At 69.1% G+C, this 57,428-nt stretch carries 46 protein-coding genes and 1 pseudogene (1 of these 47 only partly in view); 17 read left to right on the forward strand and 30 right to left on the reverse strand.

All coding sequences use genetic code 11. The features are described 5' to 3' along the window. Together ACYVDK_RS00475 and ACYVDK_RS00480 are read right to left on the reverse strand one after the other, a co-directional pair. Window positions 1–543: the 5' portion of a transglutaminase-like domain-containing protein gene (locus tag ACYVDK_RS00475; protein WP_460516360.1), read on the reverse strand. Its footprint begins 444 nt before the window's first position; only the first 543 of its 987 coding nucleotides appear in the window; the start codon lies at window positions 541–543; the stop codon falls past the left edge of the window. A 77-nt stretch (window positions 544–620) separates the two neighbouring features. Then, window positions 621–1,112, reverse strand: coding sequence for a hypothetical protein (locus tag ACYVDK_RS00480; protein WP_460516363.1), 492 nt, complete (start codon window positions 1,110–1,112; stop codon window positions 621–623). A 271-nt stretch (window positions 1,113–1,383) separates the two neighbouring features. Between ACYVDK_RS00480 and ACYVDK_RS00485 the strand changes: the two genes are divergently transcribed. From ACYVDK_RS00485 to ACYVDK_RS00495, 3 genes are read left to right on the forward strand one after another with little or no spacing between them, the layout of a single operon-like run. Next, window positions 1,384–1,890, forward strand: coding sequence for a sigma-70 family RNA polymerase sigma factor (locus ACYVDK_RS00485; protein WP_460516365.1), 507 nt, complete (start codon window positions 1,384–1,386; stop codon window positions 1,888–1,890). Continuing rightward, complete coding sequence (locus tag ACYVDK_RS00490; RefSeq protein WP_460516368.1) at window positions 1,887–2,687, forward strand: anti-sigma factor family protein; 801 nt, start codon at window positions 1,887–1,889, stop codon at window positions 2,685–2,687. The genes ACYVDK_RS00485 and ACYVDK_RS00490 overlap by 4 nt, the downstream gene beginning before the upstream one ends. A gap of 19 nt (window positions 2,688–2,706) precedes the next feature. Beyond that, window positions 2,707–3,321 (forward strand): COG4315 family predicted lipoprotein, encoded by a 615-nt coding sequence (locus ACYVDK_RS00495; RefSeq protein ID WP_460516371.1) that lies wholly within the window; start codon window positions 2,707–2,709, stop codon window positions 3,319–3,321. 82 nt (window positions 3,322–3,403) lie between these two features. Here the strand turns inward: ACYVDK_RS00495 and ACYVDK_RS00500 are convergent, their stop codons facing one another. Further along, complete coding sequence (locus tag ACYVDK_RS00500) at window positions 3,404–4,366, reverse strand: acetylxylan esterase (protein ID WP_460516374.1); 963 nt, start codon at window positions 4,364–4,366, stop codon at window positions 3,404–3,406. Window positions 4,367–4,766: 400 nt separating this feature from the next. Next, window positions 4,767–6,068 carry a UDP-glucose dehydrogenase family protein gene (locus ACYVDK_RS00505; protein WP_460516377.1) on the reverse strand — a complete coding sequence of 434 codons (1,302 nt, stop codon included), beginning with the start codon at window positions 6,066–6,068 and terminating at the stop codon, window positions 4,767–4,769. Between the two features lie 151 nt (window positions 6,069–6,219). Here ACYVDK_RS00505 and ACYVDK_RS00510 point away from each other — a divergent pair, with 151 nt between their 5' ends. Both ACYVDK_RS00510 and ACYVDK_RS00515 read left to right on the forward strand, forming a co-directional pair. After that, complete coding sequence (locus tag ACYVDK_RS00510; protein ID WP_460516380.1) at window positions 6,220–7,251, forward strand: DUF308 domain-containing protein; 1,032 nt, start codon at window positions 6,220–6,222, stop codon at window positions 7,249–7,251. 153 nt (window positions 7,252–7,404) lie between these two features. Beyond that, window positions 7,405–8,319 (forward strand): hypothetical protein, encoded by a 915-nt coding sequence (locus tag ACYVDK_RS00515; protein ID WP_460516383.1) that lies wholly within the window; start codon window positions 7,405–7,407, stop codon window positions 8,317–8,319. Window positions 8,320–8,484: 165 nt separating this feature from the next. Here the strand turns inward: ACYVDK_RS00515 and ACYVDK_RS00520 are convergent, their stop codons facing one another. Next, window positions 8,485–10,761 (reverse strand): glycoside hydrolase family 3 C-terminal domain-containing protein, encoded by a 2,277-nt coding sequence (locus ACYVDK_RS00520; RefSeq protein WP_460516386.1) that lies wholly within the window; start codon window positions 10,759–10,761, stop codon window positions 8,485–8,487. A 195-nt stretch (window positions 10,762–10,956) separates the two neighbouring features. Here ACYVDK_RS00520 and ACYVDK_RS00525 point away from each other — a divergent pair, with 195 nt between their 5' ends. Beyond that, window positions 10,957–12,036, forward strand: coding sequence for a DNA glycosylase AlkZ-like family protein (locus ACYVDK_RS00525; RefSeq protein ID WP_460516389.1), 1,080 nt, complete (start codon window positions 10,957–10,959; stop codon window positions 12,034–12,036). Between the two features lie 190 nt (window positions 12,037–12,226). On the opposite strand, the gene rocD is transcribed toward ACYVDK_RS00525, so the two are convergent. Both rocD and ddaH read right to left on the reverse strand, forming a co-directional pair. Next, window positions 12,227–13,636: an aspartate aminotransferase family protein gene (gene rocD, locus ACYVDK_RS00530; protein ID WP_460516392.1), complete on the reverse strand. Its 1,410-nt coding sequence runs from the start codon at window positions 13,634–13,636 to the stop codon at window positions 12,227–12,229. After that, window positions 13,609–14,400 (reverse strand): dimethylargininase, encoded by a 792-nt coding sequence (ddaH, locus tag ACYVDK_RS00535; RefSeq protein ID WP_460516483.1) that lies wholly within the window; start codon window positions 14,398–14,400, stop codon window positions 13,609–13,611. Before ddaH ends, rocD begins: the two co-directional genes overlap by 28 nt. Window positions 14,401–14,624: 224 nt before the next feature. Between ddaH and ACYVDK_RS00540 the strand changes: the two genes are divergently transcribed. The 3 genes from ACYVDK_RS00540 to ACYVDK_RS00550 all read left to right on the forward strand — a co-directional run bounded on the left by ACYVDK_RS00540 (window position 14,625) and on the right by ACYVDK_RS00550 (window position 17,972). Beyond that, window positions 14,625–15,062 (forward strand): Lrp/AsnC family transcriptional regulator, encoded by a 438-nt coding sequence (locus tag ACYVDK_RS00540; protein WP_460516395.1) that lies wholly within the window; start codon window positions 14,625–14,627, stop codon window positions 15,060–15,062. Between the two features lie 493 nt (window positions 15,063–15,555). Next, a complete protein-coding gene (locus ACYVDK_RS00545; protein WP_460516398.1) occupies window positions 15,556–16,386 on the forward strand; it encodes a response regulator transcription factor in 831 nt (276 codons plus the stop codon). Then, window positions 16,383–17,972: a sensor histidine kinase gene (locus ACYVDK_RS00550; RefSeq protein WP_460516401.1), complete on the forward strand. Its 1,590-nt coding sequence runs from the start codon at window positions 16,383–16,385 to the stop codon at window positions 17,970–17,972. Before ACYVDK_RS00545 ends, ACYVDK_RS00550 begins: the two co-directional genes overlap by 4 nt. 434 nt (window positions 17,973–18,406) lie before the next feature. Here the strand turns inward: ACYVDK_RS00550 and ACYVDK_RS00555 are convergent, their stop codons facing one another. From ACYVDK_RS00555 to ACYVDK_RS00570, 4 genes are all read right to left on the reverse strand, one after another. Further along, on the reverse strand, window positions 18,407–19,399 hold the full coding sequence (locus ACYVDK_RS00555; protein WP_460516403.1) for a C40 family peptidase: 993 nt from the start codon (window positions 19,397–19,399) through the stop codon (window positions 18,407–18,409). 1,263 nt (window positions 19,400–20,662) lie between these two features. Further along, window positions 20,663–21,493: a C40 family peptidase gene (locus ACYVDK_RS00560; RefSeq protein WP_460516406.1), complete on the reverse strand. Its 831-nt coding sequence runs from the start codon at window positions 21,491–21,493 to the stop codon at window positions 20,663–20,665. Window positions 21,494–21,980: 487 nt separating this feature from the next. Further along, a complete protein-coding gene (locus ACYVDK_RS00565; protein WP_460516486.1) occupies window positions 21,981–25,937 on the reverse strand; it encodes a proline dehydrogenase family protein in 3,957 nt (1,318 codons plus the stop codon). Window positions 25,938–26,204: 267 nt separating this feature from the next. Next, window positions 26,205–27,434: an MFS transporter gene (locus tag ACYVDK_RS00570; RefSeq protein WP_460516408.1), complete on the reverse strand. Its 1,230-nt coding sequence runs from the start codon at window positions 27,432–27,434 to the stop codon at window positions 26,205–26,207. Between the two features lie 71 nt (window positions 27,435–27,505). On the opposite strand from ACYVDK_RS00570, the gene ACYVDK_RS00575 reads away from it, so the two are divergent. Continuing rightward, window positions 27,506–28,552, forward strand: coding sequence for a helix-turn-helix domain-containing protein (locus ACYVDK_RS00575; protein ID WP_460516411.1), 1,047 nt, complete (start codon window positions 27,506–27,508; stop codon window positions 28,550–28,552). Continuing rightward, on the forward strand, window positions 28,530–29,213 hold the full coding sequence (locus tag ACYVDK_RS00580) for a Fic family protein (protein ID WP_460516414.1): 684 nt from the start codon (window positions 28,530–28,532) through the stop codon (window positions 29,211–29,213). The genes ACYVDK_RS00575 and ACYVDK_RS00580 overlap by 23 nt, the downstream gene beginning before the upstream one ends. 96 nt (window positions 29,214–29,309) lie before the next feature. On the opposite strand, the gene ACYVDK_RS00585 is transcribed toward ACYVDK_RS00580, so the two are convergent. Both ACYVDK_RS00585 and ACYVDK_RS00590 read right to left on the reverse strand, forming a co-directional pair. Continuing rightward, window positions 29,310–29,792 carry a sugar O-acetyltransferase gene (locus ACYVDK_RS00585; RefSeq protein WP_460516417.1) on the reverse strand — a complete coding sequence of 161 codons (483 nt, stop codon included), beginning with the start codon at window positions 29,790–29,792 and terminating at the stop codon, window positions 29,310–29,312. Window positions 29,793–29,955: 163 nt separating this feature from the next. Continuing rightward, complete coding sequence (locus ACYVDK_RS00590; RefSeq protein ID WP_460516420.1) at window positions 29,956–30,522, reverse strand: TetR family transcriptional regulator; 567 nt, start codon at window positions 30,520–30,522, stop codon at window positions 29,956–29,958. A 165-nt stretch (window positions 30,523–30,687) separates the two neighbouring features. Between ACYVDK_RS00590 and ACYVDK_RS00595 the strand changes: the two genes are divergently transcribed. Further along, window positions 30,688–31,599, forward strand: a complete 912-nt coding sequence (locus ACYVDK_RS00595; RefSeq protein WP_460516423.1) for an SDR family oxidoreductase — start codon at window positions 30,688–30,690, stop codon at window positions 31,597–31,599. 418 nt (window positions 31,600–32,017) lie between these two features. Here the strand turns inward: ACYVDK_RS00595 and ACYVDK_RS00600 are convergent, their stop codons facing one another. From ACYVDK_RS00600 to ACYVDK_RS00630, 7 genes and pseudogenes are all read right to left on the reverse strand, one after another. Then, window positions 32,018–32,275: a type II toxin-antitoxin system YoeB family toxin gene (locus ACYVDK_RS00600; protein ID WP_460516426.1), complete on the reverse strand. Its 258-nt coding sequence runs from the start codon at window positions 32,273–32,275 to the stop codon at window positions 32,018–32,020. Window position 32,276: 1 nt separating this feature from the next. Continuing rightward, window positions 32,277–32,534 carry a type II toxin-antitoxin system Phd/YefM family antitoxin gene (locus ACYVDK_RS00605; RefSeq protein WP_460516428.1) on the reverse strand — a complete coding sequence of 86 codons (258 nt, stop codon included), beginning with the start codon at window positions 32,532–32,534 and terminating at the stop codon, window positions 32,277–32,279. A gap of 86 nt (window positions 32,535–32,620) precedes the next feature. Then, a complete protein-coding gene (locus ACYVDK_RS00610) occupies window positions 32,621–32,821 on the reverse strand; it encodes a hypothetical protein (RefSeq protein WP_460516489.1) in 201 nt (66 codons plus the stop codon). A 24-nt stretch (window positions 32,822–32,845) separates the two neighbouring features. Beyond that, on the reverse strand, window positions 32,846–33,574 hold the full coding sequence (locus tag ACYVDK_RS00615; protein ID WP_460516431.1) for an ABC transporter ATP-binding protein: 729 nt from the start codon (window positions 33,572–33,574) through the stop codon (window positions 32,846–32,848). 245 nt (window positions 33,575–33,819) lie between these two features. Next, window positions 33,820–34,719: pseudogene (locus ACYVDK_RS00620) on the reverse strand (ABC transporter ATP-binding protein); the annotation flags it as partial. Beyond that, window positions 34,716–37,454, reverse strand: a complete 2,739-nt coding sequence (locus ACYVDK_RS00625; RefSeq protein WP_460516434.1) for an FtsX-like permease family protein — start codon at window positions 37,452–37,454, stop codon at window positions 34,716–34,718. The pseudogene ACYVDK_RS00620 and the gene ACYVDK_RS00625, both read right to left, overlap by 4 nt. Window positions 37,455–37,570: 116 nt before the next feature. After that, window positions 37,571–40,477 (reverse strand): FtsX-like permease family protein, encoded by a 2,907-nt coding sequence (locus ACYVDK_RS00630; RefSeq protein WP_460516437.1) that lies wholly within the window; start codon window positions 40,475–40,477, stop codon window positions 37,571–37,573. Window positions 40,478–40,888: 411 nt separating this feature from the next. Here ACYVDK_RS00630 and ACYVDK_RS00635 point away from each other — a divergent pair, with 411 nt between their 5' ends. After that, window positions 40,889–41,746, forward strand: coding sequence for a siderophore-interacting protein (locus tag ACYVDK_RS00635; RefSeq protein ID WP_460516440.1), 858 nt, complete (start codon window positions 40,889–40,891; stop codon window positions 41,744–41,746). Between the two features lie 94 nt (window positions 41,747–41,840). Here the strand turns inward: ACYVDK_RS00635 and ACYVDK_RS00640 are convergent, their stop codons facing one another. From ACYVDK_RS00640 to ACYVDK_RS00655, 4 genes are all read right to left on the reverse strand, one after another. Further along, entirely contained in the window at window positions 41,841–42,200 is a 360-nt protein-coding gene (locus ACYVDK_RS00640) for a hypothetical protein (protein ID WP_460516443.1), read from the reverse strand. A gap of 402 nt (window positions 42,201–42,602) precedes the next feature. After that, window positions 42,603–43,589, reverse strand: coding sequence for a DNA-3-methyladenine glycosylase family protein (locus ACYVDK_RS00645; protein WP_460516492.1), 987 nt, complete (start codon window positions 43,587–43,589; stop codon window positions 42,603–42,605). A gap of 213 nt (window positions 43,590–43,802) precedes the next feature. Beyond that, window positions 43,803–44,351 carry a thioesterase family protein gene (locus tag ACYVDK_RS00650; protein ID WP_460516446.1) on the reverse strand — a complete coding sequence of 183 codons (549 nt, stop codon included), beginning with the start codon at window positions 44,349–44,351 and terminating at the stop codon, window positions 43,803–43,805. A gap of 169 nt (window positions 44,352–44,520) precedes the next feature. After that, window positions 44,521–45,156 (reverse strand): TetR/AcrR family transcriptional regulator, encoded by a 636-nt coding sequence (locus ACYVDK_RS00655; protein WP_460516449.1) that lies wholly within the window; start codon window positions 45,154–45,156, stop codon window positions 44,521–44,523. A gap of 75 nt (window positions 45,157–45,231) precedes the next feature. On the opposite strand from ACYVDK_RS00655, the gene ACYVDK_RS00660 reads away from it, so the two are divergent. Then, entirely contained in the window at window positions 45,232–45,525 is a 294-nt protein-coding gene (locus ACYVDK_RS00660) for a DUF4287 domain-containing protein (protein ID WP_460516452.1), read from the forward strand. A gap of 123 nt (window positions 45,526–45,648) precedes the next feature. Here ACYVDK_RS00660 and ACYVDK_RS00665 read toward each other — a convergent pair whose 3' ends face one another. The 5 genes from ACYVDK_RS00665 to ACYVDK_RS00685 form a co-directional block, all read right to left on the reverse strand. Then, the gene (locus tag ACYVDK_RS00665) at window positions 45,649–46,791 is read right to left on the reverse strand and encodes a citrate synthase/methylcitrate synthase (protein WP_460516455.1); all 1,143 of its coding nucleotides are present in this window, start codon (window positions 46,789–46,791) and stop codon (window positions 45,649–45,651) included. Between the two features lie 111 nt (window positions 46,792–46,902). Further along, entirely contained in the window at window positions 46,903–48,477 is a 1,575-nt protein-coding gene (locus ACYVDK_RS00670) for an MmgE/PrpD family protein (RefSeq protein WP_460516458.1), read from the reverse strand. Between the two features lie 137 nt (window positions 48,478–48,614). Next, window positions 48,615–49,136, reverse strand: coding sequence for a YbhB/YbcL family Raf kinase inhibitor-like protein (locus ACYVDK_RS00675; protein WP_460516461.1), 522 nt, complete (start codon window positions 49,134–49,136; stop codon window positions 48,615–48,617). A 189-nt stretch (window positions 49,137–49,325) separates the two neighbouring features. After that, window positions 49,326–50,084 carry a polyprenol monophosphomannose synthase gene (locus tag ACYVDK_RS00680; RefSeq protein ID WP_460516464.1) on the reverse strand — a complete coding sequence of 253 codons (759 nt, stop codon included), beginning with the start codon at window positions 50,082–50,084 and terminating at the stop codon, window positions 49,326–49,328. Then, entirely contained in the window at window positions 50,081–51,919 is a 1,839-nt protein-coding gene (locus tag ACYVDK_RS00685; RefSeq protein ID WP_460516466.1) for a glycosyltransferase family 39 protein, read from the reverse strand. The genes ACYVDK_RS00680 and ACYVDK_RS00685 overlap by 4 nt, the downstream gene beginning before the upstream one ends. A gap of 289 nt (window positions 51,920–52,208) precedes the next feature. Here ACYVDK_RS00685 and ACYVDK_RS00690 point away from each other — a divergent pair, with 289 nt between their 5' ends. Continuing rightward, window positions 52,209–53,162: an aldose 1-epimerase family protein gene (locus ACYVDK_RS00690; protein WP_460516495.1), complete on the forward strand. Its 954-nt coding sequence runs from the start codon at window positions 52,209–52,211 to the stop codon at window positions 53,160–53,162. A 306-nt stretch (window positions 53,163–53,468) separates the two neighbouring features. Here the strand turns inward: ACYVDK_RS00690 and ACYVDK_RS00695 are convergent, their stop codons facing one another. Continuing rightward, window positions 53,469–55,016 carry an LssY C-terminal domain-containing protein gene (locus tag ACYVDK_RS00695; RefSeq protein WP_460516469.1) on the reverse strand — a complete coding sequence of 516 codons (1,548 nt, stop codon included), beginning with the start codon at window positions 55,014–55,016 and terminating at the stop codon, window positions 53,469–53,471. A gap of 232 nt (window positions 55,017–55,248) precedes the next feature. Between ACYVDK_RS00695 and ACYVDK_RS00700 the strand changes: the two genes are divergently transcribed. Next, a complete protein-coding gene (locus tag ACYVDK_RS00700) occupies window positions 55,249–55,851 on the forward strand; it encodes a hypothetical protein (RefSeq protein ID WP_460516472.1) in 603 nt (200 codons plus the stop codon). Between the two features lie 76 nt (window positions 55,852–55,927). Next, complete coding sequence (locus tag ACYVDK_RS00705) at window positions 55,928–56,932, forward strand: MDR family oxidoreductase (RefSeq protein ID WP_460516475.1); 1,005 nt, start codon at window positions 55,928–55,930, stop codon at window positions 56,930–56,932. The last annotated feature ends 496 nt before the right edge of the window (window positions 56,933–57,428 follow it).

Below are 57,428 nucleotides of genomic sequence, written 5' to 3' on the forward strand. Positions count from 1 at the left end.
GAATCGCGTTCTGGGCATGTCGCACAGGTCGAAGGCGACGCCGCCCTCTTGGTCGGTGTATCCCTCGGGCATCTGGGGTTCGACGAGCATCCAGCGGCCGCGCTGCCTGTCCCAGACTTCGGCGATCACGTGGTCGAGCCACCACCCGCGCATCAGGTAGCCGCCGAAGCCGATGCGCATGCGCGCCGGGATGCCCGCCTCCCGCGCGAGTGCCACGAACAGCAGCGTGAAGTCGCGACAGCATCCGAGTACGCGGGCGTGGTCGTCGCGCTCGGCCGTGATGGGGCCGGACTGCAGCTCGTCGAGCCGCAGCAGGATGCTTTCGGCGTACCGCAGGTCGATCTCGGCCATGCGCTCGACTGCGAATCCCAGCCAGGTCGGATCGCCCGCGGCTCGGTAGTGGAAGATCAGGGTGCTCGTGAGGCGACGGATGTCTGCGACCGTGCGCGGGGCATCCGCGAGCCAGTCGCGCAGCACGCCCGGGTCGCTGGTCGCGGTGTGCCGCACGTAGTCGAGAGCGAGCTGTGTCGCTGTCTGGTTCATAACGGCCTTTCTGCGGAAGGGACGATGTCTTCTTCCGTTGTGCACCCTCACACCGTGTGAGGGTCAAGGCCGTGTGGCTACCGGTTCTGCAGGAGCGGGCCCCAGACGGCGCGGGCGCCGGCATCGCCGATGAGCACCACGTCGACCACCGATCCCACCGCGACGACGATGGCCGCGATGCCGATCAAGATGCGGATGCCCACGAGCGCCGTGCCGGTCATGCGGCCTGCGAGCATCCGTTCGCCGAATCTCGTCCACAACCACTCGATGAAAGCGACGATGAACAGTGGGATGACCCATCCGAGCAGGGTGTTGCCGAGATCCGCGTGCTTCTGGATCGCCGGCGTGACGCCGGTGACGGCCTCGAGCGCCAGACCCGCGTTGACGGTGATCGGCGTGAGCACGAGCACGACCAGGGCGGCAAGCGGCGTGACGATCCCGAGCCTCCGTGCCGCGGCCGGCCACAGCGCGTGCAGCAGCACGGCGAGCGCGGTCAGCGGCGTGAGCACCACGACCGCGTGCACGAGCAGGATGTGCAGCGGCAGGCCCAGGAACGTGTACGAGTCCATAGCCGTGAAACGTAGTGCACGCTCCGATGGTTCAGCTGCGCGCTGGAGCTAGGAGCGGAGGCTCCCTATCGCACGGCCGTCACGCCGCAAGCTGCGCGCCGGAACCGGCGATGGGGGCCCACCGCCGACCGCCGTCTCGGCGGTCGGTTGTGGTCAGCACCCTCAGTATGCGGAACTCGTTGAACCGCACGGGTGCGCACCTCGTGTCTCTTGTGAGCCACCTCGCCGCGCGCACGCGAGCGCAGAATGAGCGGTGGACGACGGAGGCGACATGGGCGCGGACGACGCCGCACTGCTTCGTGCTCTGCACGACGAGCACGCGCCTGCCCTCTGGCGCTACGTCGTCTCGCTCACCGGTGATACCGCGCAGGCGGACGACATCGTGCAGGAGACGCTGCTGCGCGCCTGGCGCAAGCAGAGTGTGCTCGACCAGAGCGAGACATCCGCTCGGGCGTGGCTGTTCACGGTGGCGCGCAACCTCGTGATCGACGGCGTGCGGAGCGCGCGGCACACGCACGAGGTGACGACGGACGTGCTTCCGGATGCCCCGGCACCCGACGACACGGACGCCAGGCTCGATGCGTGGCTGATCGCGGACGCGCTCGCGTCGTCGTCGCAGGAGCATCGTGCCGTGATCGTGCACGCGTACTACGGCGGACGCTCCACGGCGGAGATAGCCCTGCAGCTGAGCATTCCGGAAGGAACGGTGAAGTCGCGCATGCACTACGGGCTGCGAGCGCTGCGGCTCGCCCTGCAGGAGATGGGGGTGACCCGATGAACGACCACGAGGTGTCCGACCGCGCCTATCACGCCGATCACGCGCGGTTCGCGGAGTGGGATGCCGCCTACGTGCTCGGCGCGCTCTCCCCCGCCGATCGACGGGCGTACGAGGAGCACCTGGCGAGTTGTCCCGCCTGCTCGGCCGCAGTGCGCGAGCTGGCGGGAGTGCCGGGACTCCTCGGTGCACTCCCGACGAACGAGGCCGTGGCCCTGTTGTTGCATTCGCCGCCGGATGCCGCCGAGTCTGCTCCGATGCGCGACATGGCCGCCCCGGATCTCGCTCCTCCCGACCTCGTGCCGGCGCTCCTGCACCGGGTACGGCACCGCAGGCGGGTGCGGCGCTGGTCGCTGGCCGGCGCGATCGCGGGTGCGGCCGCGGTGGCAGCTGCGGTCGCCCTGGTAGTGCCCGCCGTGGTGAGCGCGCCGCCGGCGGCATCCGTCGCGACGAGCCTGCACCAGGTGGGGAGCGCATCCGGATCCACCAGTCCGCTCGCGGCGCAGGTCACGCTCACCCCGAAGAAGTGGGGCACGTCGATCGGCATGGTCTGCACGTGGAAAGCGGACTCGAGCTGGTCGCCCGGCTCCGGCAGTGCCACGCATTGGGACTACGGGCTCTGGGTCGTCGCGCGTGACGGCACGACCGACCGGGTCGCGACCTGGTCGGCGGGGCCTGGGGATGTCGTGCGCACGACCGATTCGACCGCGATCCCGGTGTCGAACATCGAGCGCATCGAGCTGCGCGCCCTCGATACGGGAGCCGTGCTGCTGGCCGCTCCGGTGCATCCGGGCACCTGAGGTTCTTGCGGAGCTTCAGATGAACCACGCGGCGGCCGAGCACGTGGTCTCGGCGGGCGGCGCTCATTCGGCGTCGTCGGCATCCACGGAAGGATTCATCGTGCGCAGAACAATCGCACCGGCTCTCGCCGCGGCGGCGATCGCCGTCTTCGCTCTCGCCGGGTGCGCCTCCGGCGGCTCCCCGGCCGGCTACTCGGCCGGATCGTCGCACAGCGCATCCGCTCCGCCCTCCACCGCGCAGGCGGGGAACGCGGCGACCTCGAACGATCTGAGCACGGCGAGCACGGCGCTCGGCACCGTGGTCGTCGACGGCAAGGGTCTCACCGTCTACGTCTTCGACAACGACACGGCGGGCTCCGGCAAGAGCTCCTGCACGGGAGCCTGTCTCGGCCTGTGGCCTCCCGTCACGACCGGTTCGGCGTCACCCTCAGCGAGCGGTGTCACCGGCAAGCTCGGCACCATCGTGGCCGCGAACGGCAAGCACCAGGTCACACTGAACGGATCGCCGCTGTACACCTATTCGGGCGACCGCGCCAAGGGCGACGTCACCGGACAGGGCGTGCAGGGCATTTGGTGGGCGGTGTCGCCGTCCGGCGACAAGATCACCGGGAGCAGCAAGAGCAGTGGTTACTGACGACTGAGGTGAGGACAAGCGAGCTTGCTCGCTTTTCCTCAGCCGATGGAGTCAGCCCAGCGGCGCAGCCGCGATCACTGACTCAGAACAACGCGCGAAGCGTGGCGAGCATGCGCTGCTCGTCTTCGAGCTGGCCGCCCTCGTGGCCGTTGTACGGCCAGACGACGATCTCCTTGGATGCCCCGGCGTACGCGTTGAACGCCCCGAACACCGTCGAGGGCGGGCACACGGCATCCATGAGCGCGGTCGAGAACCAGGCGGGAGCCTTCGCACGCTTGGCGAAGTTCACACCGTCGAAGTACCCGAGCACGGAGTGCACCGCGGCGACTCGCTCGCGGTGCACCGCGAGGTAGTTGCCGATCTCCTTGTAGGGCAGGTTGTCGGTGATGACGGATGCCCGCGGAAAGTCGCACAGGAACGGAACCCGCGGGAACGCCGCCACGACGTCGGGCACCAGCCCGGCCACTGCGAGCGTGATGCCGCCGCCCTGACTGGTACCGGCGACGACGACCCGATCCGAGTCGACGACCTGTAGCGAGCGTGCCGCCTCGACGGCGCGCACCGCATCGGTGAAGAGCCGGCGGTAGTAGTAGGTGTACGGGCTCTCGATGCCGCGGGTCATGACGCCGGGAACGGACGGGCCGCTGCCGTCGGGATCGAACGTGTCACCGAGCCCCCAGCTGGATCCCTGACCGCGGGTGTCCATGAAGAAGTGCGCGAAGCCGGCGGATGCCCACAGCAGGTTCTCCAGAGCGTGCCCGCGACCGCCGCCGTAGCCCTGGTACTGCACGATGGTCGGCAAGGGTCCGGACGCCCCGGCCGGCACCCGCAGCCACGCCTTGATCGGCTGCCCGTGGAAGCCGTTGAACGTGACGTCGTAGAGGTCGATGGAGGTGAGCCCGGTGTCGACGGGTGTCAGCACGACATCCAACGGAAACGAGCGGGCGTCGTCGAGCGTCTCGGTCCAGAACGCGTCGAAGTCGTGCGGTTCGCGCTGTTCGCTGGTGTACGTGCGCAGTTCGTGCTCGGGGAGGTCGGTGAACATCGCCCACCAGACTATTGCTCCGCCGGTTGAGCTCGTCGAAACCAAGCCCCGGGAAATGCCCCGCCGGTTGAGCGGCTATTGCCCCGCCGGTTGAGCTCGTCGAAACCAAGCCGACGGGTTTCGACAGGCTCAACCGACGGTAACGGTTCCTATTGAACTCGTCGAAACCAAGCCGACGGGTTCCGACAGGCTCAACCGACGGTAACGGTTCCTATTGAACTCGTCGAAACGAAGCTGCCGGGTTTCGACAGGCTCAACCGACGGTAAGGATGCCTACTGAGCTCGTCGAAACGAAGCTGCCGGGTTTCGACAGGCTCAACCGACGGTAACGGTTCCTATTGAGCTCGTCGAAACCAAGCCGCCGGGTTTCGACAGGCTCAACCGACGGTAAGGGAGCCGCTCAGCTGCGGCCCATGCCGCGGTAGCGCCAGCCGGCAGCCGTCCAGGCGTCGCGGTCGAGAGCGTTGCGCCCGTCGATCACGATCGGGCGCGCCACGAGGTCGCGTGTGGCGATCGGGTCGAGCCCGGTGTACTCCGGCCACTCCGTGACGAGGATGACGAGGTCGGCGCCGCGCAGGGCATCCGTCGTGTCTTCCGCATACTCGAGCTGCGGATGCCTCGCCCTGGCATTCGCCACCCCCCTCGGGTCGGCCGCCACCACGTCTGCGCCCAGCCCCTTCAGTGCGACGGCGACGTCGAGCGCCGGGGAGTCGCGCACGTCGTCGGAGTGCGGCTTGAAAGTGACGCCGAGCACAGCGACCTTGCGTCCCACGACCGACCCGCCCAGCTCCGCGGTCGCAAGGTCGACCACGCGGCGGCGCCTGCGCAGGTTGATCGCGTCGACCTCCTTGAGGAACGCCAGCGCATCACTACGGCCCAGCTCGTCTGCGCGGGCCGTGAACGCGCGGATGTCTTTGGGCAGGCATCCGCCGCCGAAACCGACGCCCGCGTTCAGGAACCGCCGACCGATGCGGTCGTCGTACCCGAGGGCATCCGCCAGCTGCGTCACGTCGGCGCCGGTGGCCTCGGCGATCTCGGCCATCGCGTTGATGAACGAGATCTTCGTGGCGAGGTACGCGTTCGCCGCGACCTTGACCAGTTCGGCGGTCGCGAAGTCGGTGACCATGCGAGGCGTGCCGTGCTCCAGCGCGTGCGCGTACACCGTGTCGAGCACGGCGACGGATGCCTCGTCCCCCGCCTCCACGCCGTACACCAGCCGGTCGGGATCGACGGTGTCGCGCACCGCGTAGCCTTCGCGCAGGAACTCGGGGTTCCACAGCAGCCGCGCACCTGTCGCGCGGATGCGCTCGACGAGCGCCGCGGACGTGCCCACCGGAACGGTGCTCTTGCCGACGACGACGTGTCCGGGCGCCAGGTGCGGGAGCAGGGCATCCACCGCGGAGTCGACGAAGCGCAGGTCGGCCGCGTTGCCGTCGCGCATCTGGGGTGTGCCGACCGCGATGAAGTGCACGGTGGCGTCGGATGCCTGGCTCGCGTCGGTCGTGAACCGCAGCCGGCCGGATGCGATCGACTCCGTCAGCAGGTCCGACAGGTCCGGTTCGAAGAACGGCGGCTGCCCGAGGGAGAGCCCGGCGATCTTCGCCTCGTCGATGTCGATTCCGACCACGTCGTGCCCGAGCTGGGCCATCGCGGCCGCGTGCACGGCGCCGAGGTAGCCGCATCCGGTCACCGAGATTCTCATGGAGTCGAACGTACCGCGCGGCCATGAGCGGATGCCCCCGCAGTGGCGTGCGGTCAGTCGGAGACACGCCGTCGGCATTTGCCACGCGAAGCCATTCGGACAGAGGAGTTCCGCGTGTCTTTCGATTTCCCGCCCCATTAGGATTCGACGCATGGCTGCAGCGATTCCAGCGGGTTGGTATCCGAATCCGTGGAACGACGCGGAGGAGCTCTACTGGTCCGGCGCGGAGTGGACCGGTATCTCTCGCGCGGCCCGTCGTGTCGCTCCGCAGCAGGGGACGCCGGTGACATCCGACGGCGTCGAGGACTCCACGATCATGCGCCCGGTCGGTCCTGCGGCAACCCGGGACGCCGCGCCTCTCGTCGCGGCACCCGACAGCTCCGTCGGCACCGTTCAGCCGCTACTCGAGCAGTCGTATCCGACGGTGCCATACGGGGATCAGCAGCACACCGGGCTCTCGTACGTGCCGACGTCCGCTCCGGGCCCGAACCCCTTCGGCCCACCGGCCTACACTCCCCCCGCCTACGTTCCCTCCGTCGACCTTCCGCCCGACCACGTTCCCTCCGCCGAGGTTCCCTCCGCATACGCTCCCCTCGCCGACGTTCCCCCCGCCTACGCTCCCCTCGCCGACGTTCCGCCCGCCTACGCTCGCCCCGCCGAGGTTCCGCCCGCCTACGCTCGCCCCGCCTACGCTCCCCGCTCCGACGTTCCCCCCACCTATGCGACCGGATACTCCGCGCCGCAGTACGCGCCTCCTGCAGCTCCGAGCACGCCGGATGCTTCTGCGCCTCCCGAGCAGCCGCAGTTCGACCCCGCACGCACCACCACTGATGCCGCCTCGCATTCCGACGCACCGCACACGGACTCGGCAGACGCGGCCACCATCCGCTGGGCTCTGAGCGCGGGAGCACAGCCGCAACCGGAGAACAACCCTCGGGCGAGGTTCGGCTTGATCGCGATGATCGTCGGGATCGTGGCCGCCGTGTTCGCGGTCATCCCGGGCCTCAGTTTCGCGGCCTGGATCCCTGCGTTCGTCGCCATCGGGTTCGGCATCGTCGGCTACCTCGGCGGCCGACCGCGCGCCTTCTCCCTCACCGGCATCATCGCGGGCGGAGCAGCCCTCGCGGTCGGCACCGCCGTCTCGATCTGGTTCCTGGCGCAACTCGGCGTTCTGGCCCGCTGACGCGTCCACACGCGCCACTCACCAGGAAGCATTCCGTTTGAACCGCAGAAGTGGTTCCAAGCGCCCTGTTTTGGAACCGTTGCTGCAGTTCAGATGCTCGGGGTCTGTGGACAGAACGAGCGGGCTGCACCCGGTGACGAGCACACTCCTGGGATGCCTGCACGTATCCCGATGCCGCAGCAGCTGCGGGGGTCGTCCTTCCGCACGTCCGGGCCCGACACTGGCGGGCTCGGCCGCGGTCGGCTGCGTGCCGCCGATGTCGATGCGCCGTTCCATGGCATCCGCAGCGTGGGCATGGCGCTCGACGACCCGATCGCCCTCGCGCGGGCGTACGAGCCACGCCTGAGACCCGGCCAGTTCTACTGTCATACGACTGCCGCGCTGTTGTGGGGCATACCGCTTCCCCTCGATCTCGAGCACTCGCTGCATGTGCACGTCGGCACCACGAAAGGCAGCAAACCGCGGGCCAGAGGCGCCGTCGGGCACGAGTTCCGGCCTCTTATCGTTCGCCGCCGGAATCGGCTGCCGGTGACCACAGCGGCCGACACCTGGTGCCACATTTCCTCGTTGCTTTCCCGTGAAGACCTCGTCGCGGCCGGCGACTTCCTCATCTCCGGCCAACGGCTGTGGTCCGGGATTCGCACCACACCCTTGTGCACGCCCGGCGACCTTGCGGATGCAGCATCCCGTTACGGCCGCACGCCCGGCGCAACGGCCATCCGCTGGGCGCTGCCCCGGCTCCGCACGCCGGTCGACTCGCGCAGGGAATCATTGCTGCGACTACTCCTGGTCGAGCACGGCCTGCCCGAGCCGGTCGTCGCGCACCCTGCAACTGTCGCAGGCGGCGTGGTGCTGCATCCGGATCTGTCATACCCGGCATCGAAGATCGCCATCGAATACGAAGGTGACGAGCACCGCTCCAGCAAGCGTCGCTGGCGCGACGACCTGCGCCGCGTCAGGCTTCTCGAGGAGGCCGGCTGGCGCGTCTTCCGTGTGACGGACGACGACATCAACGCCCCGGCCGCGCTGGTTCGCGCGATCCGCAAGGCCATTGCCGCCTCCTCCTGATGTCTCCTCATGCATTCTCTACGAGCGTGCGATTTCGACTGCAGAAACGGTTCCAAGGCGGCGGCTTTGGAACCATTTCTGCAGTTCAAACACCCGCGGACGGGAGGAGCGAGAAAGAGAGAGAGAGAGAGAGAGAGGGAGAGAGAGAAGGGAGAAGGGAGGGAGTCAGATTGCAGAGTTGGCTTGGGCGATCAGCGCGTCGACCACGTCGTCGGTGAGGCCGACGCCGGGGAAGCGTCCGATGCGGCGCAGCGGCATCGAGCCCATCATCGCGATGAGCTCTTCGTTCTGGAACATGCCGGCCGCCGCGGGATTCTCGGTGGCGGCCTGCTGCATGAGACCGGCCAGCACCTGCTGCCCGCCAGGATGCCGCATCCACTCCGCAAGCGACGACTGCCGGTCGAGCGGCACCACGGGCTCGTTCACGCGCAGCTCGACGCTGCCCTGCTCACGGATGTCGCGCGAACTCGCACCGACCAGGATCCCCGCCGGCCCGTTCTCGACGTACCAGCGCTTCAGCACCGGGTGGAAGTACGCGAAGTCGCGGTACCCGAGCGTGAACGACACCTCACGGCTCTCGCCCGGCTCGAGCGGCACGGCGTGGAATCCCCGCAGCTCGTTCAGCGGCCGGCGCACCTGAGCGCTCGGCGCCGACACGTAGAGCTGCACGACCTCGCGACCGGCGACCGCACCGGTGTTCGTCACGGTGACGGACACGTGAACGGACAGGTCGGTATCCGTGCCCTCGACGCTCATCGAGAGTCCTGAGTACTCGAAGCTCGTGTACGAGAGCCCGTGCCCGAACGGGTAGCTGACCGGCAGTTCGCGGGCGTCGTACCAGCGGTAGCCGACGAAGACGCCGTCGCCGTACTCGAGGTGCCCGTCGCGTCCGGGAAATGCGAGGAACGCCGAGTTGTCTTCGAGCTTCTCGGGGATCGTCTCCGTGAGCCGCCCCGACGGGTTCGCGACACCGAACAGGACGTCCGCGATCGCGCCGCCCCCAGCCTGCCCGAGCAGCCATCCCTCGAGCACCGCACGGGCCCCGCCCTGCCAGTTCGAGACGCGCACCGCTGAGCCGTTCGAGAGCACCACGACCACGTTCGGGTTCGCCTGCGCGACCGCGGCGAGCAGCGCGACCTGGTCGGCGGGCAGGTCGATGTTCCGCCGGTCGTAGCCCTCCGACTCGGCCGCCGACGGCAGGCCCAGGAACACCACTGCGACCTCGGCGGAGGATGCCACGGCCGCCGCTTCGCGCACGAGCTCACCGGCATCCCCGCTCCCGTCGAGCGTGAATCCGGGTGCGAACGGCACGCCGGAGCCTGCGATGCGACGGATCTCGGTGAGCGCGTCGTCGAGACGCGTCGGCTCGATCTGCGAGCTGCCGGCGCCCTGATACCGCGGGTTGCGCGCGAACTCGCCGATGACCGCGACGGCCGCATCAGGCGCAAGCGGCAGGATGCCTCCGTCGTTCTTCAGCAGCACGGCCGCGCGCGATGCCGTCTCCCGAGCCAGCGCGTGGTGCGCCTCGACCAGGTCGTCGGACACGGCCGGCTTGCTGCCGGCATCCGCCTTCAGGTGTGCGTGGTCGAACACGAGCTTCAGCACGTTCCGTACGGCCGCGTCGAGGGATGCCTCATCCAGCGATCCGCCGCGCACGGCGGCCACGATCGCGGCCGGCCCCGCCTCCGACTCGGGCATCTCCAGGTCGAGCCCTGCCGCCACGGCGGCGTCCCGGTCGTTCACCGCGCCCCAGTCGGAGACCACGAGACGATCGAACCCCCACTCGTCGCGCAGCACGTCGGTGAGCAGCCAGCGGTGCTCCGTCGCATACACGCCGCCCAGCTTGTTGTAGGCGGCCATGACCGTGGCGGGGGAGGCATCCTTCACGGCCCGTTCGAACCCGGCGAGGTAGATCTCACGCGCGGTGCGCTCGTCCATGTCGGCGCTGACGCGGAAGCGGTCGGTCTCTTGGCTGTTCGCTGCATAGTGCTTGAGGGATGTTCCGACACCCTTCGACTGGATGCCGCGGATCAGCGCCGCGCCCAGCGAGCCTGCGATCAGCGGGTCCTCCGAGAAGTACTCGAAGTTGCGCCCGCACAGCGGCGAGCGCTTGATGTTGATGCCCGGACCGAGCAGCACCTGCACGTCGAGCGCATTGGACTCCTCGCCGAGCGCCTCGCCGACACGCTCGACGAGTTCGGCATCCCACGTCGACGCCAGACCGACAGCCGGCGGGAAACAGGTCGCAGGAAGGCTCCCGCCGATGCCGTTCTCCTGCTCCGGCGGCTGGCGGCGCACACCGTGCGGGCCGTCGCTGAGCGTGATCGACGGGATGCCCAGCCGCTCGATGGCTCGGGTATGCCAGAACCCGTCGCCCGTGACGAGCGCCGCCTTCTCTTCGAGAGTGAGCTGGGAGATGAGGGCGTCGACGTCGTTGGCCATGGCATCCATTCTCTCCGGGGCCTCGGTGCGCCGCGACCGCAGAAGCCGCTCCCCGCTGGTATCGGCCGCAAGGCCGCGTATCGAAACCTGGGCCTCCGCGGTTCGGTTGTTTCGATACGCCGGCTTCGCCGGCTACTCAACCGACGGTGGGCGGGGAGCGGGCCGGAGTCGGATGCGCGGAGTACGGTCGAGCGCGTGACCCACCACCTGACGCGCGGTGAGGCGCGACGCATCGCGGTGCGCGCGCAGCTGCTGGATGCTCAGCGGCCGGGCGACGTCGTCGAGGTCGCCGAACAGCTCGGCGCGATAAAGATCGACCCCACTGCGACGATCTCGCCCGCACAGCACACCATCCTGTGGTCGCGCATCGGATGGTCGTACGAATCCGCCCAGCTCACGAAGGCGGCCGAGATGGACCGGGCGCTGTTCGAGTTCGACGGGAGCTTCCGGCCGGTGAGCCTACTGCCGCTCATGCTGCCGTCGATGCGCGGCTGGCCGAGACGCGAGAGCAGCAGGCAGTGGCTTCAGGCCAACGCGAAGTTCCGAGCGGATGTGCTCGCCCGGCTCCGCGCGGAGGGCCCGCTGCCGGCCGGCGACATCCCCGACACCGCCGCCGTCACCCGCGACACCGACAGCGGATGGTACGGGCCGAACCAGGTGCCGCACATGCTCGACTTCCTCGCTCGGCAGGGTGAGGTGGCCATCGTCGGCAGGCGGGGCAGGCACCGCATCTGGGATCTCGCCGAACGCGTCTACCCGCAGAACCTCCCGGAGTACGGCGACGCGGAGGCGGCCCGGATGCTCGACGAACGCCACCTGCAGGCCGCGGGCATCGCGAAGCAGAAGTCGCGGTGGACCCCGGTCGGTGAGGCGGGCGAGCCTGCCACGATCGAGGGGCTGCGCGGCACGTGGCGGGTGGACCCGGAGTCACTGACGACCCTGAACGACGACGTCGACGGCCGGGTCGCGTTCCTGAGCCCGTACGACGGGATGCTGTTCGACCGACCGCGTCTGCGGGAGATCTTCGACTTCGACTACGTGCTCGAGCAATTCAAGCCGAAGCCACAGCGCAAGTACGGGTTCTTCGCGCATCCGATCCTGATCGGCGACGTCTTCATGGGCATGCTCGACACCGAAGTCGATCGCGCGCAGGAGGTGCTGCGGGTGAACGCCGTGCACGAGCTCATCCCGTTCGAGCCGGAAGAGGACGAGATGGTGCGCGCCGAGATCGCCGACCTCGGCGAGTGGCTGGGCGTGCGCGTCGCGGAGTTCTGAGCGGATCTCCCCCGCCCCGCTCCTCCCCCGCTGGTTGCGCTTGGGCCCCATCGCCGGAGGCTCCGCGCCGCTGGCGGCGTGTGGAGGGGTGATAGGGAGCGAAACCAGTGCCTGAGCGAGTTTCGACAAGCTCAAACAGCGGGAGGAGCGATAGGGAGCGAAACCTGTGCCTGAGCGGGTTTCGACAGGCTCAACCAGCGGGAGGTGCCGCAGTGACGGCGGGAGGGGCGACGGCGGCGGGAGGCGCCGCGGTGACGGGAGGCGCCGGGGTGACGGGAGGCGCAGCGGCGGCGGGAGGGGCGGCGGCGAGCGCGGCGGCGAACTCGTCCATCGCCCAGTCCAGGTCGGCGGGCTCGACGACGATGGGCGGGGCGAACCGGATCGTCGCGCCGTGCGTGTCCTTGACGAGGATGCCGCGGCGCAGCATCGGCTCCGCCAGTTCGCGTCCGGTGCCGATCGATGGGTCCACGTCGACGCCCGCCCACAGCCCCGCCCCGCGCACTGCGGTGACGCCGTGCCCGATGAGAGCGTCGAGCCGGCTGCGCATCCTTTCGCCCAGTTCGCGGGCGCGGCGCTGCGGGTCGCCGGTGGCGAGCATGCGGATCACCTCGAGGCCGATCGCGCAGGCGAGCGGGTTGCCGCCGAAGGTCGAGCCGTGCTCGCCGGGACGGATGACTCCGAGCACATCGCGATCCGCCACTACGGCGGACAGCGGCATGATGCCGCCGCCGAGCGCCTTGCCCAGAAGGTAGACGTCGGGCACGACGCCCCACAGGTCGCTCGCGAATGTCTCGCCCACCCGGCCGAGCCCGGACTGCACCTCGTCGGCGACCAGCAGCACCTGGTTCTCGGTGCAGATCCGCCGCAGTTCCGGCAGGAAGTCGTCGGGCGGCACGATCACACCCGCCTCGCCCTGGATCGGCTCCACCAGCACGGCGACTGTGTTCTCGTCGATCGCACCGGCGACAGCAGCAGCATCGCCGTACGGAACCGAACGGAAGCCCGGCGTGAAGGGACCGAAGCCGTCACGGGCATCCGGATCGTCACTGAAGCCGACGATGGTGGTCGTGCGCCCGTGGAAGTTGCCGTGGAAGACGACGATGTTCGCGGCGTCCGCTCCGACGCCCTTCACCCGATAGCCCCAGGCCCGTGCGACTTTGATGCCGGTCTCGACCGCTTCGGCGCCGGTGTTCATCGGCAGCACGAGGTCTTTGCCGGCGAGTGCGGCGAGCTCGGTCACGAACGGTCCGAGCAGGTCGTGGTGGAACGCGCGACTGGTCAGCGAGATGCGGTCGAGCTGCTCCTTCGCCGCCGCGACGAGCCGCGGGTTGGTGTGCCCGAAGTTCACGGCGGAGTATGCGGCGAGACAGTCGAGGTAACGGTTGCCGTCGACATCCGTCACCCATGCGCCGTCGCCCGAGGCGATCACGACCGGAAGCGGGGCGTAGTTGTGCGCTGCGTGCTCGTCTTCCAGGCGAAGGATGTCGGCGGCGGATTTCCCGCCGGTTGAGCTTGTCGAAACCGGGTCTGTACGGTGCCCGGTTTCGACGGGCTCAACCGGCGAATTTCGCCTCAGCGACGGAGTTCCAGGGTGCAGCATTTGACGCCACCTCCTCCACGGAGAAGCTCGGACAGGTCGACGCCGATCGGGTTGTAGCCGCGTTCGCGCAGCTGCTTCTCGAAGCCGACCGCGCGCTGGGCGATCACGACGTTGTAGCCGTCCGAGATGGAATTCAGCCCGAGGATGCCGGCATCCTCCTCGCTCACGATGATCGCGTCGGGATAGAGCCGTTCGAGCTTGCGGCGGCTGGGCTCGTCGAACGCGGCCGGCACATAGGCGATGTTCGCGTTCTCGTCGTCTTTCAGCGGATCGAGCACCGAGATCGCCGTGTCGAGGTGGTAGAAGCGCGGGTCGACGAGGTTCAGCGTGACGACCTCACGGTCATACACCTCGTGCAGTTCGCCGTGGCTCTCGACGCTGCTGCGGAAACCTGTGCCGGCGAGGATGCGCGTGCCCACCAGCAGAATGTCGCCCTCGCCCTCGTTCACCTGCTTCGGCTCCACGACGCTGAACCCGTGGTCGCCGAACCATTCCATGAACGCCGGCCCCTCCGGCGCCCGCTGCGGATACGTGAACAGCGCACCGTACGCGACGCCGTCGATGATGAATCCGCCGTTGGCCGTGTAGACCATGTCGGGAAGACCGGGGATCGGGTCGATCAGGTGCACCTCGTGGCCGAGGCGCACGAACGTCTCGTAGAGCGTCGTCCACTGGTCGAGCGCGTTCTGCGTGTCGGTCGGCTCCTGCGGATGCATCCACGGGTTGATGCGGTAGCTCACCGTGAAATGCTCCGGGCGGCACATCAGGTAAGTACGACGGGACGGCACCAGGTGCGTCGGCGCCTCCGACCGCGTCGCGGTTGCGGATGCCCGTTCGTGCGATCCGCTTCGAAGGCGTGCGTCGGTGGAGTCGATGGCCGTCATGCTTTCCAGTCTCGCACCGGGTTATTGCGTGGTGTGTCGCATTGACCGCATGATCCGTGCGCAGTTGCCGGTGAAGACGCAACGCATCCTCTTAGAATTGCAGCGTGGACAACCTCGATCGGAACATCATCGACCTGCTGCGCGAGAACTCGCGCTCGTCGTACGGCGACATCGGCTCGCGTGTCGGGCTGTCCGCATCGGCGGTCAAGCGCCGCATCGATCGGCTGGTCGTCGACGGGGTCATCCGCGGGTTCACGATCAACGTGGATCCCACCATCGACGGCATGAGCACAGAGGCCTACGTCGAACTGTTCTGCCGCGGGACGGTGTCACCGAGCGAGCTGCAGCGCATCCTCTCGGCCGTTCCCGAGGTCGCTGAGGCGTGCACGGTATCGGGCAGCGCTGACGCGATTCTGCGCATCCGCTCCCGCGACATCCCGAGCCTCGAAGCCGCGCTCGAGCGGGTGCGCGTCGCGCCCAGCGTCGATCACACGCGCAGCGCCATCGTGCTCTCCCGCCTGGTGCACCGCGAGATCGAGTGACGCGCCCATCACCATCACCCGTTGGTCGATTGGCGCATCACTCCGTTGGTCGATTGGCGCACCCATCACTCCGTTGGTTGAGCGAACGGCCCACTACCCCGTTGGTTCACTGACCCGCCCACCACTCCGTTGGTTGAGCTTGTCGAGACCGGTCCGACCGGTCCCGGGTTTCGCTCTCTGGCGGCGCGGCCGTCACGTCGCATTGCGACGCGCCGGAACCGCCTGCCGGGGCCCCAGCTCAACCCACGGGAGGTTTCGACAAGCTCAACCCGCGGGACGTCTCGACACGCTCAACCCACGGGACGTCTCGACACGCTCAACCCACGGGACGTCTCGACACGCTCAACCCACGGGAGGTTTCGACAGGCTCAACCGGCGGGGAGGTTTCGACAGGCTCAACCCGCGGGAGGGGCTCAACCCGCGGTGAGAGCGTCTGAGCGCAGACATAGCATTCACTCTCGACGCACACAGCGGATTCTGTGAACATGATCGGGTGGACGAATCGATTGCGCGCCTCCTTGTCGTGGAAGACGACCCCGATATGGCCAGACTGCTGCGACGCGGCCTGATCGCGGAGGGCTACGAGGTGCTCTCCGTCGACAACGGCGTGGATGCCCTCATCACCCTTCGCGACAACACCGTCGACGCGCTCGCGGTCGACGTCATGCTGCCCGGCATGAGCGGCTTCGAGCTGTGTCGCCGGGTGCGGGAATCCGGCCGCACCATGCCCATCCTGCTGCTCACCGCTCGGGATGCCGTCGAGGACCGGGTGTTCGGCCTCGACTCCGGCGCAGACGACTACCTCACCAAGCCGTTCGCGTTCGCCGAGCTGGCAGCCCGGCTGCGTGCGCTGCTGCGACGGGATGCCTCGACCAAGCCGACCCTGCGCGTGGGCAACCTCACCATCGACTCGCTCGAACACAAGGCATCCGTCGCCGGAAAGCAGGTCGCGTTCAGCCCGCGCGAGTTCTCGCTCGTGCGGCTGCTGGCGATGCATGCCGGCGAGATGGTGACGCGGGGCGACATCCTCGACGACATCTGGGGCGGTCACGAGCACATCGACCAGAACGTGCTCGACCAGTACGTGTCGTACGTGCGCCGCAAGCTGGATGCCGCGGACACGGGCATCCGGATCGCCACGGTCCGCGGACTGGGCTACCGGCTGGAGGCGGTCGAGGCACCCGCGGGCCAGACAGCCGTGAACCAGACCACAGGAAGCCAGGCGCCCGCGAACCACTCGGAGCACGGCGGTGCGGCCGGCCAGGGTGCGCCCGGCCGACAGGATGCACCAGAGCATGGTGAGCCGGCCGAGCCGAAGCGGTGAGCTGGATCCGCGACTTCGCCGGTCGCCTCTCGATCACGGCCCGCATCGCGGTGGGCAGCTTCGTGGTCGCGGTGCTGATCGGAGTGGTCGCGGTGATCGGCATCAGGGCGGGCGTGAGCGTGATCCTCGACAACGCCACGGTCACGCTGCTGCAACACGACGCTGAGCCGTTCGCGCAGCAGGTGGCGAGAAATCCGCGCGACATCGAGACCATCCCCGGTGAGGGACAGTACGTGGCCATCGTCTCGCCGTCGGGCCAGGTGAAGATGTCGAGCCTTCCCAAGTCGCTGCGACCCTTCGGCCACGCTCCCCTGACCGGTGAAGAGACGATCTCCCGTGTGAGCACGTCGGCGCGCGACTACATCGTGCGCACGGCGCCCGTCGTACGGGCCGACGGCGTGTGGCACATCGTCACGGCTCGCAGCGAAGACGCGAACGAGCTCGTGCTGGGCAGACTGAGCGCCGCGCTCATCGTGGGCGCCGCCGCGCTGGTCGCGTGCTTCACCGTCGCGTCGTTCATCCTGGCGCGCACCGCGTTGCGTCCCGTGAACGACATGCGTCGTCAGGCGGACGAGCTCGCCCGACGGCAGTCGGCCGGCGGAGCCGAGGACCGCGACGCCGGCTCCCGCGAACTGCTGGAGGTGCCGCCGGTGCGGGACGAGCTGGCCGCACTCGCCGTCACGCTCAACGGGCTCATCGAGGGGTTGAGGGCGTCCGCCGACCGCGAGAAGCAGCTGGTGTCGGATGCCAGCCACGAGCTCCGCACACCGCTGGCCGTGCTGCGCGGGGAGCTCGAGCTCGCGGAGCTCGACGCGGGCGACGCGGATGCCCTGCTTGCAGACATCCGCCAGTCCCACCAGACCGTGCTGCGACTCTCGAACCTCGCCACGAACCTGCTCGAGCTCTCTCGCATCGACGCGCACGGTCAGCGCGGCGCGAGCAACTGGTTCGACCTGGAAGACGAGTTGGCGGCCGCCATCGATCGCAGCCGCCAGACGGCCGCCATGCAGGGTGTCGACTGCGTGATCGACTTCGAGGTCGTTGCGGAGGCGCCGGCCGCTGGCACGGTGGCTCTCTCGAGCCAGGAGTTCGGCCGCATCGTCGACAACCTCATCGGCAACTCGATCAAGGCGCTCGCCCCCGAGGGTGCCACTGTGGACGACACCCCTCGTGAAGATGTGGGCACGGGAGTTTCTGGGGTGGATGCCGGTGCGACGGGCACCGGCACGGGCGTTGCCGAGGCTGAGGCTGAGGCTGAGGCTGAGCTTGCTGGGGCTGGCGTTGCCGGGGCCGAGGTTGCCGGGGCTGAATACGCCGGCACGGTGACGGCTCGACTCACGCATGACGGGGCATCCGTCTGCCTGTCGATCATCGACGACGGGCCGGGCATGCCGTCGGACTTCGTGCCGATCGCGCTCGACCGGTTCACCCGCGTCGACGCGGCGCGCAACACCACCACCGGCAGCGGACTGGGCCTCGCGATCGTGGCCGGACTCGTTGATGCGGCGCGCGGCGGCATCCGGCTTTCGTCACAGCCCGGCGAAGGGCTGACGGTCGACATCGTGCTGCCGCTCGCTCACGGGTGACGAGTGCACGGTCGAGGGCCGGGCGGCCGTCGACGCATGACGCGCCAGGCGAACAACCACGGTGCGCACGAATCAGCACGGTGCACCATTCAGAACGGTGCGGACGAACCACCGCGGCGCGTGAACCACCCCGGAGCATGAACTACGGCACGTGAACCACCCCGGTGCGTATATCGCGACGGCGCACGAACAACCCCCGTGCGCACGAACCAGCACGGAGCAGACAAACCAGCACGGAGCAGACGAACCAGCACGGGACAGACGAACCACCACGGGACAGATGAACCACCACGGAATGGACGCCCATTGCGTGGTGGTTCATCAACACCGTGCTCGGTCGACGCACCTGGCATGGACGCCTGGCAGACGCACCTGGGATGGGCGCCTGCCATGGACGCATCACATGAACGCCTGGGACAAGCGCCGGTGACTCGTCAGGAATTGAGGATGCGCCCGAAGTGGTACCCGATGCCGCTCCAGGTGGAGAGCGACACGATGCGCACCGGAATGCCGTAGTCCGGAGCCTCGATGATCATGCCGCCGCCGAGATAGAGGGCGACGTGCTCATCGTCGTTGAAGAAGACGAGGTCGCCCGACTGAGCCGTCGCCTCCGAGATCGTGGTGGCGACGGCATCCTGCGACGGCACGTAGTGCACCAGCGAGACGCCGACCGTCGCGTACGCCACCATGGTGAGTCCCGAGCAGTCGATGCCGTCGTGGGATGCTCCGCCGAGCACGTACGGATCGCCGAGGTAGGTGAGCGCCGACTCGACGATCTTCTCCCGCTCGCCGCCGAACTGGAGCGCCTGCGCCAGCGCTACCGCGACCTCGGGACCGTTCGGGCCAGACTCGGCCGCGACGATCCCGGCGATCGCGCCGGCGACGTAGTTCTCTCTCTGCACGGATCCGTCCGAGACTGCCGACGACACCTGCAGCTTCTGTGCGATCAGCTTCGAGTTGCTGGCGATCGTCGCCTGCAGTTGCTGCGGACTGATCGTCTCGGCCGCGTTCGCCGGTGCCGCGATCATGAGCCCCGGGATGAGTGCGAGCACGGCGCCGCCGGCGACAAGCCCTGAAAGACGGGATGCCTGCAACCTGCGATGCGCATGCCCGCCCGGCTCGTGGGTGCCCGACTTGTGGTGGGCGCGAAAGCCTCCCCCACCGAAAGCACCCCCCTGCGCAGCGGATGCCTCCCGCGGCGTGGCCGGGACGAACGTCGCGCGGGCGCGCGGAGGTTCAGTCGTCGCAGGCGTTTCCGCCGTCGGCGACGCACCCGCGGTCTGTGAGGGCGTCGCGGTCGACGACGGCGCTGCCGCTTTCGACGCCGCGGGCGTCGACGACGGGCCCGCGGTCTGCGATGCCTCTGGTGTCAGCGGCGGCCCTGCGGTCGATGACGGGCCTGCGGCCGATGACAGCTCTGCGGCCAATGACAGGCCTGCGGTCGACGAGAGGCCCGCGGTCGGTGACGGGCCTGGGTTGGCTGGTGCCTCGACGGTTGGATTCGCGGCACGTGCCTCGCGCAGCGCGCGGCGCGAGGGGTACGCAGGCGCCACTGTTCCTTCGTCCGCACCGAACAGCTCCGACACAGCGGATGTCGGCAGCGACGCCGGAGATGCATCCTGTGCCGCGCGCAGTCGCTCGCGGGCTTCCCGGCGAGAGCGCGGGGGATCGGCAAGCGCCGGGGCCGCGGTTTCGGGCTGCGACGGTGCCACTGGAACAGCGGGTCGATGCTCTGTCAAGTTCAGCGGGACGACAGGCTCAGGCGCTGTCGCCGCTACAGGCCCAGGAGCCGTCGAGATCACCGGAACGACAAGCTGAGATTCCGTCGGTGACATTGGGACAGCGAACTGAGATTCCGTCGGTGACATTGGGACAGCCACCTCAGGCCTCGTCCGAGCGACCGAGACAGCGAGGCCAGACTCCGTCGGCACGACTGGACCAGCGAACTCGAACGAGACGGGCGGCACGACGACATCGGACTCCGCCGGCGCGTGTGAAACGCGCTCCACCGGTGACGGTGCTGTCAGCGGAGAGCGGGCATCCGGAATCGGATCATCGGATACCAGCGCAGCGACGAACGCGGAGAGATCTTCGGGGTCGCCGGTCGAGTCGCTCGATGACGCGTCGTCTGCCGACGAACGGCCGTGATCGACCGCCGCTGCTCTCCGACCCATTCGCTCCCAGCCTGCTCCCGTTTCCGCACGCGGGGTACGGAGGTCTCGACAACCTTGTCCCCCAAAATGCGGACCGGCGGGCCGGCCACGCGTTCCACCATAACGGATCGATAAACGAGCACCACTGAGAAGACTCGGAGGTTCGTCGGTTATCCCGCAGCGACGTCGGGACCGCGGACGGCGTCGGGACTGCGGAGACACGCCGACGCCTGACCCGAAACACGTCTGTTTTCACGGCGCGTCGGATCGAATCTCTGCAGGAGCGCACACCCTGCTCGCGAAAGGCGGCCCAGGTCGGCGCCTGGGCGGGGTTGCGCGGGAAAGGTCCGACGGGTGAGCCTGAACAGGCTGGGCTCGACCGGCAGGGCTCAACCGACTCGACTCGACGACCGCCCGGACTGGGCTAGACCGACTCGACTCGACCGGCTGGGGAGAATTCGACCGGCAGGACTCAACCGTAAAGGCTGAACCGGCCGGACTGGGGCCGCGAGACTCGACGGGCGAGGCCCGACCGGTTCAAACCAGGCGGGTGAAGTGGTATGGGATGCTCGCCCACTGCGACAGTGGATCGAGCTCGACGTCGCGCCCCTCGGTCGGTGCGTGCAGCACCATGCCGTTACCCATGTACAGGCCGACATGGTCATCGCTGTCGAACACGACCAGGTCGCCCGGTCGTGCGTCGGCGGCGGAGATCTGGGTGCCCGCGGCATCCTGCGTCGGCACGTAGTGCGCCAGGCTGATGCCCGCTGCCGCATAGGCGACCATCGTGAGGCCCGAACAGTCGATGCCGCTGTGCGATGCACCGCCGAGCACGTACGGCGTGCCGAGATAGGTCATGGCGGTCGAGACGATCGCGGCGCGGGCGCTCGGATTGCCTGTGCCGATGAGCTGCAGGGCCATGCCCTGATCGATGCCGTACGACTTCTCGAGGTTGCCTGCGACGTCGACGGTCGCGAACGAGTCGTGCGCGACCGTCGGCTGCGCCACATCCGCCGAGACGGCCAGGTGTTGCACGTCTCCGCGCGACGCAGCATCGAGGATGGCCGTGTGCAGCGCGGCCCGTTGTGCCTGCGCCCTGCTGGGGTGCGCATCCGTGTGCACCACGGCGGCAGCGGTAGTCGCACCGTGCACGTTCTCGGCGTGCGCCGCATAGCCGGGCAGCGCGGTGGTGAGGCTCGCGATGAGTCCGAATGAGACGCCGGCGACGGCGAGCGTGATGTGGTGCCGTCGGGCCGCGCGGCGCGGAGCTGCGGCCCCTGCGTGGGCTCCGCGATGACGGCGGAGGCCCAGTGCCGTTCGGGTGCCGGCGAGGGCGTTGGTGAAGTTGTCGTACGTCGAAGAGAGCAAGCGCATAAGTGGAGACCAGGCGGGCGGCCCGCACGTACGTACGGCCACCACGAATCGTTCGGGAACAAAGAAAATGCCGGTCTTCACCGGCGTCGTCCAACGTAGGTCAGCGGTGGGTGATGCCTGCCAGGGCTCGTTCAGGTTCTCAAGGGCCGATCAGGGGTCATTTCCGTGCGGAGACCGGATGCCTGTGCCCGAGGAAGCCGCCGCGGCTCGGCGGGCGCAACCGCCCGGGATCCGCGTGCTGGTGCGGATCGCGCGGGCACGGGCATCCGACTCTCGACATTGCCGTTCTGGTCACTTGACCAGGAATGCGGTTACCGCACGCGGTTCTGCGGCGGCACTCAGGAAGTGAGCCACTGTCAGGGAATCGTCAGGCCGCCTTGCGGCTCGTGCCAGCTTCGCGCGCGCTCACGACACGACGAAGTGGCGGATGCCTCATGCCGTGTCCGACGCTGTGGACGGCATGAGGCGTCCACAATTCCGCTCAGATCACGTCGTCGGTCAGCTGGGTCGGGCTGCCGAAGCGATGGTTCGTGACCGAGATGGCCTGCTCCTTCAGGAACGGCAGCAGCTCGACCCGACCGGAGGCGGTCACCGGCCCGGAAAACACTGCGACGTCGATGCGGTCCCCGAGCGCGCGGGCCAGCGCCGCGGCGTCTCCGCCGATCAGCCGGACGCGTTCGGCCGGCGGGCCGTCAGGGTCGAGCGCGGCACCGGATGCCGCAATGCGTGTCGACCAGGCGGCATCCGTCTCGACCGCGTCGCCGACGCCGAGCTCACGCAACGCCTCGCGCAGCGGCCGTGGGAGTTGCATCGGACTGCTCACGTCGAACCGCCCGCGAATCAGGGTCGCCGCGGCGAGCACCCGCAGCAGCGCGGCGATGCCGACGCCCTCGCTGAGCCGGATGCTCACCCGCGCCGGCCGGTACCGGAACAGGTTGCGCTCCACGCCGAGGTTCGCCGCGTCACGTACGACGCCGAACTCGTTCGCCCACGCGATGGCGTCGCTCAACGCCGACCTGCGCACCAGGTCGAACTCCTCGTAGCTCATCGCCGGCTGCGCGGATTCGATCACGCGCGAGACCCGCGAATCGAGTCCGCGCAGGTGCAGGCTGGCGCTGGAGGATCCGGATGCCCCGGTCCACGAGCCCAGCCCGAACAGGTAGTTCGGGCCACCGGCCTTGTGCCCGGCGCCCACGGACGACCGCTTCCAGCCGCCGAACGGCTGCCGCTGCACGATCGCGCCCGTGATTCCGCGATTCACATAGAGGTTGCCCGCCTCGACGACGGAGAGCCAGTACTCGATCTCGTCCGGATCCAGCGAGTGCAGGCCGGCGGTGAGCCCGTAGTCCACCGTGTTCTGCCACTCGAGCGCCTGCTCGAGCGTGCGCGCGTGCATGATGCCGAGCACCGGGCCGAAGAACTCGGTCTGGTGGAATCGCGAGCCGGGCTGCACCCCTGAGCGGATGCCCGGCGACCAGAGCCGCCCCGAGTCATCCAGCCTGCGCGGCTGAACGAGCCACTCCTCGCCCGGCTCCAGCTGCGTCAGCGCGTACTCGAGCTTGCCCGTCGCCGGTTCGATCAGCGGTCCCATCCACGTCACCGGCTGCTCCGGCCATCCGACGTAGACGCTCTCCGCGGCGTCGGCCAGCTGGTCGAGGAAGCGCTGCGAGGTGCCCATGGATCCGACGAGGATGACCAGGCTCGCGGCCGAGCACTTCTGCCCCGCGTTGCCGAACGCGCTCTTCACCACGTCGGCGACGGCGAGGTCGACGTCGGCGCTCGGAGTCACGACGATCGCGTTCTTGCCGCTCGTCTCGGCCAGCAACGGAAGATCGGGCCGCCAGCTCTTGAACAGCTTCGCCGTCTCGTAGGAACCCGTGAGGATGACGCGATCCACTCTCGGGTCCGAGATGAGCGCCTGTCCGAGCTCACCCTCGTCGACGTCGGCGAGCGCCATCAGCTCACGCGGGATGCCCGCCTCCCAGATGCATTCCGCCAGCACGGCAGCGCAGCGCCCCGCCTGCGGCGCTGGCTTGAACACGACGCCGCTTCCGGCGGCGAGCGGCCCCAATACACTGCCGGCCGGGATGGACACGGGAAAGTTCCACGGCGGCGTCGCGACGGTGAGCCGCGAGGGCACGAACGTCGCGCCCTGCACGGTGTCGAGCTCACGGGCGAGCGCCGCGTAGTAGTGCGCGAAGTCGACCGCCTCGCTGACTTCGGGGTCAGCCTCCGCGATCGTCTTTCCCGTCTCGGAGGCCATCACCTCGATCAGCCGGTCACGATTGGCCGAGAGTGCCAGGCCGACCCGGTCGAGAGCCGCGGCACGGGCGCTTCCGGGAATGGAGCCCCACTGCGCTCCGGTCTGCTGCACGGTGGACAGAAGGGTGTCGAGCATCCGCTCGTCGGTCACGCGGGATGCCGCCAGCGTCTCCTGGCCGAGCTCGGACGAGGGAACGGATGCCAGTATGCGTCGCCCCCACGCCCGGTTCGCCGGGAGCGCCGGGTCGGTGTCGGACTCGTTGCGGAATGCTCCTCGTGCGACGTCTGCAGCGGTCTGCGCCGGACTCGCGGCATCCGCGGCGGTTGCTGCGCCGGCATCCGCACCACCCGCACCATCCGCGGTGGTTTGAGCAGACATGCCACGCTCGGGCCTGGCATGTCTGCGCAAACCGGTGGGGCCGTGGGACGAACCGGCGGGGCCGTCGGGCAAACCGGCAGGGCCGTCGGGCAAACCGGCAGGGCCGTCGGGCAAACCGGCAGGGCCGTCGAGCGTGGCCCCACTCGCCTCGCCGGGCTCAAAGACGATGCCGGTCGTCGGGAACAGGCCGTTCCCGCGCGATCCACGCTCCAGGCCCAGCACCGCGGCGGTGAGACCCTCCTCGGCCGCTTCGGCGGCGGGGTCCACGGGTGCGGGTCGCGGGTGGAACAACGTCGTCGGGTCGGTCTCCACCCATTCACGGGCGCGATCCTGCCTGCGGTTCGGGAGGGGTGCGAGTCCGCGAGGGCCGTCATCCGCCTCGTACTCGGCGACGGCGGCCAGGAACCGTGCCTTCTCGCGCTCGAAAAGGTCGGGCTTGTCCGTGAGCTCGAACGCGGCGGAGAGGAAGTCCTCGTCTGCGGCGTTCTCCTGGAGCCGGCGCATGAGATAGGAGATGGCGACGTCGAAGTGCCGCGGATGCACCACGGGCGCGTACAGCAGCAGGCCGCCGACCGTGTGCGCAACGGCATCCGCCTGTTGGGCGGCCATGCCGAGCAGCATCTCGAAGTCGACGCGGTCGTCTACGCCACGGCTGCGTGCGAGCACCCAGGCGTGCGCGACGTCGAACAGGTTGTGCCCCGCGACTCCGATCTTCACGGCGTGCGTGTGCTCCGGCGTGAGCGCCCAGTCGAGCACCCGCTTGTAGTTCGCGTCGGTGTGCACCTTGCCGTCGTACGTCGCCAGCCGCCAGTCGTGCAGCGCGGCATCCACTCGCTCCATCGGCAGGTTGGCGCCCTTCACGATGCGCACCTTGATCGGAGCCCCGCCTGCGGCCCTGCGATTCTGGGCCCACTCGGTGAGGTCTTGCAGGGCATCCAGGGCGTCGGGCAGATACGCCTGCAGCACGATGCCGGCCTCGAGCCCCAGCAGCCGCTGGTCGGCGAGCAGTCGTTTGAAGACCGCGATGGTCAGGTCGAGGTCGTGATACTCCTCCATATCGAGGTTGATGAACTTGCGTCGAGGGGATGCGGCCGCATACAGATAGAGCGGCGCAAGTCGCTGCACCACTCGGGTGACCGACTCGTCGAAGGCCCACATCGACAGCTGGCTGGCCACGCTCGAGACCTTGATCGACACATAGTCGACGTCGTCGCGCTCCAGCAGCTCGCGGGTGCCCTCGAGACGCGCATCCGCCTCGTTCTCGCCGAGCACCGCCTCGCCGAGCAGGTTCAGATTGAGGCGGATGTGATCGGATGCGCCCGCCGGAGCGCCGTCCTGGCGCAGCCGGGCGATCGCCTTGCCCAGCTTGGCCGGCGTCGCATCGACGATCAGGTGCCCCACCATCGAGCGCAGCACTCGACGTGCGATCGGGATGACGATCCACGGGATGGCCGGCGCGACCGCCCCGCCCACCGCTATCGCCCAGCGCTGGTACCAGGGCAGGAACCGCGGAACCGCGCGACCGAGCTGATGCAGACTCTTCGCGGCGACGTAGACATCCTGAGGGCGGGCGACGCCGTCGACGAAGCCGACGGCGAAGTCGAGCCCGCGCGGATCCTGCAGCAGACCGGCCAACCGCTCGGCTGCCGGGTCGCGCTTGGAGGCCTCCGGAATGGCATCCCGCGCCTCGGATGCCTGCAGCCATGCGCGCACCAGCTCGATCGCCCGTTGGGCGAGATCGTCTTCGGGGATTCCGGTTGTCGGCCCCCTTCCCCCGTCGTGCTCGGGGCCACCCATGGTGGCGCCGTCGGGGATGCCTGAGCCGTTGAAAGGGCCCGAGCCGTCGAAAGGGCCCGAGCCGTCGAAAGAGCCCGAGCCGTCGAAAGAGCCCGAGCCGTCGAAAGGGAGGGGGATTCCGCCGGGGGTGCGGATGCCGTCGTCCTGCGCCATGAACTCGAGACTATGCCGGGGGAACCTGCGAGGGCACCGCGTGGCGCGGCGTGCGGCGCAACGATCGTTGCGTGGGCGGCGCGGCCGGCGCAACGTTGCTGGAATCCGTCCCCGTCACGACCGCACGAGTCGCCGCACCGATGCGATCCCCACCCCCACCACGACCGAGAGCACGATCAGGGCGAGCCCGAGCATCCGCCATCCGGGAACCGTGGCGAGCACACCGGCGCTCAGCGAGCCGACCACCTGGAAACCGTTGGTGATCACCTCGGCGACCGGCTGCACCCGCCCCCGCTCCGACGACCGATAGGTGCGGGTGATCATCGCGCTTCCCCCGCTGTATGCAAGATTCCAGCCGACGCCGACCGTGAACATGGCCGTGAGGAACGCCCACTCGGCCGTCGAGACGGCGGCCGCGATGCCTGCGACGACGATGATCGCCGCTCCGGCCGTCGCGATGGCGCGCTCGCCGACGCGACCGATCACCTTGGCGATGACGAATCCCGGCACGAACATGCCGACCATGTGCAGCTGCACGGCGAAGGCGGCATCCGCCTGCGAGTGTCCCATGGCCATGCCCGCGATCGGTCCCGCCGTCATCATCGACGTCATCGCGATCGCGGCGAACGACGCCACCCCGACTCCGGTGATGAGCAGCGGCTGCCGCCACAGCACGCGGCGCGACCTCGGCTCGATGGCCGGCTGCCCCATGGATGCCCGCACCTCTTCCTCGCGCCCGGTCCGCCCCTGCAGCGCGAGTTCGCGTGGCAGGAACGCGTTCCACAGCGCGGCGAGTGCGCCGAAGAACGCCACCATGAGATAGCTGGCGACGAAGACGACGGGCAGCAGGGCATCCACCCACGTCGCGAGGAACGGGCCGAGCAGCGCCGCGACGAGACCTCCCGCGAGCACCGTGGTGACCGCCCGCGCTCGCTGACTGCCGGCGGCATCCGCGGCCGCGTACCGGTAGTAGCCCGCGCCGGCCGAGTAGACGCCGATCAGACCGGTGCCCACGCAGAAGAGCCAGAACGCATCGAGCTGGATGGCGAGCGCCGAGACCAGCCCGGCCACGATCGCGACGCACGCTGCAGCGGTGAAGACCGCGCGGTATCCATACCGTCCGATCAGGCGGGAGAACAGGAACGTGGATGCCACGGCGGCGACCGGGATGAGGCTGAACGGGATCGTCGCCAGCGTTGTCGACGGAGCCAGGCGCGCCCCGACGATGCCGGTGAGCGTGAGGTCGACCGAGCTGCCGAGCACGTACAGCCCCTGAGCCGGGGCGAGCCGACGGGCTACGCGGAGGTGGGGGGCGGCATCCGTATCGGTGATCGTCGTCGTCATGCTGCCACTGTGCCCAGCGGGAAGGTTCGAGCGTGAGTGGCAGGAACGACGATTTGCGATAGATTCTTGCCATGCCGGTTTCAACTGCCCGTGCGCACCGCCATCGTGTCGCGGTGCTCGCTCTCGGCCGGGCGCTGCCGATGGAGATCGGGATGCCGTTCCAGATCTTCGACCACCTCGACCTGCCGTACGACGTCGTGCTCTGCGGGCTCGAGCCCGGGCCGGTCGAGACGGCCGGCGGGTGGACGGTGAACGCCACGCACGGCCTCGAAGCGGTGGCCGCCGCCGACACGGTGATCGTCCCGGCATTCCGCGACGCTGTCGACGAGGTGCCCGCGCACGCTGTCGAAGCCCTCCGCACCGCGCATCGCCGAGGCGCGCGCATGGTCTCCATCTGCACCGGCGCCTTCGCCCTCGCAGCGGCCGGACTGTTCGACGGACGGCGTGCCACCACCCACTGGCGGTACACGGATGCCCTCGCCGAGCGGTATCCGCTCGTCACCGTCGACCCCGGCGTGCTGTACGTCGATACGGGAGACGTGATCTCGTCCGCCGGCGTGGCGAGCGGCATCGATGTCTGCCTGCACATCCTGCGCCTGGACCACGGAGCTGCTGTCGCGAACGCCGTCGCGCGCGACATCGTCGCGGCGCCGCACCGAGACGGCGGTCAGGCGCAGTTCATCGACCGGCCACCGTTGCCCGAACCGCTCACCGGATCCGGAGGTTCGGCATCCGGGCTCGCCGGCACCCGGGAATGGGCGCTGGCGAACCTGGACCGCCCGCTGACCGTGACCGGTCTCGCCGCCCATGCACACGCATCCGCTCGCACGTTCGCACGCCGGTTCACGGCCGAGACGGGCACGACTCCGCTCAAATGGCTCAACACGGCCCGCGTCGACCGCGCACGCGAACTGCTGGAGACCACCGCACTCGGCATCGACCGCGTCTCGGAACTCTGCGGACTCGGCTCGCCGGCGAACTTCCGCACGCACTTCCGCCGCGTCACGGGCGTGAGTCCGAGCGACTATCGCCGCACGTTTTCTTCCGGGATAATCGAAGCCCGGACCGCACGCTTGCGGGCGGAGGGAGTGCACCATGTCCTCAATCGAGGTCAGTGATCTCGCTGAGGTCGTCTACTCCTCGGGAAAGGTGTTCGACGGGCTCTCGACGGGCCGGCTCGACACCGAGAATTTCCTGCGTTCAGGGAACCTCGATGGCGTTACATCGCGTTCAGACCTTGCTCTCCTGAAAGATCTGCGGGACGTCGCGCAGTTCATCATCGACCACAGTGACAGGCCGATCGATGTCGCGTTCGTCAAAGACGTGAATGCGCAGCTCACACGTAGCGCGGCGCTGCATCCAGGTCAGCTTCGAACCGACGCACAATTGATCGGCGTGCGCACCCGCTATGGCCGCCACGAACCCGACGCCATGACCGACAAGGGTCTCCAGCGCCTGCTCGATGTGGCCTTCTCTCACGATGCCGACCCTGACGAACGTGCGTTGGAGGTCTTCGTGCAGTTGGCGAAGGCGCAACCGTTCGAGGACGGCAACAAGCGCACTGCGTTGTTCGTCGCGAATGCGCTGCTCCTCGGTTCCGGAAACGGGAGGTTGCTGACCATCCCCGTCGACGACAGCGACCCGACGGTAGGCGAAAGGTTCAACGACCTGCTCGCCAGGGCATACACCCATGACGAGGATGAGGCAGTGGAGGAACTGCTGCGTTCTCGAGGCTTCATCGCCCTCGAGGATGGACGCGAAGAGTCAGAACGCCGCTGACACTCCACCGTCTTTCGGCAGTGGAAACGAAACCCACCCCTCCAGATGTGGCCGGCGACGACGCTGCCGTCAGCGCATCCGCGCGTGTGCGTCGGGCTACCGCCCGGGGGTGAGGTCTCGGCGCTTGATGTATCCGTTGCTGCTGACGACGCAGTCGGCCGGGACGTCTTTCGCGATGACGGCCCCTGCGGCGATGACGGAGCCGGTACCGATGCGCACTCCGGGCGTCACGGTCGCGTTCGCGCCGATCCAAACGTCGGATTCGATCACGATGGGCGCCACGGTCACCCCGTCGAATCGCTCCGCGGGCTCGACGGGGTGCCCAGCCGTGCTGAGGGTGACTCCTGGCCCGATCATGGTGCGGTCGCCGATGGTGATTCCGCCGAGGTCGTAGAACGCGCAGTTCTGGTTCACGAACACTCGGTCGCCGAACTCGAGGCCCAGGCCGTAGTCGCAGAAGAACGGCGGATAGACGGTGAGCGTCTCGGGTACTGGCCGGCCGAGGATCTCGCTGAGAAGCGCCGTGCGCCCGTCGACGTCGATGTGGCGCAACACGTTCAGACGCGAGGTCAGGTCCATGACGACCTGAATCCTCTCCATCATGGCTCTCGATTCGGGAGTGCGCCTCGGGATCAGCCGTTCATTTCGCATCGTCTCTCATGATGACACCGCGCTCCTCGCACGCCTGCCATCCGCACGAGACCGCTGACCGGACGGGCTGCCGCTGCGAGGTCTACGGCCGTCAACTGCCGGATGCCTGCGTCAGGGCCGCGTAGTCCGCCAGGGTCGAATGCAGCGCGGCGACGTAGTCGTCGGCCTCACCGGTGATCCAGCGCTGGAACGCACGATGGAAGACCGCGATGCCGAGGTCGGCGGCGAGAGCGGCTGCGGCGGCATCCACGCCGCGTTCGACGAGCGCCTCGCGGACCGCCACGTTCAGGCGCGCCAGCTTCAGCAGTTCGCGCTCCTGCAGGCTCGGGTTCGCATCGATGATCTTCGCCCGCTTCGACGACCACTCTTTGCGGTCTCCGAAGAAGTCGCCAGACGCGCAGAAACCCTCGGTGACGATCGCCAGCGGAGCGGATGCCTGCGACCCCTTCACCGCGTCGACCACCGCGGCCTCCAGCTGATCCGATCCGTCGAAAAGCACCTCTCGCTTGTCTGCGAAGTACCGGAAGAACGTGCGCTCCGTGACCCCCGCCCGTGCGGCGATCTCCTGCACCGTGGTCGGCTCGTAGCCGCGCTCCGCGTAGAGGTCGAGAGCGGCGCGCTGCAGCCTGCCGCGAGCATCCGGCTCCCACCTCACCATGCCGTCGATTGTAGTCGCGATCCACATTGATGACAGCATCTGACATCAGTGCTATCGTAACTCATGTCAGCAACTGACATCGGTTGTCGATTGATCATCAGGACTCCGGTAGAGCCGGACGAAGGCTTCGGTGCCCGCACCGGAGCAAGAAGGAGACACGTGCACATGCGCATCTTCATGACGGGAGCATCCGGCTGGATCGGCTCCGCCGTCGTACCCCACCTGCTGACGGCAGGGCACGAGGTCACCGGACTGGCCCGATCGGATGCCTCGGCATCCGCCCTCGAGTCCGCCGGCGTCGCCCCTGTGCGTGGTGGCCTCGACGACCTCGACGTTCTGCGGGCGGGGGCACAGGCATCCGACGCGGTCATCCACCTCGGGTTCAAGCACGACTTCGACCATTTCGACGAGTCGGGGCGCACCGAGCGCGCGGCGCTCGAGACGTTCGCCGATGTGCTCGAAGGAACGGGACGCAAGTTCTTGTTCGCCTCGGGACTCGCCGGATTCGCGCCGGGCCGGCCGGCCACCGAACGCGATGAGTCGCCGTTCACCGGTGCCGACTCGCCGCGCGGCGGCAGCGAGAGGCTCGCGCTGAGCTTCACGGAACGCGGGATCGCGCCGGTGAGCCTGCGCTTCGCACCGACGGTGCATGGCACGGGCGACCACGGATTCTCGGCGACGCTCGTGCACATCGCCCGTGAGCGCGGCGTCTCCGCGTACATCGGAGACGGTGAGAACAGCTGGGCGGCGGTGCATCGCGACGATGCCGGTCGCCTCGTGAGTCTCGCGCTGGAGAAGGCGCCTGGCGGCACCATCACGCACGCGGTCGCCGAGGAAGGGATCCCGACGAGACGGATCGCCCAGGCGATCGGCGATGCGCTCGACCTCCCGGTCGCCTCCGTGTCGCCGGAGGATGCCGCCGAGCACTTCGGCTGGATCGGCATGTTCTTCGGAGTGAACGCGAACGCGTCAAGCGAGCTCACCCGCGAACTGCTCGGCTGGCAGCCCCGTGAGATCGGGCTGCTCGACGACCTAGCGCGGAACTACGTAGGCGCTCCCCTCGCCGGCGCGGCCTGACGAGCGCACCGGCCGAACCGGGCAGCTTCCTGCCGGACCGACCGCCGTCTCCAGCGGCGCCGACACCTGGACGAACCGGAGTCTGTTCGTCCAGGTGTTGCGGTTCTCACGGGTGCCGCGGCACCGGACGGGGACAAGGAGGCGGCACCACATCGCTGACGCCGAGAGCCTGCCCGACGGACGGTTCGAGAGCGTGGATCCGGCGCACCTCATGCAGGCGGAGCGGTCGCATGCCATCGCGAACGGAATCCGGGAACTGCTGCGTCATCGTGAACTCCCGGCAGCTCGCCACAAAGCATGGTGCGCACTACGGGCTGTCGACGACGCGTGGCCGGCACCCCGTGCCCGAGACACCATCCCGACCCGATGACTCAAGTCGCTCGTCGTAGTGAACGGTTGCGGTTCGGCCTCGCGACTGTCATGCATAGTGATACCGGCAAGCCGCTATGCGCACTTCGTCACCGATGACTTTGTAGACGAGGCGATGCTCGTCGGTGATGCGCCTGGACCAGTAACCGGCGAAGTCGTGCTTGAGTGCCTCGGGCTTCCCGATCCCTTCGTTCCCGCCCCGTTGGATGTCGGCGAGCAGGGTGTTGATCCGTTTCAGCACTTTCCGGTCCTGCGCCTGCCACCAGAGGTAATCGTCCCAGCCGTTTTCGTCCCAGACGAGTCTCACGTCAGTCGGTCTCGATCAGTTCATGCGCCTCACCACGCCCCGCTTCCAAGCGCTCCATCGCGTCGAGAAGCCGTCGTGCGTTCGCGGGTGAGCGCATCAGGTAGGCAGTCTCGCGTAGCGACTCGTAGTCATCCAGCGAAACGATGACGACGGGTTCGTGTCCGGCACGGGTGATGATGACCTCTTCACGGTCGCCGGTGACCGAGTCGAGTACCTCGGCGTAGTTCGCTCGCGACTCGGTGTAACTCATCGTCTTCATGACTTGCCTCCTGTACAGAAAATTGTACGTCGACTGGCTGGGTCGCGCGTGACGCAGGATGCGACGGAGGCACGCAGCTTCATCGATCAGCGCGTCCGGCGGCGCCGCCGGGAGATCATGACGGCGATGACGATGAGCACCAGCCCGACGAGAAGGATTATCGGGCCCAGGGTGCCCCACAGCGAGGAGCCGCTCATCACGGACCCGCGCAGCACATTGAGTCCTTGCAGGGTCCAGACCAATCCGACGGCGCCCAGGATCACTCCGAGAACCAGCAGCGGCCACATCCGCTTCACGGCGTCAGCCTAGTGTCAGTCCGCGGGAGCCGGCACCCCGCTCACCACGTGACCGTCGTGCAGCTCCAGCACCCGGTCGGCGCGCGAGACCAGAACCGGGTCGTGCGTGGTGACGACGGCGGCCGTTCCCCGGTCGTGCACCAGCGTCACGAGCAGCTCCATGATGGCGCCGGCCGTGATGCTGTCGAGCTGCCCGGTGGGCTCGTCGGCGAACAGCACCTCGGGCTCCGAGATGATCGCCCTGGCGATGCCCACCCGCTGCTGCTGTCCACCGGACATCTCGGGAGGCCGCTGCGCCGCGTGCGGCGTGAGGTCGACATCCTCCAGAGCGCGGGCCACGCGTTCCTCGCGTTCCGTCGCAGGGACGCCCAGCAGGCGCAGCGGCAGCTCCACGTTCTCGGCGGCCGAGAGCACCGGGATCAGCCCGAAGCCCTGGAACACGAAGCCGATCCGGTCGCGCCGGATGCGCACCAGCTCGTCCTCGCTCGCTGCGCTCAACTCCGTCTCGCCGAGCCACACGGATCCGCTGGTGGGCCGGTCGACGGCGGCGAGCATGTTCAGCAAAGTCGTCTTGCCCGAACCCGACCGCCCCTTGATCACGAGCAGTTCGCCCGGCCGCACCTCGACATCCACTCCGGCACACGCCTCAACGCGGTTGGGGCCCTCGCCGAACACCCTGGTCAGCGTATGAGCGCGAAGGATCGGGTCGATGGATGTTCGCACCTCCGTCAGCAGGTCGGTCACCGGAGGTCCTCCTCGGGGATCAGGGTCGGCCCGGTCTCGACGGGGTCGGTATCGGCGTGTTCGGTTTCGACAAGCTCAACCGGCGGGGTGGGCTCGACCGGCGGGAGGATCGGCTCGGTTTCGACAAGCTCAACCGGCGGGGCGGGCTCAACCGGCGGGAGAGTCGGCTCGGTTTCGACAAGCTCAACCGGCGGGGTGGGCTCAACCGGCGGGGCGGGCTCGACCGGCGGGGCGGGCTCGACCGGCGGGGCGGGCTCGACCGGCGGGGCGGGCGGGTCGGTGGCGGTGCGTTGCGCGGGCGACACTCGCACGTGCGTCGTCTCGAGTTCGAGCCGAACCCGGTCGCGCAGCTGCAGTCGCGACACGTACTCCGCGGGAAGCTGCAACCTGCCGGAGCGGTCGATGACCGTGAACTCCTCCGCCACCGAGTGCTCGCCGTGGTCGCCGTGGCTGCGGAACACCTCGGTCGACGTGCGTCCGTCGCGAATGAGAACGGTGCGGCGCACGTGCTCCGACACCGCGGGGTCGTGCGTCACGATGAGCGTCGTCACACCGAGCTCGCGGTTGACCGTGCGCATCACCTCGAGCACCTCCGCGCTGGTGGCGTCGTCGAGCTCGCCGGTCGGCTCGTCGGCCAGGAGCACCTGGGGCTCGTTCGCCAGGCTCACGGCGATGGCCACCCGCTGCTGCTCTCCGCCGGAGAGCTGTGCGGGAACCCGGTCGGCCAGGCGGCCGATCTCGAGAACGTCGAGCAATGCCGCGGATCGGCGCCGGCGATCCGGGGTTCCCGCCAGACTCATCGCCATCATGACGTTCTCGCGCGCCGTCAGGTACGGCAGCAGGTTGCGCTCGGTCTGCTGCCAGATGAACCCGACCACGCGTCTGCGGTAGTCCAGGCGCTGCCTGCGCGTGAGAGACAGCAAGTCGCGGCCGGCGACGCTCGCCTTGCCTGCGGTGGGTTTGTCGAGTCCGGAGAGAATGCCGAGCAGCGTCGACTTGCCCGAGCCGGATGCCCCGATGATGGCGACCAGCTCCCCTCGCGACACGTGCAGGTTCAGGCCCTGCAACGCCTGCACCTCCACGCCCACGCCGGAATAGATGCGCACCAGGTCGGAGCAGCTGATGGCCGTATCGGTGTCGTTCACAGTTCCTCCTCTGTCGCACGAAGCGTTCTCGCCGGGTCGGATCGTCGGGCCGCCGCTACCGCGAACGCCAGAGCCGCGGCCGTTCCCAAGGCGAAGAGCGCGACGACGAGTCCGACGGCGCCTGGGGAGATCGCGAGTGCGGGTTTCGCCAGCGCGCCCGTGACGGCGCGCAGGTCGACGGCGGCCACAACCAGCCACGACAGGCCGATTCCGGTCAGCACGCCGGCCACGATGGCGGTGGCCGCGAGCGGAACGACCTCCCATGCCACCAGCGCAGCGGACTGCGTTCGGTCGAAACCGAGCGTGCGCAGCACGGCCAGCAGCTTGATGCGCTGCCCTCTGGCCATCGCGAGGGTGAGCAGCAGCGCCCCGACCGCCATGAACAGCGCGAGCACCGTTCCAGCGAGCATCAGGTTCTGGATGCCCGCCAGCAGCGGCCCCTGCCCCTGGCGCATCCGTTCGGCCTGCACGGAATCCACGTGGGCACTCTTACCCGCTACCGATAGCGCCGCGGCCGCGACCTTCGCCGTGTCGACTCCGGGGCGCACGCCGACCATCGCGAACATCGCCGTGGATTCCTCGCGCAGCGATGCCGGCACGTGCGCCTGGTCGACGAGCGCCCAGGCCTCGTCGGTGAGGAACGGCACATCGACGTCTTTCGCCCGATGCACGACGTGCACCGGCACGGTGGTGCGGCCGTCGTCGAACGAGAGGCTCGTCACCGATGGCGATGCCGGCAGACCGCCCAGCACGATGGACGTGTGGCCGCTCTCAGCAGTGCTGGTTCTGTTGTCTGCGGCAGGGAACAACCGCTGCCCGTCGGCGACGTTCGCCTGAGCGGCCCCGATCGCACGCGCATCCACCAGGTAGGCGGCGACGTTCTCGCCTGCCGGCGTGCTCGCATAGCCGACGAGACGCAACGGGGCGACCGAGGTGACGCCGTCGATGCGGCGCAGCGCGGCGAGCTGCGCGTCGGACAGGCGGGCGCTCACGGTCACGTCGGCACCGACCCGGGCGACGGCATCCGCCTGTGCGCTTGTCACGAGAGTCGTGAAGGTGGTGCTGGCGAACACGGCGACCGCGACACCGGTGAGCATGGCGAAAAGCGGCCAGCGGCCTCCGGCCCCGCCGCGCGAAGCGGCGGCCCAACCGACCGGCGACACTGCACCGCGCGACGAGCGCGCCGCCCGGCCGATCAGCCGGAGAAGGGCCGGGTACACCCGCAGCACGAGCACGCAGACGGCGAACACCAGCAGAAGCGGCGTGGCCACCAGAAGCGGATCGACGCTGCTCGGATCGGTCGCCGTGGTCGCCCCGCGCTGCAGGAGGAGCACGCACGCGGCGCACGCCAGCGCGAGCACGAACAGTTCGGCGATGAGCGCCGTCACGGGGCGGCGTTTGCCCGTTCCCTCAGGCGACGCCGTGATCGCGACCGCGCACGGCGGCACGATGGCGCACACGGCGATCAGTAGTACGGCGGATGCCGTCGCCGCGTCCATCACGCCCGATGTCGCCAGCATCGCCCCGACTCCGCCCACCACCGCGGCCGGCACGGTGACAAGAGCGGTCTGCAGGGCGAGCGATCCGCGCACGCGTCGCTCTGACCCGCCGCGCGCACGCAGCAGCTGCAACTCGCGCGCTCGGCGTGAGGTCATCAGACGGGCTCCAACGAACAGCACGGCTACGGCGGCGCCGAGCGGCCCGATCGCGACGATCGCGAGGAGTGTGGGCACCGGGCCCTCGCGTGCGGTGATGGACTGAGCGACGTACGGGAGTCGGCTGGTCATGCGCAGGGGCGGCACCGTGACGCCGGCGCCCGTGTCGATGGGCTGCGCGAGGAAGGCGGTCGCGGCGGCAGAAATGCCCGGCAGGTCGCCGACCTCCATCGCAGACGGGTCGACGCCGTACCAGGCGGACACGTAGGGGTCGCCCAGCGCCGACGCGAGCTGCGGCCACGCATCCGGATCCATCCAGACCACGCCGTGATACAGGGCCGTTTTCGAGTCACCCGCCGACACGCTCTCTCCAAGTGACGCGCGTACTGGATCGAGAGCCCAGTAGTCCGCCGACGGGTTCCGCGGGGTGACCGTTCCGACGAGCCTGAACTTCAGGGGGAACGTTTCGGCAGTGCCCGCCTCCTGAGACAACGGCGACGTCTGCACCGCACTCATGTCGAGGTCCACGGTACGAGTCGTTCCGACCTTCCACTTCAGGTGCTCGGCCGTCGCCGCCGCCGTCGCAACTTCGAGCGTGCGGTCACCCAGCCCACCGGTCGGCCAGTGACCGTCGGCAAGCACTGCATCGGAATGCAGTTCGGGGTCGGCCTCGACCGAGAAACCCAGCTCGCTGCGCACCGGGTCCGTCGCCACCGGCTGCACGTGCAGTCCGGGTGCGACATTCGGCCTCGCGACCCCGTCGGAGCGCGCGACGAACCGCCCGGGCCGCGTGATGGCGTGCAGTGCCGGCTGCATATCGTGGCGCGCCTGCAGGAGAGCGTTCGGCAGTCCTGCCATCAGGGCCGTCGCCGTGGAAGCGGGTCGGCCTGTTTCAGCCGGCTGCAGCTGCACGGGCACGGTGCCGGTGAAGTCACGGGCGGCGGCGGGAGTCTGCGCAAGTCGGTCACGGGCATCCGACGTCACGAGCGCGCTCGTCGCCGCCGGCCACACCACGACTCCGGCGGTGGCGAGCAGCACCACGATGCCGAGCGCGGCGAAGCCGGATCTGAACGCCCGCATCGGGCGCGCTGGAGCTAGGAGCGGAGGCCATTTCTTGCCTCCGCGGTCGTCCCGGCGACCGGTTCCCTTGCGAACGCCTTCCTCGCGCCGGTCATCAGACGTGTGCCGCCCGGAGATCATGTCGTCGTTCTTCCCGGAACGGCGCGCACGGCGGTTCGATACTGCGCGACGGCGTAGCGCACCACGACGAGCGCGAGCAGGGCCAGCAGCACCGCAAGGCACCCGATCAGCCAGGTCAGGTCGAACGTGCCCACGACGGGGAGCGTCGTCGGCGCACCGGGAACGGAACGTCTGGCCAGCGCGTTGCCCGCCACGAGCGTGACCACGATGCCGGCGAGCACACCGCAGACGATCGCGTAGCCCACGGCCAGCGCCGCCTCCGCACTGCGGGTGGCCGCTTGCGTGTGCGGCCGGAACCCGATGGCGCGCAGAATGACGGTCTCGCTGCGGCGTCGACGCCAGAGAGCGGCGAGACTGGCCGCGAGGGCGACGACGGCGAGCGCGCAGCATCCGTACGCGCCGAGTTCGAGGGCGAGCACGACCGGCCCGATGAACCTCGTCGGCAGGGCCACGTCGGGCGTCACGACGGTACCGGAGCCTGCCGTCTGCTTCAGCGCGGCGGTGTCGAGGCGCGCATCGTGCTGCGCCGCGACGAAGACCGTGTCGACGGCAGGCAGATCTTGCGAGGTGCGGAGCATGGCCGCGGTGAGGGTCGGGAGGTCGACGAGCGCCGCGGCTGCGCGGTCGGTGCCGGGCACCTGCGGCGTCACGACCGCGACGCGGGCCTGCACTGAACCCTGCGGGAGATCGATCGACGTCGTGCTGCCGACCCTGAGGCCGGTTTGCGCCGCCAGGGCTGAGCTGATCGCCACCGGTACGGGCGATGCGGGCATCCCTGAAGCGAGCCGGGCGCGCACCGACGTCGCCGTGCTCGAGGCGACGTTGCCGTCGAACCCGAGGTCGCTCGCGCGTGCGTTCGTGGCGATGCCGCCCCCGTTCTCGTAGACACCGTCCTGCAGCTGCCAGCCGCCGCGCGGCATCGTCAGACGCGTCGCACCGACGGAGGCCGACTCGATGGAGACTCGGATGTTCCGCAGCGAGACCGGCGTGTACGTGTCGGCCGCGGACGGCAGATCGACGGCGAGGTCGAACGCCGAGATCGTCCAGGCCCCCTCTGGCAGGGACAGCCGCACCCGCTGCTCGGGAACGGATGCTTCGGCCGTCGCCACCGCAGACACCGCCACGTCGTCGGCCGACACCGGGATGACTTCGCCGCTCGGAGCGGACAGCCATGCGGTGATGTGCGCGGTCGTCGCCTCCGAGGCACCGGCGCGCACGGTGAGCGTGACCTGCTTCGCGCCGGCAGGGACGGCCATACCGTCGGCGGCCGCTCCCACGATGCCGTCGCCTCGGGCTCGCCGTCCGGGGTCCGGAGTCATGCACGCCCCGCCGACGATGACGCACCGGCCGAACCCGGTCAGCGCACCGGCGACGGACTTCGCGTTGAACATGGCATCCGGAACCGTGCTCAGAGCGGGCAGTTCGTTCGCGCGAACGCCGACCAGGGCGACGGCCAGTGGTCCGATCTGGGCCGGAATGGTCATCGCCGGTGCCGCGACGCTCACCCCGTGCACGCCGGCGATCCGCTTCAGTGGCACGGCATCTGACGGGCCGCCGACGAACTGCGGTACGTCGAGGTCGAGGCGGGCATCCGCTCCGACCACGAGCCGCGACGATGAGGAGAGGAACGAGACCCAGGTGGCCTGGTATCCGCTGGCGAAGGTCGAGACCGCCACGGCGAGCGTGAGCAGGGCGACCGGAGCCGCGAACACGGCGGCATGCCGCGAGACGGACCGCATCGGCAGCGACGCGACGCCCGGCGCGCGGGAGACGCCTGTCTCGATCGCCGCCGAGACCGGCGCGAAGAAGATGACGGCGAAGGTGGCCAGCGCGCATAGAACGGCGGCGGGGGCGATCACCGCGATCGGGTCGATGGGACCGACCGATGCCTGCCCCTGCACGAACCGCCACATCGAGATAGCCGCCATGGCGAGCAGCACGAGGGTGGCGCCCGCGGAGATGCCGAGCCGGGCGCGACCCGAGAGCTGACGCGCCTCGCCGGATGCCCGTACCGCCGCCAGCGTCGAGAACGCGAGAACCACCGCAACGGATCCGAGCAGCACTCCGATGCCCGGCAGCAGGAGAGCGGCGGGCGCCGGCACGCCCACGGTCAGGGCGAGTGCGACGAGCGCGGCGGCGGCTCCGACCAGGCACCCCGCAACGGCGGAGACGGCGATCTCGACGGCGTCGGCCGCGACGATGACACGAACCGATGCGCCGCGGGCCCGCAGCAGCCGCGTCTCGTTGTCGCGGGCATCCACGAGCAGTTGCGCGAGCAACGACAGCGCGATCACGCCGGCGACGGCCAGCACGGATGCCGGCACCGGCAGCACCGCGGACAGCGCCGCGTTCGCCTGTTCCATGCGGGCGAGCACCTCCAGGCCGCCTCCCGAAACCGACACGCTCGTGTCGCTCATGCCAGGGAGCCCACTGACGATGTCACCGAGCCGCGCCTCGGCGCGGCGTACCGACGCAAGCTGATCGGGGCGGATGCGTGCCGCATCCGGAGTCACGGCCCAGCGCGCGGAGAGCGCGGCGCCTTCGTCGTCGTTCGTGACGATCACCGGCAGCCCGGCGAACTTCTTGCGCAGCACCGCCCGCACGTCCGCGGCCGACGGATGCGGATCGCCTGCGCTCCACGTCCACGACACGGTGCGCGAGACGGATGATGCGGGCCCGGCATCGAGAGTGCTTCGAACGGATGCGGCCGGCCCCTGCACCGCGATGCCGACGATCACGCCCACCAGCGCGGCGACGATCGCGATCGTTCCGGCCATCGCGACCAGGAGTGCGATCTGGGCGCGCGAACGCACGCGCCACAGCGCGCCGCCGGATTCGCGGGGGTGTCGGGCGTAGCTCGACGGCGAGCCGTGCGCGTCGAGTGGGGTCTTCCCGGCGGGCACCCGCCCACCCTAGTACCGGCCGTCCTACCCACCGGAAGCCGCCAGTGCGGTCAATCCCCACCGCACGCCGCAAGTGCGGTCGATGCGCATCTGCGCGGCATCGACGTGGCGTGTGCGGCAATCTCCACCGGACGCCGCGTGTGCGGCACATCGGAGACACACTGAGGAGGCGAGCCAGAAAGGGTGTTCTGGTGCCACGCATCCGGCGTGTCTCCGATTTGCGGCTCGGCTGCGCTTAGCGACTCGGCACCGACATCCGGCTCGGCTGCGAATTGCGGCTCGGCACCGAATTGCCGCTCGACCGCGCGCCGCACCACCGCCCTGCTGCATCGTCCGAGCTGCTGCATCGTCCGAACCGCTGCACCTCCGGGCCGCTGCACCCTCCGAGCCGGCGGGGCGTAGCGTCGACACATGGCCACACGCGATCACTTGCGCCACGAGATGGCGATCCGGCTCCTGACCGTCTCGCACATCGACCAGCTGACGCCGTCGATGGTGCGCGTCACACTCATCGGCGACGCCCTCGAGGACTTCTCAGCGCCGGGCCCGACCGATCACGTCAAGGTGTTCTTCCCCGACCCGGTCACCGGAAAGCTGACCATTCCCGAGCTTCGCGCCGACGGTCTGCACCGACCGACCGACGGCGTGATCATCTCCCGCGACTACACGCCGTGCCGGTTCCGCCCGGCCCCGTTCGGTGCTGCGGAGCTCGACATCGACTTCGTGCTCCACGCGCCGGATGCCGCACACGGCAACCCGAAGGATCCCGCGGGCGGCGGTCCCGCCTCCGCGTGGGCTGCCGCGGCGCATCCGGGCGACGAGATCGCCGTCGCCGGTCCGCGCGGCTCGCGCATGGCGCCCCACGACGTGTCGGAGGCGGTGTTGATCGCCGACGAGACCGCGCTGCCGGCGTTCACCAGATGGCTCGACCTGCTGCCGGCATCCACTCGCATCACGGCTCTGCTCGACGTCGCCGACGAGGAGGCGGAGCCGTACGTCACGGCGGAGCAGCTGAGGCGGGCATCCGTGGAATGGCTGTACCGCGAGGACGGCCCCGGCCAGCTCGAGGAGGCGGTGCGGTCGCTGGAGATCGGACCGGATGCCTACGTCTGGGCGGCGGGCGAGGCATCCGCTCTCGTGCCGGTGCGGCGGCACCTCAAGCACGATGCCGGACTGCGCTCCGACCAGCTCGACGTGCAGGGCTACTGGCGGCGCGGCATCGTCAACCGAGACCACCACGAGCCGATCGACCCCTCCGACCCGGACTGACGCGAAGCCGGGCAGGCACCACGGGCGTGCATGTCCACGACGCCGGCTCGGAGGCGTGACCCGCACCTGACCCGAGACACCACTCGCGGCGCGATCAGAACGCGAAGAGCTGCCCCAGCACGACGAGCGCGACCACCAGGATCACCACGATGATCCCGAAGATCGACAGCCACCTGGCGGAGAGTCGTGCGATGCCGAATCCGACCAGGAACGGCAGTGATGCCAGCAGCAGGGCGAGGATCCACCAGAACACGGCGAATCCTGCGGCCGAGGCGTTGGAGAGGTGCTCGCCGAAAAGCTTGCGAGTCGCCGGATGCGTCGCGTACGCCACAGCGGCCGAGAGCGGGAAGGCGATGATCACCGCCGTGATCAGCCCGGCCAGCCAGCCGAGTATGCCCCGGTTGACCGATACCGTTTCCTCTCGCCGAGGCGCCTGCCTGCTCTTCGAACTCATGCGAGAAGGCTAAGCGGAGCTCATGCCGTCGGCCGCGTGCCCTGTACGGCTTCACCCGCACAGTGCGAGCGCACTCACCGCCACCAAGGCGACCACCGGTCCAGCTCGTCGCCAACCTGCCGACTGGTCTCGATGGGCTCAACCGGCACTGGGCGGCACGCCAAGGAAGCCCGGCCCACTGGTTTCGACGCGCTCAACCAGCGGGTTTCGACGTGCTCAACCAGCGGGTTCCGACGGTGCTCGACCAGCGGGTTCCGACGGTGCTCGACGAGCGGGTTCCGACGCGCTCAACCAGCGGGTTTCGACACGCTCAACCAGCGGGTTTCGACACGCTCAACCAGCGGGTTTCGGCCCCATCGACAAGCTCAGGACAGGCCGAGCTCGACCGACGACCAGGCTCGCTCACCGCAACCTGTGGTCGGTGATCGTCGCGCGTGGACCACGCCGCTCCTGCCGGCGACCCGACGCGAGGATCAGCCGCACCACGCGCTGCCGCTGGCCGGCCCATGGTTGCAGGAGTTCGAGCATCCCGTCGTCGTCGGTCTTCGAGCCGGTCAGCGCGTGGCCCACGATCGACGCCAGGTGGTAGTCGCCGACGCTGATGCGGTCGGGATCGCCGTGCGATCGCTGCAGCGTCTCGGCGGCCGTCCAGACACCGATGCCCGGGATCGTGCGCAGCTTGGCCGCCGCATCCATTCCGTCGTCGTCGATCGTGCGCTCCAGCGCGTCCGCGACGCGGCACGCGAGAACCACAGTTCTCGACCTGGTCGGATCGATGCCGAGCCGGTGCCACTGCCACGATGGGATGTGGCGCAGCACGTGCGCCGACGGGCACACGCGCAGCTCGCTCGGGGCCGCGCCCTCTGCCACACCGGGCGCGAGCTCGCCGAACCACCGCACGAGCTTCGCCCACTCCCGGTACGCCTCGAGGCTCGTCACCTTCTGCTCGATGACCGCGGGCACGAGCGCCTCGACGACTCGACGTGTGCGCGGCAAGCGAAGCCCGGGATTCCTGCGTCGCACCTCCGCGAGGAACGGATGCCTGCCCACGTCGAGCGCGCTCCAGTCGTCCCGCGAGCCCAGCAGCTCCGGCACGCCCGCGATCGCCCACTCGGCGCCCGGCCCCCATGCGGCAGCGTCAGCGCCGTCGCGGCGTTGCACGAGCCGTAACGTGGCCGGACCGTGCGGTGTGCGGAACGTGCGCCACACACCGGCGGCATCCCAGATCGTGGTCTGGTCATACGTGCCGCGCCCGAGGATGCCCAGCGTGCTGCGCAGGTCGACCGGCTCCGCCGGCCGGTATTCGCAGCGCAGCGGAGCCGCCGACAGCGCCGGCGTGCCCGCGCTCACCACCGGTCGGAGGCGGGCATCCTCCTGGGCATCCGCGATCGTCGTCACGCGCACCAGGCTACGTGCACCCCACCGACGAACGCGCCGCCACCGAAAGCGCCGAAGCTACGACCGCCGCACCGAGGCTAGGGCCTTTGACCGTAGCCTCGGTGCCGCGGGCGTAGTCTCGCCGCAGTATCCATAGTCTCGACACAGCATCCATAGCCTCGACGCTCCGCCATCCATTCGCACACGCTCGGCGGCGACCCGCCGTCACTCCCAGACGCTCGGCGCAGCGTCGCGCGTGGAGGGCAGCCGCACGTCCTCTCCCCAGCGCACCAGCCATTCCGGCAGCTCGAGGGCGGCGGGCGCCGGGCCCACGGCATCCAGCATCTCCTCGATCCCGACCGTGCCGCCCGACCGCTTCAGAAACCTCGCTTTGATGAACGCCTCGGCGTAGATCTCGTCGTGCACCACCGCGCGATGCTGCACGTAGGCCGCCTTCGCGTCGAAGCCGATGATGCGCGACTCCACCTCGAACCGCTGCCAGAGCTGCAGCGACTTGCGGAACGTGATCGTCTCTGATGCCACCACCGGGTACCAGCCGCGATCGGCGAAGATCTGCCACACTCCGTTGCGCCGCAGCATGTCGAACCTGCCGATGTCGAAGATCGACAGGTACACGCCGTTGTTCATGTGCTTCAGGATGTCCAGGTCGGTCGGCAGCACCCGGAACCTCGTGCGCGCCACGTCGTAGTGACCGATCCGCTTGCCGAAGCGGGAGATCCAGGCGTGCAAGATCGTGCGCAGGAGCATGTGCATTCCGCCACGCTAAGCGCGCCGCGCCGCGCGCGCCGACTCTCGTGTCGTACGCCGACAACGTGCGGCGCTTCGGCGGGGCATCCGTCGTTCCGCAGTCACTAAATGAGGGGTGTCGGACGAGCACACCCGCAATGTGCGACAGCGGAGTCACACACACAGACGAGCGCAGTCAGGATGCGCGTGCATACGCCCGAAGGAACGCGGAGGCCCCGGAATCGATCACCTTCGTGAGTTCCGCCGCTGACGGCTGCCGTTTGGCGCAGGTGAACATCATGCGATTGCTCGGAATCCAGAGCAGCATGCCTGCGAGGTGCTGGGCGGCGAGCCCTGGGTCGGGCACGTCGAGCAACTCGCGCCGGTCCAACTCGGAGAGACACGCGCCGACGGAGTCCAGCAACCGGACGAAGCCGCGCTCCCAGTAGAGGCGTCCCAGCTCCGGGAACCGGGTCGCCTCGGCGAGGACCAGGCGTCTGAGCCGCTGCACGCGGGGCGCCATGATCGAGCGCGCGAACAGCTCCGCCAGCATCCGCACGGCCTCATCCGCTGAGGGGACGTCGCGCATCCGCTCGGCGAGAGACACGACCGGGTCATGGATGCGGGCGCACTCGGCACGGATCAGCGCGGCGAACACGCCCTCCTTGTCTCCGAACGCCCGGTAGATCGTCTGCTTGGACACCGCCGCGGCTGCGGCAAGTTGATCGGTGCTCGTGCCGACGTAGCCGTTCGCGACGAAGACATCGAGCGCCTTGTCGAGCATGTGCGCGCGTTTCTCGTAGGAGACCTGAGGGCTGGGGTTGCGAACCATCAGTACCAAACAGTACCGTACTCGAAAGCGCAGTACCGGTCGGTACTGCGAGTAATCGACAGAGAGGTCACCAGCGTGTCATTCCAGGCGTACTTGGACACCATCGAGAAGAAGACGGGGCTGACCCCCCGTCAGCTCATCGACGTCGCGCGCGAACGCGGGCTGGATGCACCGGGCACGAAGGCCGGCGAGATCCTCACGTGGCTCAAGGACGACTACGAGCTGGGCCGCGGGCACGGCATGGCGCTGGTGCACGTCATCCAGAAGGGACCCACCATCAGCAGCACCCACGTCGGCACCGACGGCGTGCACCGCGACGAGTCGGAGACACTCTGGCTGGACGGCGCGGCGACGAAGCCCTCGGCCTGAGTCAGTGCCGCACGATCGGCCGGAAATCGCACGATCGGCCGGACGAAATCGCTTCAAGCATCCGGCGCATCTCACGAATTCCGGCGCATCGTGCGACGGCGGGGCACCGTCGACAGGGCACCGCTACCGCAGGTGCCGCTCCGGAACCCCGTCGTACTCCGACAGGGGACGGATCAGCGAGTTCGACGTGAGCTGCTCGATGACGTGGGCCGTCCATCCGGTGACGCGCGCGGCCGCGAAGATCGGCGTGAACGTCTCGGTGTCGAACCCCATCAGGTTGTACGCCGGGCCACTCGTGTAGTCGACGTTCGGCTTGATGCCCTTGCGGGAATCCATCGCCGCCTCGAGCGTCTCATAGAGGTCGAGCATCTCGGGCCGGTCGTAGTGCTCGACGAGCCGGTCGAGGGATTCCTTCATCGTCGGAACGCGCGAGTCGCCGTTCTTGTACACCCGGTGCCCGAAGCCCATGATCTTGCGCTTGTTCGCCAGAGCATCGTCGAGCCAGGCCTCGGCCTTGTCGGCGGATCCGATCTCGTCGAACGCCACCATGACCGCCTCGTTCGCACCACCGTGCAGCGGGCCCTTGAGCGCGCCGATCGCGCCGGTCACCGCGCTGTACACGTCGGAGAGCGTCGAGGCGATCACGCGTGCCGTGAACGTCGACGCGTTGAACGAGTGCTCCGCGTACAGGATGAGCGAGACCCGGAACGCGTCGACCACCACAGCGTCGGGCACCTCGCCGAACGTCATGTAGAGAAAGTTGCTCGAGTAGTCCAGCTCGTCGTGCGGCTCCACGAGCGGCAGGCCGTGGCGTCGGCGCTGGTCGTACGCGACGATGGCGGGCAGTTGCGCCATGAGTCGCAGCGCTTTCGGATACACCACCTCGAAGGGGTCGCCGACCGTGCCGAACGCGCCGTCCGCATCGTCGGCACCGACCACGCTGACGGCCGTGCGCAGCACATCCATGGGGTGTGCGGATGTCGGAATATCGTCGATCGCGCGCCTCACGTTCGGCGCCAGGGCGCGCTGCGCGCGCTCCTGCGCCTCGAACGCCTCCAGGTCGTCGTCACCGGGGAGCTCGCCGTTCCAGAGCAGGTACGCCACCTCTTCGAACGAGCACTTCGCGGCGAGCTCCTGCACCGGGTACCCCCGGTACAGGAGTGAGTTCGTGGCCGGGTTGACGCTCGAGATGGCCGTGGTGTCGACGACGACGCCGGCGAGGCCCTTGTGGATCTCGGCCATCGATCGAGGGTTCTGCTCGCTCATGGTGCTCCTTCGCTTTAGTGAAGTCTGCCATTTGCCTACCGCGGGTTGAGCTTGTCGAAACCAGGTGCCTTGGCGGCACGGGTTTCGACAAGCTCAACCCACGGGGTGGTGTCAGAACAGCCCGCGCGGGCTGTCGACCGAGGCGAGCAGCCCATGGCGGGCGCTGAAGCTCAGGCCCGGCAGTTCCTCGGGGGTGAGCTCGGGGAGCCGCTGCGCGACATCCAGGAAGCGGTCGATCTCGGATGCCTCCAAGGCGTCCGCGGCCAGCGTGCGGAACTTGTTCACGTAGTCGTCTCGGCCGAACGGGCGCGCGCCCTGCGGGTGGGCATCCGCCACCGCGATCTCCTCGACGATCTGCGATCCGTCGGTGAAGCGGATCTCCACCCGCCCGCCGAACGCCTGCTCGGCCGGGTCGAGCGAGTGGTAGCGGCGCGTCCACTCCTCGTCTTCGTCTGTGGAGACCTTGCGCCACAGCGCCACGGTGTCTGCGCGGTTCGCGCGCTCCGGCGCGTACGAGGCGACGTGGTCCCACACGCCGTCCTGCAGCGCCACGGTGAAGATGTACGGAATGGAGTGGTCGAGCGTCTCACGCGATGCGTTCGGATCGTACTTCTGCGGGTCGTTCGCGCCCGAGCCGATCACGAAGTGGGTGTGGTGCGAGGTGTGCAGCACGATCGATTCGACCCGTTCGGGGTCGTCGAAGATGATCGGGTACTCGTTGTGCAGCTTGCGCGCCAGGTCGATCCAGGCCTGCGCCTGGTACTCGGCCGAGTGCTCCTTCGTGAACGAGTCGAGGATCGCACGCTTGTGCTCGCCGAGATCGGGCAGCGTGACCTCGTACACGGCGTCGGCACCGTCGAGCAGCCAGGCGATCACTCCGTCTTCGCCCTCGTAGATCGGTGTCGGGCTCGTCTCGCCACGCATCGCCCGGTCGACCGATTCGATCGCCATCTTGCCGGCGAACGCCGGAGCAAAAGCCGTCCAACTGGAGATCTCGCCCTTGCGCGACTGCCGCGTCGCCGTCGTCGTGTGCAGCGCCTGGCCGATGGCCTGGAAGATCGTCTCCGTCTCCAACCCGAGCAGGGTGCCGATGCCGGCCGCTGCCGACGGTCCGAGGTGCGCGACGTGGTCGATCTTGTGGGCGTGCAGGCTGATGACGCGAGCCAGGTCGATCTGGATCTCGTATCCGGTGGCGATGCCGCGCACCACGTCGCTGCCGGTCAGGCCGCGCTCCGTGGCGAGGTGCTGCGCCACGGCGACGACCGGCGGGATGTTGTCGCCCGGGTGCGAGTACTCGGCCGCGAGGAAGGTGTCGTGATAGTCGAGCTCGCGCACGGCCACGCCGTTCGCCCAGGCCGCCCACTCGACGCTGACGCGGCGGGCGGCATCGGTGCCGAACACGCTCGATCCGCTGCCGCCGACCGACACCGGATGCGCCAGCGCCTGCGCGCGCGCCGCGGCGACCGGATGTCTGAGCAGCGACGCCGCCGCGACCGCCGCGTTGTCGATCACCCGGTTCACGACCATCTCGGTCACGTCGGGCGTCACCTCGACCGGGTCGGCGGCCACTTGGGCGAGCTTGTAGGCGAGCTGCTCGTCACGGGGCAGGTTCTCGTCGCTGCGATGCGTGCGTACGTGCGTGGTGTTCACCCGATCGAACCTACCCGGAGCTGTGCGGCGCGGCATCCATTCACCCCCCGTTCGGGTGAGCTTTCAGCCGGCGACTCGGCGGCTTCCTCAACAGGACAAGCGACCGAGAACATGCCAATCGGTCATGCTCTCGGCGGGAGAGCGCGATCTGTCATGTCGGCGCCGCTGTCGCGCTACACGTCGTCGCCGTACGACGCGGTCGGCACCATCACCGCGCGCGCCAACGTGTGGAAGTGCAGGTTGAACCCGAGCACCGATGGGGTCGACTCCGGGTCGAGGTCGAGGTGGTCGACATCCACGGCGTGCACGACCACGTGATAGCGGTGCATGCCCGTGCCCTCCGGCGGCTCTGCGCCCGTGAAGCCCACCTGGCGCAGTTCGTTCTTCAGCTGCAGCGCACCCGCGGGCAGTGGGCCACCCGCGTTGCCCGCGCCGCGTTCGAACGACGTCGTCGACGGCGGGATGTTGCAGACCGCCCAGTGCCAGAATCCGGCTCCGGTGGGGGCATCCGGATCGTGAATCGTCACCGCGAAACTCTTCGTGCCCTCGGGGAATCCGCTCCACGACAACTGCGGCGACGTGTCGCCTCCACTGGCGCGGAACCGTGCGGCGATCGGATGCCCGTCTGCGACATCCTCGCTCGTCACGGTGAACGATGGAACGGCTCCGAACCGCTCGTACGGGTCTTCAGCCACTTTGCTGCCTCCCTTGTTCACTTGGCAAGTTACCCCTTCACTGGGCAAGTCTCCCCACAACCAGGAGCAGCGCGGCAGTCTCAGAACCGGAGGATGCTCGCCGATGCGGCGGCGTCGACGGCGCATCGATCTGCACCATGCACTCAGCCGACTGCGGCGCGCCGCCGCTTGCGCGGCGCGCACAACCAATCAGCTGCGGGAGCCCGCCGTCTGCGGGCGGCGCGTGAAGGCGCGACGCAACCTTGCCGGCAGGGAACCGATCGCCCAGCCGGTCACGCGCAGCATCGCCTCGACCACGATGCCGCTCGACATCTTCGAGCTGCCGCGCTCGCGCTCCGGGAACGTGATCGGCACCTCCTTGATGCGCAGGCCGGCGACCTGGGCGTGCCAGAGCATGTCGATCTGGAAGCAGTAGCCCTGGCTGAGCACGGCATCCAGGTCGATGCGCTCAAGCGCATCCGCCGTGAATACGCGATAGCCGCCGGTCATGTCACGTACCGGAACCCCCAGCGCGAACCGGGCGTACGCGCTGCCGCAACGCGAGATCGCTTTGCGATAGAACGGCCAGCCGACGACTCCGCCGCCCGGCACCCAGCGCGAGCCGACGATGACGTCAGCCGTGTTCAGCGCCGCCAGCATGGGAGGAAGGTCTTCGGGGCGGTGCGAGCCGTCGGCATCCATCTCCACGATGACGTCATGGCCGCGTTCCAGCGCCCAGCGCATGCCCGCGCGATACGCGGCGCCGAGCCCCTCCTTGCCCGCGCGGTGCAGCACGCGAATGGCGATGTCACCGGTGGCGAGTTCGTCGGCGATGTCTCCCGTGCCGTCCGGAGATGCGTCGTCGACGATCAGCACGGTTGCCTTCGGCACCGAGCTTCTGACGCGACCCACGATCCACGCGATGTTCTGCGCTTCGTTGTAGGTCGGGATGATGACGGCAACATTCACGACGCTGATCCTCTCGTAAAAAGGTAGACGACATCCCTGTGCAGCCGATAGCTGTGCACTAGGGAGAACCCGAGGGAGCGGAGGGCGGAGACCCGCTCGTGCATGCCGCCCGTGTCGGCGCTGCCCGTCTTTCCGCGGTATTCGACGAGCCAGACCCGGCCGTCGCCTGAGGCGATGCGCGTGCCGACCTGCGGAATGCTGTACGTCTTGTCCCACAGCGAGTCGCGGTTCTCGTACGGAACGGCCAGCGTGACGTCGACGACGTTCGCGAACTGCTGCGGGTACAGGTGCATCGCGAGCCGCGGCCGGTTCGCCGCGGTCGCGGTCTCGTCGAAGACGACGTCGTCCCCCGGCTGGGAATGCCGTTGGATGACCGAGGCGACGCCCGCCCAGTCGCTTCCGCTGCTCGTGACAGAGGGTGTGCGCTGCCCGAGGTAGGCAGGTGCGGCGAGCGCCGCCACGAGCACGAGCCCGGCGAACGATGCGACGACGGCAAGCCGGGTGCCGGGAGCTGATGGTGCCGGCCTCGAGCGCCGCGCGTCCCAGTACCGCACGAGCCAGCGCCGCCCGACCCAGCGCCGCCCAACCGGGCGCCGCACAAGTCGGCGCGCTGCGCCGTCGACCGCGACGGCCAGCAGCACGGCGAGCGCCGGCGCCGTGAACGACAACGCTCGGGCCGCGTAGACGGGCACGATCGCGTTCACCGCGAGGACGGCCGCTGCAGGGAGCACCAGCCAGGCGAGCGCGAACAGCAGCAGGCGCGCGCGATCGGTGCGGAGCATCCGTCGCACTCCCGACGCGCAGCGGCGGCGCCAGGCGACGACGCCGACCACGGCGAGCGCGACGAGACTTCCGAGCGCGACCGCCGCGAGGGCAGGGCTGCGATCGAACCACGGCGCGACTGCGATGGTGAAGAGGTCGAGGACTGCTGGGCGCGTGACCGTCGCGGTGTGACCGTGCTGGAGGATCGCGACGTAGGCAAGCGGCGAGACGAGCCCTGCGCCGGCGAGGGTGGCGAGCATCCAACGCACGATCACGGAGCGCAGCGCGGCGACGTCCGGCGTGATGGCGGAGCCCGGGTGCGCGATCGCGTGGAAGGTCGCGCGCATGCGTCCGCGGGCATCCCACAGCAGCACTGCCGCGAAGGGCAGCGCGAGCAACGAGAGATAGAGGTAGGCGTAGCTGCACGCGGCGTAGGCGACGGCGAAGCAGGCCCAGGGCAGGATGCTCGTCCTTCTTCGCGTCACGAGCCGCAGGAACAGCACGGCGAGCCACACTGCGCACGCCGTGCCGAGCGCGTACCAGCGCACGTCGGCTCCGGTGGCGGTGGTTCCCGGCAGCACGGCGAAGATCAGCGCGGAGAGGATGCCGAGGCGCAGTCCGCCGTAACGCCCGACCAGCACCACGATGCCGGCAGCTGCCAGCCCCACGGCGATGGCGCTCGGCAGCCGCGTGGCGAATTCGGATGCCCCGAAGAAGTCGATCCAGACGTGCAGGAGGGAGTAGTAGACGCCGTGTGCGGCATCCGCCCGCACCAGTTCGCCGAGGAGCGAGCCGCCCGGACGCTCCGCCGACAGGATGCTGACCGCCTCATCGCTCCGGAACGCCGGCAACCATGATCCGAGCAGTGAGATGGTGAGAGCGACGAGACCGACGGTGGCTGCGGCCAGGGTCGTGCGGTACGACATCCGCGCGATGGGCGACACGGCCGCTGTCACACGCCGGGCGGATGACGCGCCTCCGCTCGTCTCGCTCACGTCACTCGGACGCGCACGCGTACCCTGACTCGCGGCGTGCGCGGTCGGCAGCACGTGGTTCACGTTTGCGCTGGTCACCGCACCTCCTCGACGTCGCTCGCCCGGGCACCGATCTGGTGTCTGACCAGGCAACAGGCATGCGCTGGGCATCGCCCCGGCTGAGCGTCGGCCGCGCGTGAACTTCTTCACAGGGGTGTGTCGCCTGTGGGCTGCTTCAGGGCTCGCCGCGTGCCTCACCGACGGCATCGACCACCTCTGGGGGCACGCCGGACACGGCGCGTGCGTACGTCGCGCAGTGCGCGTGCGCACGAAACGCGCGCTCGTTGCGCAGCGCTCACGTGCGTACGAAGCGCCCTCGTGCGAGAGGATGGACCGGGTGAGCATCCCCCTCTCCGGAACCCCCATCGATCTGTCACACGGCGACTATCGGGCATCCGTCGCGAGCGTCGGCGCCTCGCTGCGCTCGCTCACGTATGCGGGTCGCGGTCTCGTCGTGCCGTTCGACGCCGACGAACTGCGTCCGGCGTTCCGCGGCGCCACGCTGGTGCCGTGGCCGAACCGCATCGTCGACGGCCGGTACACCTTCGAGGGCGTGCAGCAGCAGGTGCCGCTGACCGAGCCGGAACGTGGCAATGCGCTGCACGGCCTCGCCGCCTGGCTCGACTTTCAGGTGCGTGACCGCGGCGACGACTTCGTGGAGCTGGCGGCGACCATCCAGGCGCAGCAGGGCTACCCGCACCGCCTCGATGTCACCGTGCTCTTCCGCCTCGGCGACGACGGCCTCTATTCCGCAGTGACCGCACGCAACACCGGAACGGATGCCGCCCCCTTCGGCACGGCACCGCACCCCTATCTCGTGGCGGGCGATGGCCGCGTCGACGACTGGATGCTCACCCTCCCCGCCGATCAGGTGCTCGCGGTCACGCCCGACCGGCTGGCGCCCATCGCGCTTGCCGACGTGGGTGGGCTCGTGGAGGGCACGAAGCAAGCAGGCGCGTTCGACTTCCGTGCCCCACGCCGTATCGGCGACGTGTTCATCGACCACGCGTTCACGGGGCTTTCGCGGGATGCCGACGGCGTGACATCCGTGCGGCTCACCGCGCCGGACGGCCACGGAGTCGCCATGCGGTGGGACAGCGCATGTGCGTGGGTACAGGTGCACACAGCGGATCAGCCCGACCCCGCGCGCAGTCGCGCCGGCCTCGCCGTGGAACCGATGACCTGCCCACCGGATGCCTTCAACTCCGGCACCGACCTCATCGTCCTGCAGCCGGGCGAGTCGACGACGGCGGGCTGGACGATCGCCGCCGCCGCGGGGTGACCCCTCCCGTCGCGGGTTGAGCCCTCTCCCGTCGGTTGAGCTTGTCGAAACCGCGCCGGCCGGGTCCCCCTCCCGTCGGGTTTCCCCCCTCCCGTCGGGTTTCCCCCCTCCCGTCGGGTTTCCCCCCTCCCGTCGGTTGAGCTTGTCGAAACCGGGCCGGCCGGGTTTCGACAAGCTCAACCCGCGAGGGCAGGGACACCACCCAACCGGCGAGGACAGGGACACCACTCAACCGGCGGGGGCAAGGACACCACCCAACCCGCGAGGGAAGAGCCACCGCTCAACCCGCGGGGGCAGCGGTACCGCTCAAGCGGCGGCGTGCGGATGCCGCTTCGCCCACTTGCGCTCGATCTTCAGGTAGCGGATGCGCCGCGCCCACGCGCTCGATGCCTCAGACGAGAGCGCCAGCAGCACCAGGATGTCCAGCGGCAACCCCAGCAGGTTCGCGCGCAAGCTCACCTGAGCTCCGCCGTTGAAGTAGTCGATCGCCGCGACGATCACGGTGAACGCGCTCACCGTCATGGAGAGGATGCGCGCCCAGTTGCTGCCCCGGAAGATCAGCAGGATCAGGGCGATCTGCACGACCAGCACGGCCGCGATGATGCCGATCGCCGTCGAAGCGGCGACGATTCCGAGCCCCCTCGCGACATCCTGCGGAACCCCGCCGATCTCGACCGTCATGGATCGCACGTAGGCGGTCCAGTTCGTGGCGGTGGCCACGATGAAGACCACGGCCGCGAGTGCACGCAGCGCCAGGAGCGCGCAGCCGAGGGCGATCGAGGCGGGGCGCTTGTCGGCGGCCGCCTCGACGACATCCGTCTCGTTCTCGAACTCGGTGCGCGACCTGATGCTCCGCAGGTCGACCACGGGCAGATTGCCGTCGGTGATGATCGAGTCGCCACCGCCGTTGCGTGCGTGGTACCCGGTGGAGAAGTCGCGGATCACACCGACCTGCACCGATGCGTCCGAGCTCCTGATCGAGTTCACCACGTAGTCGCGCTCGATATCGGTGTTGGCATCGATCTTGTGCGTCACCTGCAGCGTGAACAACGAGAAGCCGACCCGCCGATCGAACGTGCCGGCCCCTAGCCAGTCCGCGCGTTCACCACCCGGCAGGCGCCAGTCCTCAGGGCACTTCCAGAACCGCACGTGGTGCCGCTTCGCCGGGTTGCCGAGCACCTCCTGCTGGTAGGCGAGATCCTGCTGTCTGCCGAACAGCAGCAGCGGGCTCACCGGCGCCTCGTCGTAACTGCGCCGCAGCAGCGTCGAGGTCACGATGCGCCAGCTCGAGCGTGCGGTGACCGGGTCCGCGCGCGTCCAGCCGGCATCCGCCATCCCCGTCTCCAGCTGGGCCTGCGAGCCGAGCAGCGCCAGGTTGATCGGGTCGCCGAGCAGGCCGTCGCTGGTACGCGCCCGTCCGATGAAGTAGTTCGGCACGTAGATGCGGGTCAGGATGCTGTGCAGCCGTGGCAGCACCAGGTACGCCAGCAGCGCCCAGAACAGCACGAAGAAGACGATCAGCCACCAGCCCCAGCCGAAACTCTCGGATGCCAGCAGCCAGGCCAGCCAGATCGCCGCGAGGGTGGCGAGCAGGAAGTATCCGTAGTCGATCGCACGAGCGAGGCGCAGACGGAAGTTGCGCGCCGGCCGCTTCTTCGGCTCCTGCTCACCGCCCTGCGCGCGGCCCGCGGAGTCGGGCAGCGACGCGGTCTCTGGCGATGGCGAATCGGTGACGCCGCCCGCGTCGGGCGCGGTGGGCAGGGTGGACGCCACGGCTCGGGCGGGCGCAGCGGTTCGGGCGGGCGCCGCGTCGCGCGCGGCGGCCGTCCCGTCAGCGGTTCCCCCGACCGGCATGGCCCCATGTTACGGGCGTGCACCCTCGCAGAGGGCAGACGCGCACCGCCCCTCCGGTCGAGCCTGTCGAACGGGGCGGCCGCTTGCGGCCGAGTGATCGCTGGGACGCGGGCGTCCCTCGGAAACCGCCGCCGGGTTCGAGAGGCTCGACCACGACGGGGCTTCGGACGCACCGCCCCGAGTAGGCTGTGCGGATGCCGGCATCGGCACATTCTGTGGTTGGGGGAATCACATGAGCACAGCAGCATCCGCGAAACGACCGGGAGCGGTCACCGCGGCATACGTCATCTGGTTGATCGGTGCGATCGTCTCGCTGATCGGATCGATCTTCGCGCTCTTCGTCGGCATCGTCGCGCTCGGGGCGGGCGCAGCGATCGGCGGCGTGACGGGAGCGGCGGTCGGATCGGTCGTCTTGATCTTCGCCATCTTCGTCTTCATCATCGCGATCATCGAGCTCGTCATCGTGAATCGCATGCGCGACGGCCGCAACTGGGCGCGTGTGGTGCTGACGATTCTGGGCATCCTGTCGGTGATCGGCTCGATCGTGCCGTTGTTCTCCGCCGGCTTCAGCTCCACGTCGTTCTGGTCCCTCGTGCAGGTGGTCGTGCTGATCATCGCGATCGTGCTGATGTTCGTGCCGGCCGCGAACGCCTATTTCGCCTCTGGCGGGGCGACGCCGTCGTCGTACGCACCGCCTGCCGCGCCGAGTTCCGCTCCCGCCGCTCCGCCGGCCACGGCGATGCCCGCGGCTCCGCCGACCACCGCGATGCCCGTCACGCCGCCCGCCGAAACAGCCGGCCAGAACCCCGACGACGTCCGCCCGCCGACCACCTGAGAGGCCAAGCGGATACCACGCGAGACAGGCGCTGACAAGCTCCCGTGCGCCACGCTGGCGCGCCTATTCTGAGGCCATGTCGTTTCGCGCGCTTCAGGTCATCCAGCAGATCGACGACGGTGCGATCGTCGAGCACGAGGCCCGGCTTCGCACGCTCGACGACGACGCGCTCGAGCCGGCAGACGTCGAGGTCGACGTCGTGTACTCGGCTCTGAACTACAAGGACGGGCTCGCACTCGCCGGACGTCCAGGGGTGCTGCGACGGTCACCGCTGATTCCGGGCATCGATCTCGTGGGGCGGGTGCGGGCATCCGCCGATCCGCGTTTCGTGCCGGGCGACCACGTGGTGCTGAACGGCGACGGCATCGGGGAGTCGCTGAACGGCGGCCTCGCCGAGCGGGCCGCGGTGCGCGGCGAGGCGCTGGTGCTGATTCCGGATGCCTTCACCCTTCATCAGGCCGCTGCCGTCGGCACCGCGGGCTTCACGGCGATGCTCGCCGTGCTGGCGCTCGAGCACGGCGGGGTCACGCCATCCTCCGGTGACGTGCTCGTGACCGGAGCGGCCGGGGGCGTCGGCTCGGTGGCGATCGCGGTGCTGGCGAAGCTCGGTTACTCGGTGACGGCATCCACCGGCCGGGGTGACAGCGAGGCGGGCTACCTGCGCGAGCTCGGGGCATCCGCCATCCTCAACCGCGCCGATTTCGCCGCGCCCGGGCGGGCGCTGCAGAAGGCGCGCTGGGCGGGTGCGATCGACACGGTCGGGAGCACGACGCTCGCCAACGTTCTGGCGCAGACCTCGTATGGCGGGGTGGTTGCCGCGTGCGGTCTGGCCGGCGGGCCCGACCTCCCGGCGACGGTGATGCCGTTCATCCTGCGCGGGGTGTCGCTGGCCGGCATCAACTCCGTCGAGGCGCCGCGCATGCGCCGGCAGGATGCCTGGGACCGCCTCGCCCGCGACCTCGACCTGCACCTGCTCGACAGCATGACGACGACGATCGGACTCGAGGATGCCGTCGGCGCGGCCGGCCGCATCCTTGCGGGCCAGGTGCGCGGCCGCACCGTCGTCGACGTGCACAGCTGACCAGCCTGCCCCGGATCCCTCCCGCCGGTCGAGCCTGCTCCCGCCGGTTGAGCCTGTCGAAACCCGCCCCATCCTCCCTCCCGCCGGTTGAGCCTTCTCCCGCCGGTCGAGCCTGCTCCCGCCGGTTGAGCCTGTCGAAACCGCCCTCCCCCGGCTCGCCTCCCGCCGGTTGAGCCTGTCGAAACCGCCCCATCCGCCTCCCTCCCGCCGGTTGAGCCCTGTCGAAACCGCCCCATCCGCCTCCCTCCCGCCGGTTGAGCCCTGTCGAAACCCCCTCCCCCGAGGTATCGGGTTTCGACAGGCTCAACCAACGGCGGGCCCATAGGCTGACCGCATGATCGTGATCGCGACCCTGGTCGTCGCTCTCGCCGCCATCATCCACGTGCTGATCTTCGTGCTGGAGAGCCTGTTCTGGACGCGCCCGGGGGGGAGTGTCCGAGATTCGGTGTAACCGGCCTGACACGCCGACGTTGGTCGGCAGGGAAGGGTCGTCATG

This window comes from Humibacter antri (genome assembly GCF_054777235.1).

What these genes read in the sequence shown, in the direction of transcription:
- ACYVDK_RS00480 (WP_460516363.1), bottom strand. Translation starts at nt 1,112, where the DNA reads ATGGACTCGTACACGTTCCTGGGCCTGCCGCTGCACATCCTGCTCGTG.
- ACYVDK_RS00485 (WP_460516365.1), top strand. Translation starts at nt 1,384, where the DNA reads ATGGGCGCGGACGACGCCGCACTGCTTCGTGCTCTGCACGACGAGCAC.
- ACYVDK_RS00490 (WP_460516368.1), top strand. Translation starts at nt 1,887, where the DNA reads ATGAACGACCACGAGGTGTCCGACCGCGCCTATCACGCCGATCACGCG.
- ACYVDK_RS00495 (WP_460516371.1), top strand. Translation starts at nt 2,707, where the DNA reads ATGAACCACGCGGCGGCCGAGCACGTGGTCTCGGCGGGCGGCGCTCAT.
- ACYVDK_RS00500 (WP_460516374.1), bottom strand. Translation starts at nt 4,366, where the DNA reads ATGTTCACCGACCTCCCCGAGCACGAACTGCGCACGTACACCAGCGAA.
- ACYVDK_RS00505 (WP_460516377.1), bottom strand. Translation starts at nt 6,068, where the DNA reads ATGAGAATCTCGGTGACCGGATGCGGCTACCTCGGCGCCGTGCACGCG.
- ACYVDK_RS00510 (WP_460516380.1), top strand. Translation starts at nt 6,220, where the DNA reads ATGGCTGCAGCGATTCCAGCGGGTTGGTATCCGAATCCGTGGAACGAC.
- ACYVDK_RS00515 (WP_460516383.1), top strand. Translation starts at nt 7,405, where the DNA reads ATGCCTGCACGTATCCCGATGCCGCAGCAGCTGCGGGGGTCGTCCTTC.
- ACYVDK_RS00520 (WP_460516386.1), bottom strand. Translation starts at nt 10,761, where the DNA reads ATGGCCAACGACGTCGACGCCCTCATCTCCCAGCTCACTCTCGAAGAG.
- rocD (WP_460516392.1), bottom strand. Translation starts at nt 13,636, where the DNA reads ATGCTGCACCCTGGAACTCCGTCGCTGAGGCGAAATTCGCCGGTTGAG.
- ddaH (WP_460516483.1), bottom strand. Translation starts at nt 14,400, where the DNA reads ATGTGCCGCCCGGAGCATTTCACGGTGAGCTACCGCATCAACCCGTGG.
- ACYVDK_RS00565 (WP_460516486.1), bottom strand. Translation starts at nt 25,937, where the DNA reads ATGGGTGGCCCCGAGCACGACGGGGGAAGGGGGCCGACAACCGGAATC.
- ACYVDK_RS00570 (WP_460516408.1), bottom strand. Translation starts at nt 27,434, where the DNA reads ATGACGACGACGATCACCGATACGGATGCCGCCCCCCACCTCCGCGTA.
- ACYVDK_RS00575 (WP_460516411.1), top strand. Translation starts at nt 27,506, where the DNA reads ATGCCGGTTTCAACTGCCCGTGCGCACCGCCATCGTGTCGCGGTGCTC.
- ACYVDK_RS00580 (WP_460516414.1), top strand. Translation starts at nt 28,530, where the DNA reads ATGTCCTCAATCGAGGTCAGTGATCTCGCTGAGGTCGTCTACTCCTCG.
- ACYVDK_RS00585 (WP_460516417.1), bottom strand. Translation starts at nt 29,792, where the DNA reads ATGGACCTGACCTCGCGTCTGAACGTGTTGCGCCACATCGACGTCGAC.
- ACYVDK_RS00590 (WP_460516420.1), bottom strand. Translation starts at nt 30,522, where the DNA reads ATGGTGAGGTGGGAGCCGGATGCTCGCGGCAGGCTGCAGCGCGCCGCT.
- ACYVDK_RS00595 (WP_460516423.1), top strand. Translation starts at nt 30,688, where the DNA reads ATGCGCATCTTCATGACGGGAGCATCCGGCTGGATCGGCTCCGCCGTC.
- ACYVDK_RS00605 (WP_460516428.1), bottom strand. Translation starts at nt 32,534, where the DNA reads ATGAAGACGATGAGTTACACCGAGTCGCGAGCGAACTACGCCGAGGTA.
- ACYVDK_RS00610 (WP_460516489.1), bottom strand. Translation starts at nt 32,821, where the DNA reads ATGTGGCCGCTGCTGGTTCTCGGAGTGATCCTGGGCGCCGTCGGATTG.
- ACYVDK_RS00625 (WP_460516434.1), bottom strand. Translation starts at nt 37,454, where the DNA reads ATGCGGGCGTTCAGATCCGGCTTCGCCGCGCTCGGCATCGTGGTGCTG.
- ACYVDK_RS00635 (WP_460516440.1), top strand. Translation starts at nt 40,889, where the DNA reads ATGGCCACACGCGATCACTTGCGCCACGAGATGGCGATCCGGCTCCTG.
- ACYVDK_RS00640 (WP_460516443.1), bottom strand. Translation starts at nt 42,200, where the DNA reads ATGAGTTCGAAGAGCAGGCAGGCGCCTCGGCGAGAGGAAACGGTATCG.
- ACYVDK_RS00650 (WP_460516446.1), bottom strand. Translation starts at nt 44,351, where the DNA reads ATGCACATGCTCCTGCGCACGATCTTGCACGCCTGGATCTCCCGCTTC.
- ACYVDK_RS00655 (WP_460516449.1), bottom strand. Translation starts at nt 45,156, where the DNA reads ATGGTTCGCAACCCCAGCCCTCAGGTCTCCTACGAGAAACGCGCGCAC.
- ACYVDK_RS00665 (WP_460516455.1), bottom strand. Translation starts at nt 46,791, where the DNA reads ATGAGCGAGCAGAACCCTCGATCGATGGCCGAGATCCACAAGGGCCTC.
- ACYVDK_RS00670 (WP_460516458.1), bottom strand. Translation starts at nt 48,477, where the DNA reads ATGCCGCGCCGCACAGCTCCGGGTAGGTTCGATCGGGTGAACACCACG.
- ACYVDK_RS00690 (WP_460516495.1), top strand. Translation starts at nt 52,209, where the DNA reads ATGGACCGGGTGAGCATCCCCCTCTCCGGAACCCCCATCGATCTGTCA.
- ACYVDK_RS00695 (WP_460516469.1), bottom strand. Translation starts at nt 55,016, where the DNA reads ATGCCGGTCGGGGGAACCGCTGACGGGACGGCCGCCGCGCGCGACGCG.
- ACYVDK_RS00700 (WP_460516472.1), top strand. Translation starts at nt 55,249, where the DNA reads ATGAGCACAGCAGCATCCGCGAAACGACCGGGAGCGGTCACCGCGGCA.
- ACYVDK_RS00705 (WP_460516475.1), top strand. Translation starts at nt 55,928, where the DNA reads ATGTCGTTTCGCGCGCTTCAGGTCATCCAGCAGATCGACGACGGTGCG.